We start from the raw sequence: 57671 nt of genomic DNA, 5'->3' as shown, positions 1-57671 counted from the left end.
GTCAGGAAAACCCGCTTCCTTCAATCGCTTCGGCTTCAGTTCAGAGCGTACAAAAGTACATTTCCCTCTGGAACGCTTATTACGACTGTCTCTTCTTCTGTATGAACGGTGACGTTTACAATTCTTTGAGCGACGAGCAGAAACGCATCGTTGACGAAAACGCTCAGAAGGCCGTTGATTATGAACGCGCAATCAACCGTTACGAGTGCGACGAGCTGATTAAAGACTGGAAGGCAAACAATATAATTTCTGTAGTAGAAACCGAAGAAATTGATACTGAAAGCTTCCGAAATGCAGCTTCTGGAGTTGCAGACTGGTACAAGAAACAGCTTCTTGCAAACGGTCACGACGCAGAATCTGTTGAAAAGCTGATTAAGGCTTTCACGGAGTAAAATCCCGCTAAAATGAAAATGGCTGCCTGATTTTGAAGTGCACTTCATTTCAGGCAGCCATTTTTTTTATTTACGGAAGAGTTTTTCCCGAAGAAAGATAGAGCTTGTACCATTCATTGTGGGTCAGCTCAACTTTCGTTGCATCGCAGATTTCCTTTAAGTGCTCCGGATTCATCGTGCCTGCGATTGCCTGCATTTTTGCCGGGTGCCGCAAAATCCATGCGATTGCGATTGCGGTCTTTGAGACTCCGTATTTTTCGCCAAGCTCGCCGAGGACTTTATTCATCTCCGGGAAGTCCGGGCTGTCAACAAAGCAGCCCTTGAAAAATCCGTGCTGCAAAGGCGACCAGGCCTGAATCGTAATGTCATGCAGGCGGCAATAATCCAGAGTGCCGTTGTCCCGGTCGATCGAGCGCTCAGTCGTCAGATTGTTCACATACAAAGTCTGATCGATAAGCTGTGACTGCTCCAAAGAAAACTGAAGCTGATTGAAAACAAGCGGCTGCTTCACGAATTTCTTCAATAATTCAAGGGTCATGGGCGGAACATTGCTCACGCCAAAATGCCTGACCTTTCCGTTTTTTTGCAGGATGTCAAAGGCTTCGGCGACCTGCTCAGGCTCAAAAATCAAGTCCGGTCTGTGCAAAAGAAGGGCATCCAGATAGTCCATCTGAAGGCGAGAAAGAATCTGGTCAACGCTGGCAAGAATGTTTTCCTTGGTCCAGTCGAATTCACTCCGCTCAGGACAGATGCCGCACTTGCTCTGAATAATCACATCTTCCCGCTTGATTCCAGACTGCTTGAAAGCATCCCCGAAGCGTTTTTCTGCCTCACCCTTTACGCCGTAACATGTTGCATGATCAAAAAAGTTAATTCCCAAATCGACAGCGGTGTGAATCATCTTTTCTGCCTGATCGACAGAAAGAGCCGGCATCCTCATGCAGCCCATGATAATGGCCGAAACATTTGAAGGTCCGTTAACAACATTAATTTTTTTCATTCTACCTCCAGCAGAATTGGCGTATGGTCCTGGCGCGGACCTGAGTCAATCATTTCAGATTTTTTGATTTTATCCTTAATTCTTTCGCTGACCAAAAAATAGTCAATACGCCAGCCTGAATTGTTGATTTTGCTGGTTTTGATTCTCTGGCCCCACCATGAATAAACTGACTTGACATCTCCGTGAATGAAGCGGAAAGTGTCGACAAAGCCGCGGGCTAAAAGTTTTGTGAATCCTTCCCTTTCTTCATCAGTAAAGCCTGCTGAAAAATGATTGCTGGCAGGATTTGCAAGGTCAATTTCCTTATGGGCTACGTTAAAATCTCCGCAGGCGATGACAGGCTTTTTTGAATCCAAAGAAGCAAGATAATCCGCATAAAGCTGATCCCATTTCTGGCGCTCAGCAAGACGCTTCAATCCGTCACCGGAATTTGGGGTATAAACGTTTACAAAATAAAAGTCGTCAAATTCAAGAGCGATAAGGCGGCCTTCGTCATCCATTGTGTCAGGAGCGCCAAGCTTTGGAACTATTTTCTGGGCGGTCAGACCTTCCTTGTACAAAATCATGGTTCCAGCGTAGCCTTTTTTTGCCGGAGGAACTGAAGAAACCCACTCAACCTTGTAGCCGGGGAAGTATGATTTTAAAAGCTCAAGATGCTTGTCAGAAGGGCCCTCTGCAGGAAGTTTTGTCTCCTGAATCGCAATTATGTCCGCATCATAAGTCCCCAGTTTTTTGAGCACATCCTGAGACAAGACCGCCCTGGCGGAAGTTGATGTGAGGGCTGCATTAATGGAATCAATATTCCAGGAAATCAGTTTTGCCATTTTTCCTCCGGTTTAACGATGATTACTCACCGACCTTCAATTTTGCTGTAATCGGCACAGTCCATGTCCAGCGGTATTCTGAATCTGCAATCTTTTTATAGAAGGCATCCCATCCGGCAGTGATTGTCCATTTTTCGAATTCAAGCATGACGCGCGGGTAAAATTCCCAGGTGTCGAAAGATTTTGCTGAATCGTTTGTATCGTATGCCGCATAGTAGCCTGCCATCGGTTTGATTGCAAAAATTCCGTGAATCGGGGCGTAGACTTGCAAAGCCGTGTAAAGCGGAATCATGTCTCCCTCGACTGAATGGCCGATTTCGCTTTCACTTGTAATTCTAATTCTACCAATTGTCGGGCGGATTGCAAGTGAAAAGAGATTAGTCTGCTTCAAGTCAGCAACTTTTTTGTTCTGAACAGGGCTGAGCATGGAATTTGCGACGTATGGCTCGGCATTGTGTGAGAATGCCAGAAAGACTGAGAAAGTCTTGAAAATGCTGAAATTTCTTTTTGAAAAATTAGCGGCAAAGCACTCAGAAAAATCTTTTTCAGAAACTGAATTTACATCGGCTTCTCCATCGGCTGTGGCTCCGTACTGAAGATCAAAGCCCAAAGTCAAAGGAAGTTCCTTATTAATAGAAGAAAAATTATAACTTGCGGCAAAATTCAGTCCCCAGTCTTTTTTGAAGGCGACATAACTTTCCGTGAGGGGCATTGCGGCTCCCACTGTAAAACCATTGTACTCGCTTTTTACGCCGATTCCTGTCTTGCCCCAGCGGCTGGCTCCAGTGTAAGTCTCGGTGAGGGCAAAATATCCGCCAGTCAGGTAATATGAATACAATTTTCCGAGGGCGAATTCAAAAATCTCGTTTCCGAAAGGGCGGACTTTTGCAAAAGCCCTCTTTACTTCGAGTTTCTGAGATTCTTCTTCTTTTGAATCTGTTTTGTTGAGCCGGTAATAAAGCTTTCCGCCCAAAGTCACATAGTCGTCATTCAATTTTGAGTCAACGAGCAGGTAAGAACCGCCGAACTGAACCTTGTCTTCTTCGTCCTTGTCGATTGGAGTGACGGAAAATGTTACGTCCGTGTCATTTTTCATTCCGGCAGAAAATGCGGAAGAAAGCCCTGCCAGTGTTAAAGCCAAAAGCAATATGTTTTTTTTCATAGAAACCTCTTTTTAATTAAGAGACTATACACGACATTTTATTTGTTGACAATCGCTTGCCCGGGCCCGCAAAAACTTTCCACGTAAAAATTTTAACCTTGGCCGTAAATTTTCAAACTTTTTTCTTCTATAATATTCAATTTTAATTCAAGACTCCTAAAAATTTCAAAAAAAATTCCTAAATATTTCTATTCAAAAACCGACAAAGCGGGCTTAACATTAACATCGTAATGCAAAACATCTAAAAAAGGAGGATTCTTAGATGAAAAAAGTAATTGCATGTTTGATGGCACTTATGTGTCTCACTTCTGTGTTCGCAGCTAAAAAATCAAAGAAAGCTGCTGACGGTAAAATCAAGATTGGTATTATCAACAACCCGCCTTCAGAGTCTGGCTATCGTGCTGCTAACGTAAAAGACTTCGAAAATGTTTTCACAGCATCAAAATATGATGTAAAGACATTCTACAGCCTTAAAAACGACGAACAGCTCAATGCTGCTTCTCAGTTCATCACAGACGGCGTTGACTACATTCTTCTTTCTGCAGCTGCTACTGACGGTTGGGAAAAAGTTCTCAAAAATGCTCAGAAAAACGGCATCAAAGTATTCTTGTTTGACCGCATGATCAACGTAAAGGACAAGTACTATGAAGCTGCTGTAGTTTCTGACATGGCAAAAGAAGGTGAAACAGCTGTTGCTTGGCTCAAAGCTCAGAATCTTCCAGAATACAAAGTAGTTCACATCCAGGGTGCTATGGGTTCAGACGCTCAGATTGGTCGTACAGGTGCTTTGGACGCAGAATTCGCTTCTGGCAAAATGAAGAAAGTTGTTCAGCAGACAGCTACATGGGACGAAGCTGAGGCTAAAAAGATTGTTGAATCTGTAATCAACTCAAAAGAAGACTTCAACGTAATCTACGCTGAGAACGACGGTATGGCTAAGGGTGCTGTTGCAGCTTTGGACGAAGCTGGTATCACACACGGTGTTAACGGCAAAGTAGTTGTAATGGGCTTCGACTGCAACAAATGGGCTCTCCGTGAGCTTCTCGCTGGAAACTGGAACTATGACGGACAGTGTTCTCCATTCCAGGCTGCTGTAATCGAAAAAATGATTTCAAGCGGAAAAGTTCCTTCAAAGAAAATCATTTCTGACGAAAAGGGATTTGATGCAAAGAAAATCTCACAGGCTGATATCGATACTTACGGTCTTGGTGACTAATCAGAGACCTTTTAAGACGGTCTGATTATACGGCGTAAAGTGTGTAATTGCATATTTTACGCCGTTTTTTTTAAGTCAAAAAATTACAGGTTGTAATAATGGAAAAAAATGATGTTGTTTTGTCAATGCGCGGAATTTACAAGGAATTCCCTGGCGTAAAGGCACTTCAAAACGTAGACTTTACTCTTCGGGAAGCCGAAATTCATGCGCTCATGGGTGAAAACGGTGCCGGAAAATCAACTCTGGTCAAGGTTCTCACTGGCGTTCACATCAAGGATGCCGGTGAAATCAGAATCGCAGGAAATGACGGTCCTGTAAATATCCGTTCCCCTCAGGATGCTCAGAATCTGGGCATTTCTACAGTTTATCAGGAAATTACCCTCTGCCCTAACCTCACGGTAGCAGAGAATATGTATATTGGTCGCGGAAATTACAAATTTGTAAACCGCAAGGCACAGGAAAAGAACGCAACCGAGCTTTTGAAAAGGCTCAACATCCCGGCACACGCAAGCCAGCAGCTGGGAACCTGTTCTCTCGCCGTTCAGCAGATGGTCGCAATCGCCCGCGCAGTCGACATGGACTGTAAGGTTTTGATTTTGGACGAACCGACCTCTTCTCTGGACGACAACGAAGTCGAGCTTTTGTTCACTTTGATGCGGGTTTTGAAGAGCCACGGAGTTGGAATCATCTTCATCACTCACTTCCTGGAACAGGTTTACGAAGTCTGTGATAAAATCACGGTCCTCAGAAACGGCGAACTTGTCGGAGAATATACCGTAAGCGAAATGCCGCGAGTAAAACTGATTTCAGCAATGCTGGGAAAGGAAGCCGAGGACATGACAAACCTCAAGAACATGAAGCGGCCTCTTCCACAGACAAGCGAAAATGTTTACGAGGCGACAGACCTTGCAACAACCGAGGGAGTCCGACCATTCGATTTCAACATCAAGAAGGGCGAAGTCAACGGCTTTACAGGTCTTCTTGGCTCAGGCCGAAGCGAAAGCGTCCGTGCCATTTTTGCCGCTGACCGGGTTACCAGCGGAAAAGTCAAAATCAAGGGAAAGGATGTAAAGATTAGCAGCCCGAAAGACGCAATGAAAAACGGAATCGGATATCTGCCGGAAGACCGAAAAGGTGACGGCATCATTCAGGATTTGTCTGTCCGCGAAAACATGCTTCTTGCCCTTCAGGTTCTCAAAGGCTTCTTCCACCCGATTTCAAAAGCAGAATCAGAAAAGATTGCCGACGAGTACATCAAGCTGCTTGAAATCAAGACGGCTTCAAAAGAAACCCCGATTAAGTCACTTTCGGGCGGAAACCAGCAGAAAGTCATTCTTGCCCGCTGGCTTTTGACCCACCCACAGTACCTGATTCTTGACGAGCCGACACGCGGTATCGACGTCGGAACCAAGCTTGAGATTCAGAAACAGGTTCTTAAGCTTGCAGAACAGGGCGTCAGCGTCACCTTCATTTCTTCGGAAATTCCAGAGATGCTTTCAGTCTGCCAGAGGCTCATCGTCATGCGCGACCGCAAAATCGTGGGCGAGCTTAAGGGCGAGGAACTTAGTCAGGATGTAATCATGCAGACTATTGCGGGAGGAAAAGCAAAAAATGCCTAATAAAATCATGAATCAGACGAAAAAACTTTTTCAGTCTCAGCTTGCAATCCCAATCGTAGCCTTGCTGATTCTGGTCGTGTTCAACCTTATCCGCGACCCAAGTTTCTTCTCTATCGTCATCAAAAGCAACAACTTCGGAAACACTGTCCTTTCCGGCAACCTTGTCAGTATCCTGAACGGTGCTTCGGAGCTTGTAATTCTTTCGATCGGTATGACCCTGGTAACATCTGCCACAAAAGGTCAGGATATTTCTATCGGTGCCGCTGCCGCAATCGCAGGTTCGGTTTTCGTAAAAATCCTGCGCGCCGGCACAATCAATCCGGGAACAATCCTCGTGGCTTTGATTTTTGCCTGTGCCGTAGCAGTTATCTTCTGTCTCTTCAACGGTATCCTCATCGCTAAATTCAACATTCAGCCGATGATTGCTTCGTTGATTTTGTACACAGCAGGACGACCAATCGCTTACTGGATTAACGGCGGAGCTACCCCGAACGTAGAAAGTCCTCTTTTGACATACATCGGCGGCTTCATTCCCCACATTGCCGTTCCAACTCCTATTCTTGTGGTCATTGCCTTCATCATTTTGATTAACCTTCTTCTCAAAAAGACGACCCTCAGCCTCTACATTCAGTCTGTCGGTATCAACGAGAGGGCTGCAAAACTCAACGGTATCAACCCGGTAATCTGGAAGCTCGTAGTTTTCGTAATTCTTGGCGTATGTGTCACAATGGCCGGCTCAATCAACGTCTGCCGAATCGGACTCATCAACCATGAGACAATCCTTCTCGACATCGAAATGGACGCAATCCTTGCAGTCGCAATCGGCGGAAACTCACTTGGCGGCGGAAAGTTCAAGCTTTCAGGCTCGATTTTGGGCGCATACATCATTCAGGCACTCACAATCACCCTGTACGCGATGAAAGTTTCTTCAACGGCGGTCAAGGCTTACAAGGCAATCGTCATCATCATCATCGTTGTCGCTGGCTCCCCGGTCGTCAAAGCATGGCTCGGAAAGCTCAAAAACAAGATTATGGAAAAACGCGCTCTCGCAGCAAAAGTGGAGGCTAAATAATTATGGCAAACATCATCGAAACTTTGCAGAATTTTAATCCTTTTGCAAAAGGAAAGGACAAGCAGCCTCTTTCAAACACTACCCTCCTCCTCACGATTACAGTCTGTACCTTCGTGGGAATGTATTTGCTGGCTATGCTGATTTGGGGCGGCGGATTTTTGAACCCCCAGCAGTTTTTGGACTTGTTCAACAACAACGCTTACCTTATCGTAACGGCCTGCGGTCTTACAATCGTAATGATTACAGGCGGAATCGATATTTCGGTCGGCGGCTCAGTTGCCCTCATCACGATGGCTTCCGTCGTCTTCATGGAAGACCACAACGGCGGCATTTTAAGCTCGGTTTTGATTGCACTTGGAATCGGACTTGCAATGGGCTTGATTCAGGGCTATTTCGTAGCCTACCTCAAGATTCAGCCCTTCATCGTTACCCTCGCCGGCATGTTCTTTACACGCGGCATGACTACAATCGTCAGCAAAGTTCCGAGAACAGCGACAAACGAACTCTTTGAGGATCTTAAGGATTTCGAAATCGATATTCCTTTCATCGGAACTTACGCCAAAAACGGCAACTGGATTCCTTCTTCAATTGAAGTCGGCGTCGTAATTGCTCTTCTTGTGGTTCTCATCCTCTGGGCAATGCTCAAATGGACCCGCTTCGGCCGAAACCTTTACGCAGTCGGCGGCAACAGTGAAAGTGCCCTCATGCTCGGTATCAACGTCCGACGAACTCAGTTCTTCGCTTACGTTTTGTGTGGCCTTCTTGCTGGAATCGCGGGCTTCATCTACCTTCTGCACACAGGCGCGGGCAACGCATCAAACGCAACCGGAGCCGAAATGCAGGCAATCGCATCTTCCATCATCGGCGGAACATTGCTTTCAGGCGGTGTCGGCAGCGTAATCGGAACCCTCTTCGGCGTTATGTCGCTCAAGACAATCAACAACATCGTCGTAGCATCGGGCTTGCGTGAGCCATACTGGCAGAGCATCACGACCGGCCTCATGCTGTGTTTCTTTATCCTGCTTCAGAGTGTAATTCTCGCACAGAGAAAGAAAAAGCTCGGCGCAATGGCAGGCTAAGTCTTCTGGCTGTCCCAAAATAAGGGGCAGCCTTTTTTTTTACCCTTCAAATATTTCATTATACCCTTCCTTTGTTGCATCTTACCGAAAAGCTTATTGTTTTATCGGGCCTTCTATTTTATTCTGCTCATATCTGAAAAATTGGAGGCTGATATGATTCTGGAAGCGATTTTACTTGGGCTTTCTACCGGAACTTACTGCACTATGTATTGTGCTCCCGTACTGATTCCCTTTTTGTTCGGCTGCGAAAAATGCGGACACAAGAGGAACGCGGGACTGGTGGCGACTTTTCTTGGCAGCAGACTGACCATGTACTTTATTCTGGGTGCGGCTTTTGCAGGACTAGGACTGCTCGTAAACGAATACATGAACCCGGTGCTTGCAAGGCACCTTTCTGTTTACGCCTATATTTTCTGCGGACTTTCGCTTTTGTTTAATTCGCTCGGACTTAAATTTCCCTGGGGCTGTAAGGACGGCTGCCACTCACCAAAATTACGCCGGATAGGAAACGACTGGATTACAGCTCTTGTGACTGGTCTTGCGGTGGGGCTTCACGTCTGCCCTCCCCTTTGGACTGCAATCCTTCGCTCGGTTTTCGGCGGAAATGGAATCTCAGGCTTTTTCTACTTCGTCTTCTTCTATCTTGGAACCCTGCCATTTTTCATTCCTCTTTTGGGAATTCCTTTCGTGGCAAAAAAACTGCCTGTAATCAAGCGGGTTTCACGGGTGACTCAGTTTTGTGTCAGCCTTTATTTTCTGATTTTCCTTGGTCTTCTTCCATTTTTCTTTTCTTAACAGGAGTTTTTTATGATTTCAAGTTTTGTTTTATGCGGACTGATGAGCTGCCTTGTATTTTTCTTTGGCGTAGTGATGAGAAATTTCGAGCCGACCAGCATAATTTACGCGCTTTTCCTCATTTTCCTTTATACCCGGATGACTTTTGCCGAGCGGAAAAGAGTTGGAAGCGGCGTCATTTACCGAAGGATTTTTCAGACTGTCTTTGCCGTGGGATTCTGCATTGCCTTTATCGCTGATTTGTACGCCGAGCGCGGAAGCATGGCAATCACCAGCGAGGCGATGAACAACTCCGAGCTCCCCTTCTGCCACATCGCGATTCCACAGGTCTTAGTTCCTTTTTTAATAACGAAATCAATCATCTTCCCTGCAAGAGTTTCCGGAATGTACGCAGCGGCGGCAAGCATGATCTGTATCTGGCTGGCCCTTGTCCTCACGGTCGGCCGAGGCTGGTGCAGCTGGATTTGCTTTTACGGCGGCTGGGAAGAAGGATTCAGTCATGTGGCAAAAAAACGCCGCCTCATTCTTCTTCCAAAAAACAAGGAAATGCGGGAAATTCACTTCGGCTTTTTCTTTTTCATAATTCTTGCTTCAATCTGCCAGCTTTCCTGCATTTATTGCGAATGGTTCTGCCCCTTCAAGCTGACCACGGAATATTTCCCCATGAATTCAATTCCGACCCTGATTGCGGGAGTCATGTTCATCGGTCTTTTTCTGGGGCTTGTCGTAATCCTTCCGATTCTCACAAAAAGACGGACTCAGTGCAGCACACTCTGTCCTTTCGGAGCCTTTGCCTCGCTGACAGACAGAATCAGCCTCTTCACCATGAAAATCGACACAGACAAGTGCAAGGGCTGTTTAAAATGCGCAAATGCCTGCCCATTCGGAGCGATTGACATCACTACAATTCAGGAAAAAAAGGGGCACCCGGAACTCAACTGCGCCAAGTGCGGTGAGTGCGTAAATGCCTGCCCGGAAAAAGCGATTTCCTACGAATTCCGCTTCAACATGAAAAAAGGAAAGTGTTCCTGCGGCAAAAAAGAGGCAAAAACTGCTTTCGGCCGCGTCCTTCAGGAAATTTCAGAGCCGGCCCAGCTTTTCCGCTTTGCGGCTTTCACTTTCGGCATGATTATGTCTTCGGGCTTTGTAGACAGAAGCATAAAAATTGTTTTCGATGCGATTAAAGGAGCCTTGTAAAATGATAAAGAAAATTTTGACCATAAATGCGGCATTTATCTGCCTTTTCGGAGTAAGTCTCTTCTTCTTTTTTGACACTCAGCTCGATTCCTTACTGGGTAAGCACCTTCGAGTTCACCCGAGCTTTACCGGTGGCGAAGTCGCGGAAGAATTTATTGAGACTCTTGATGAGGGAGATTCACTCGATTTCGTAAAGTACACTGTTTTCCAGCCGGTGATAAACGCAAAGTGGGTGGATAATTCTGAATACTGGCAGCTGGTTCTTGACTATAAAAAAAGAACGGAGACCCTAAAAAATGCCGTGATTTACATTGATTTTGACAATATTTCGGAAAATCAGACCTGGGATTATGAGGTCGAAGTTTCAGAAAATGGGGCAAAAATCTATGATTACGCTAAAAATTTTGTCTGTGACGCTCAGTTTCTCTATCTGGAAGAAGGAAGCCAGCTGAAAATCAGGATTCCGCTCAAAGACCAGGGGCTGCAGAGAGTTCTCGGCGCAAAAAAGACCCGGCACTACATTCTTGCAGACGGAAAGCCCCTCTTTAACGAAGAAAATTCCAGTCCGCTTGAAGTTGAGATGAAAGTCCAGAAAAAGGATAAGGCCAGCGAAAAGGAAGACGAGGCTTTTATAAATCAGATGAAGGAAATCTTTGAGGAAGCCACCAAGTCCTATTCAGGCTCAGACAGCATTGAGGAAAATCTTGCCTGTTATAAGCAGAAAATTGATGAAAATCCCGAAGATTTTTCGAGTCTTGCAAATTACGGCGCAAATCTGGCAAAAAAAGGCGGAAATTCTTCGGTAATTCAGGCCGTCATGCTTGTAAACGAATCCTACACATATCTGGATAAGGCGGCAGAACTTGCTTTCGGTCAGGATGGCGAAATTGAAGTGCTTTTAAACCGGGCCAGCGTGAGTGCATCCGTTCCAGAAGGAGTCTTCGGAAAATCAGAATCCGGGGCAAAAGATTTTATCAGGCTGGCTTCCCTCTCCGATGATTCAGGCTTCAAGGCTTACTGCTGGGCGATGGCTGGTGACTGCTACAAAAAATGCGGCAAATCCACTCTTTCAACAATTTCCTTACAAAAAGCAAAAAAGAGTGCTAAAATAAAGCTAGAGAAAATGTCAAATGAAAATAACGATTCTTGAAAAAGCTGCTGACGAAGAAGACGAGATAATCATAAAGTGTGCTTACCTCGACGAAAATCTTACCCGGCTCATAAATCAGTTTAAGGGCGGCAAGGGCAAAATGAATTTCTTCAAGGACTCAAAAATTGTCCTCGTTGATCAAAGCGAGATTCTATATTTTGAGTCCGTTGACGACACTGTTTTTGCCTACACCAAGGACTGCGTATACGAAACAAAGTCAAAACTCTACCAGCTCGAAGAAGAACTTCCTTCAAGCACATTTTTCCGGGCAAACAAAGCCGTCATCGTAAATCTGGACAAAATCGACAGTCTTCTTCCGATTTTCGGCGGCCGTTTTGAGGCAGTTTTGCAGAACGGCTACAAAGTTGTAATTTCAAGAAATTATCTAAGCACATTAAAGGAGCTTTTGGGCTTATGAAAAACGAAAACCGATGCGAAATGTTTACTGTAATGCTGAATATTTCAACCCGCGTCATCACGCTCATCATATTAATCTCTTCAATAATTGACAGATCGGACTGGAGGAAGGAAAGCATCTGGGGAATCATGTTTATGGGTGCATTTTCCGGCCTGGCTTACGGCTTGTTTTACATCAAAAAGAATATGACGAGAATCCAGACCTTCATTTTTTACCTTCTCTACATTGCCCTTTTGAACGTGGTTCTGTTCATTGTCGGCCTGAACCTGGGCTGGATTCAAAAAGACTTGTATTCCTGCGCCAAACTGGAAATCATGTTCCTGCTCGTATTCTTCGGAGTTTATTTCCTCACCTATCTCTTTGATTTCCACGAAGCCCGGAAAATCAACCAGAAACTGAAGGACAGAAAGAATCAAAATCAGCAGTAAAATGCAAAATTCGGGCTACTGACCCACGCTCAGCTTGTATTCCCTCGGTGAAAGGCCGGTATTCTTTTTAAAGATGTAGCTGAAATAGTGGGGGTCAGAAAATCCGCACTCGTAGGCTATGTCGTAGCCCTTCATTTCAGTCTCACGCATGAGCCTTTTGGCGTTTTCCAGGCGCACGTTTGTAAGATATTCGATGAAGGTCGTCTTGCACTCCTGGGAAAAAATCGTGCTGAAATGATTGGGACTGAGTGCGACCGCTTCGGCCACCGTGGTCAGCGTGGTGTTCTGGTCAGCATAATGCTCTTCGATGTAGCGCTTGGCCTTTAAAATCACGTCACCGTACCTTCCGGTCATTTTTGAATCGCGGAATTCCAAAGCAAAGGAAAGAACCTGCTCAACGTTCTTCCTGAAATCCCTCTCGTTTCCAACGGCATCATCGATAAATTTCCTCTGCAAAATTTCCGGCTTCAGTTCCTTAATGTCGCCGCCCAGCTTTTCAACCAGTTTGGACACGGCAAAAATCAAATCAACCAAAAGATAAGAAGCAAAAACACTGAACTGACCGGGATTGTTGCGTATCAGCTCCATTGATTCATCGATAATCGCGGAAATGTCATTCTTGCCAGCGTATTTAAGCCTGTCCACAAGCGGGTCATTTTCCTTCAAATCAAGAAGTCCCGCCGAAGAATCAGCATTCGCCTCAGAACCAAGCCCTCCTTCCAGGTCTTCCGAGCTGATAATCCTGTTTTTCTCGCCCTTTCCGCCAATCGCAAGGATTTTTTTGGCATCATCATAGGAAAGATTGAGCTGGGAAAGATGCTCAACCGTCTTTCCGATAGCCGTTAAAACCTCGCAGTCGTCGTTTTTTGTGGCGATGTGGGCAATTGCCTCTGCCGCGTGGAAAATGCTCTCGTCCAGTTCTTCCCGGCTGCTTCCCTTAAAAATGCAGACAAGCAGGTTCGAGTGATGAAAAAAACAGTCCGCCTGCTCCCAAAGTCCGGAATACGAATTGAGCAAGGAACAGGCTTCTTCCTGATTCTGAATATTGTCGGTGCGGCTTTTAATCCGGCTGATTAAGACTTTGTAAAAGCGGGAAATGAGATTCAGGTGCAGCTCCTGGGATTTTTGCATCACATCGCTCATGTTTTCAGCCGCGTGAACGAGATTGTTCAGGAATTCCTTCTTTTTGAGAGCCTCACTCGATTTCAGTTCTTCTTTGAGCCGGGAAATGTCAGAAAGCTGCTTGCGTTCCTTATCAATCTGAAGGGCCGTCTTGTTGAGGCTTTTTAAAAGCTCGTCCGGCGTGAAGGGCTTTAAAAGATAGTCCTCGATTCCGATTGAAATTGCTTTTTTGGCGTAGTCAAATTCATCGTGACCCGAAAGAATTATGATTTTAATCCAGGGCTGAATCCGCTTTACCGCCTGGGCAAGCTGCAATCCGTCCATGAAAGGCATTTTAATGTCAGTAATCAGAATATCCGGCTTGAGTTCGTGAAGCATGGAAAGGGCAATCTCACCATCAGTGGCCTCACCGGCAAAGGTAAAGCCGCTCGATTCCCAGTCAATTTTGGAACGGATTCCTTCGAGAACAATAGGCTCATCATCAACAACAAACACGCTATACATTTTCTACCCCTGCCGCCTCTCCATTTTCGCATGGAATCTCAAAAGAAATCGAACTGCCCTTGCCCGGCTCAGACTCAATCACAAGACCTTCCGTCTGCTCGCCATAATAAAGTTTTAGCTTTTTATTCACATTGTAAAGGCCGTAGACAGAATTCAGTTTTTCCGAAACCATCAGGGAAAGTTCCAGCCTCACTTCCGCAAGTCTGGCCTCAGTAAAGCCCGCTCCGTTGTCCTTTACCTCAAAGCGGATTTTCTTTTTATCCTCACCGGCGTACTTCACCGAAACAGAAAGCTCTCCCCTGCCCCTCTTGTTTTTTATTCCGTGATAAATGGCGTTCTCGACCAGCGGCTGAAGGACAAGTTTAATCATCTTCAAGCCCAGTAAGCTTTCATCCGCCTCGATTTTATAATTCAAAATGTCTGCGTAACGGATTTTTTGAATCGTCAGGTAATTTTTGATGTGGTCGAGTTCCTGCCCGATTGTAATCCATTCGTGGCCCCGGCTCAGTGAAATGCGCAGAAAGTCCGAAAAAGCCTTGGTAATGCGCACGACTTCATCAGTCTTTTCTTCCTCGGCCAGCCAGACAATCGTGTCAAAAGTGTTGTAAAGGAAGTGGGGCGTAATCTGAGCCTGCAAAGCCTTCATTTCCGCCTTCTGAAAATTCTTCTGCTCTTCCAGAATTACTCCCGAAACCGTAAGGAAGCTGTTGGCGGAAACAAAAAGGGCAACGACCGTAATGAAAAACTGAATCACGGTCAGAATAATGGAGGCATTTTTAATCGAAAGGTTGGTCTCCGAAGCAGATTCACTTTCCGCCACGATAAAATCCTGCATGATGTCCGAAAAAAGCACGGCAATCGTGCGAATTTCATCAAGACTTTCCTCGTTCTGCCTGACCGTACTGCCAAATCCCATCTGCTCGATAAGAATGTGGATGTTGCGCAAAAGAGTGGCACTGGCACGTGTGGCGACCTCAAGCTTGTCCCGGCTTTCATTCGATTTTGTACTTCTCAGCATTTCCTCAAGCCCGAAAGTGATTTCGTTCATCATTTCGTACTGGCGGCCTTCCTTGATTTCCTTTTTGCCGCAGATTATGTTCCAGAGTTCTTCCGGGATGTCGTTTTTGGCGATGCTGTTGATTTTGTTGGCCTTGCTGACGTTGGAAATGATTTTGTTGTAGCGCTGAGTGTGGATTTGCGATACGACGATTGAGAAAATCGAAGGAATCAGCGTGATTGAAAGCAGAATGATGTAGGTGAATTTTACGGTCTTCCTGAGGCTCTGGTTTTTCATTTAGTAACCCCTGGGCTCGTATTTTGAAAAGTCATCGTATTCGGTGAAGATTTTTTCTTCGTTGTAAGTGATTCGAGGAATGGTCTTTCCGGCCACAACCTGTTTTACAAGCTGCATGAGCATTTCGCCGAGGTTGGGATTACATTCCACGACGCAATTCAGTTTTCCTTCGACAAGGGCATCGATTGATTTTTGCTCGGCATCAAAAGTGATTATGATTGTGTCCGCAGAGTTTATGCCGTAATTTGCAAAAGAATCCAGAAGTCCCAGAGTCATTGAATCATTGTGGGAAAAGATGACATCGATTTTTTTACCGTCGAAATAAAGCTGGTCGTTTTTAAATTTGCCAGAATCACGCGATTTCTGAATCAGATTTTCGGCGATTTCCTTGCCCCGCGAGCGTAAAAAATCCCCATTCTCCGAATGAATTATGTTGAATTTGGAATCAGAGTCAATCCCTTCCCTAAAGCCCCTGGCCCTACCCTTCACAATCGAAGAATTTTCAGTTCCGGAGATTTCAAGAATGTTGACCGGCGAAGAATTTCCAGAAGTTTTTTTCAAAAGATATTCAGCAGCCCTGTGACCTTCTTCAAGAGAATTCTCGCCCAAAAATCCCGAATAAAGATATTCGGGCGCATTAATCTGCCTGTCCACGATTATCACAGGAATTCCCGCATTTTTTGCCTCACGAAGAACATTATCCCAGCCGTCCTCAACGATGGGCACGAACGCAATCACATCAACCTGGTAAACGATAAAAGAACGGATTGCCTTAAGCTGATTTTCCTGTTTTTGCTGTGCGTCATCAAAAAGAATTTGGATTCCATTTGCCTCTGCCGCCTCAAAAATTGACTGGGTATTGCGGGTACGCCAGGCACTCTCCGACCCAATCTGAGAAAATCCAAGAATAAGCCTCTTGCTGCTCTTTTCCGGCTCCTTATTATTTAAACTGAGAAAAATAAACGAGAAAAAAAGAAAGAGAAAGACAAGAACAAGCGAAGAAATGATAACGATGAAAGAGAATTTTTTTTTGAATTTCATTTTTAACTTTTTGTAAGAATTTAATTTTAAGTGTGAAATTTTAGAAAGTCAAGTTTATATTTTTCCGCCCTGTTTTTTGCAAAAATCAAATTGACATGCATGACAAAAATCTCTAATATGTCAAACTGACATTTTTCCCAAAAGTGTCAATCTTATTAAGGAGTAAAAGACAAATGAAAAGATTTGCCACAGCTGTGATTCTTATTTCAGGTGCAGCAGCAGTTTTCGCAAGCGGAGTAGAGAACAAAACCAATATGAGCACGGGTTATCTTCGTAATCCAAGCCGCAACACTGAGGCAAAAAGACCGGAAGCTTCTTATTACAATGTCGCAGGAACAGCTTTTTTGACAGAGGGTCTTCACATCGAAGCAGGAAACCAGTTCGTTTTTAAAGAGTACGGCAACGAAATGAAAACAGGCAACGTTTTTGCCTCTGCCCCACTCGAAATTAATGACTATTACTCAAATGACGAGACAACGGTCTGGTTCTATCCTGATGCAGATTTCGTCTACAAGCACAGCAATTTTTCTGTTTTTGGAAATTTCGGCGTATACGCAGGCGGTGGTGCCCTTGAATACAGCGAGGGAACAAGCGCAACGACAATGCTTTTCGGCGGAGCAGCAGCAACTTACATGAAGCAGGCACAGGCTGCTATGGCTGCCCAGAATCAACAGGCAGCGCAGACAGCTCAAAAAATGGGACAGGCACTTACAGAAGCCGCAAAAAATCATAAACTCAACGTAACGTCAATAACTTACGGTGGACAGCTCGGCATGGGCTACCTTTTCATGGACAATCTTTCTTTCGCGGCAGGCTTGCGTTATGTTCATGGAACACAGAAAATGGAAATCAAATCTGACGCATTCACCCTTCTTGGAAACGGCGGAAACACGATTTCTTACAAGGCAAACGGCTACACGGTCAGCGGCGTTTTCGGAATCCACTGGCGTCCGATTGAAATCGTCGACCTTGCAGTACAGTATCAGTCAAAATCATCAGTAAAATACAAGGTAAAGGATGTTGATGGAAATCTTGCTTCTCAATTCGGAATCACAGACGGCAAGACCTTCCACACAGACCTTCCGGCGGCCCTCAATTTGGGAGCAGGCTGCCAGCTTTTGGACAATCTTTACCTGAGCACAAGCTTTAACTATTATTTCAATTATTTTGCCGATCAGGATTCAATTCTTGGCGAGACAGACTATGCAAATTCTTGGGAAGTGGCACTCGGAGCAGACTGGAAATTCTGCAAATGGGCTTCGTACAGCCTGGGCTTACAGTACGGAAATCAGGGCACAAAAGATGACTCGAACAGCACCTTCAACCCGGTTTTGGACAGCTTCTGCGTAGGAACCGGCATTGAATTCTATCCTGTAGAAGAGCTGACTGTTACAGTCTCTGGACTCTTCGCAAAATACTTCAACACCGATTACTACCTTTCTTCGGGCTCGGCTTCATACAAAACCGAGCTGAGCAAGAAAGTCACAAACCTTTCAGTAGGCGTAACCTACCACTTCCCGAATCTGTAAGGGAAATTTCTAAAATTATTTAGCAGAAAGGGTTCCTGTTCCAGCATTTGCCTTAACAAAGTCAGGCACCTGCTCAGCAGGAATCTTTTCATATTTATAAGGGATTTCAAACAAAGGACCGTCCGACACTTTGAATTCACTGGATTTTTTACCGCTTTTTGAATTGTCGGCTTCCCCAGAAGAATAAACCGTGCCGTATTTGCTTGAATGTCCGGCGTAAGAATTTTTGATTCCTGAACCGTAATAGTTGTTTTCAGAATTAATCAGAGAATTGTAGCGGACGCCAAGAGCGTAAGAGTTTCCGTAAGGTGCAGAAGATTCAGCATCAAAATAATTGTTGTAAGAATGAATCCAAGAAAGGCGAACCATCGGCAAGCGTGAAGCACAATTGTAGAAATAATTGTGATGGAGAGTGACTTTTCGGTTTTTAGCCGAGATTTGCTCAGAGTCGCTTGAACCAATCAGCATTGTCTTTGAATGATTCATAAATTTGCAGTATGAAACCGTAACATTGTCGCTGCTTTTCGTGATGTCGCAGAGACCGTCATAAGTCTGCCACTTTTCATCAGTTTTTCCGCCAGTCAATACATGATCAAGGCTTTTTGTATCAGCAAAAGTACAGTGGTCAACCCAGATATTCTTTGAATTTTCGATTGAAACTGCATCGTGCTGGGCATTGTAGCCGTCGTTTTTTTCGTGATGAGGGAAAGGATCGTAAGCATCCACAATCTTCAAATTGCGGAGAATTACATTTGAAACACCGCTGACTGAAAGGCATCCGCCGGAAAAGCCGGAATTGTCGTTCAAACCGATCAGAATCGTGTTGCTTTTTACAGAAAGTCTGATTACATCACGATACTTTGTGTTCAGCGTGTGCATGGTTTCATAGTAGCGGCTCTGGGGCCCCTTGCTTGAGTCTTCGGTTTCCACTTTACAATTAGCAGCATAAGCTTCGCGATACTCTGAATAAGTAGAAAAAGAGCTGTTCTTTTTGACAAACGCGTCCAAAGCCGGATTTGAACCGCCGCCCACTTCCGGAAGCATTCCGTCAGAAAGGTCAATCATGCCGTCAACATAAATCACCCCGCCCTTTTTGATGGCAGCAAGCAAATCTATTTTGTTGTTTACGGTTACGGAAGAATCAGTTTTAATTTTTTTGAATTCAGTACCCGCAAATCCATCCGGTAAATCCGAAGCCGAAAGTGAAAGAGAAACTGGAGTTGAGTCAGAAGAAGCAGAGCCAGAAGTTGAGTCAGAAGCAAAAGCACATGTCGAAAAAAATACTGATAATCCAAGAATTGCTAAAAAAATCCTGATGCATTTCTTCATAAAAAAAAATCTCCTATAATATAGAAATGAACTGTAAGAAGTTTACATCAAGAAGAAGGAAAATTTAAGATGAGTATTAGGAAAAAAGAGTTATCCGCGATTAACTTAGTTTCCATACAATTTATTCATCACCTCATTGAGCTTTGCCTCGTTATAAAAATCTTCGCAGGGCATTTCAATATCTACAGGAGCACCATATTCCGTACTCGTACCGTCTGCAAAAACAGTTCGACTTGCATTTGAGTAACTGCATGGGAAACCGTCCGCAGTTGCTGCCACCCTTACATCACAACTTCCACCACCAGATCTTTCCCCAATAATAGGGATTCCTGCCTCTGCACAAGAACATGGAAAATAATTGGCACAAGAAAATGACTGGAAACTCGTAAGTACGGCAAACTTAAATTTCTCACGAATTTTTTTACCATATTCCAAATCTTTTTCATCCAGTTTACCGTCAAGATTTAAATCAGCATTACTATGATACCTAGTTTCTTTAAGTCCTGTGTTATCCGAGATTGCATATTGGTAATACGGGCCTTGTATAGCCAGGAGAAAATACGACAAAGATGCTGTAAAACCACCTCCATTGCAGCTTATATCTATAATGACATTTTTTACATTTTTATAATTATTATCATTTAAAAGAGCGTAGAAAGATTTGTATACAAGACCACAAGTATCATCAGCAATAACTGCTTCCGCTGGATTTGGTTCAGGCTCAGGTGAAGATGAATAATATTTTTCCCATTCATCAATTGAATAAGTAAAATTGTCAAAGCGAATAACTGCCGTTTTTCCCCCAGTCAAAAGTTCCAGACCTTCTTCTTTACCAGAAACCTTTCGAATGCTCTCTAGAGAAGGAGTTCCATCTAAACCATACATTTTTTTTGCTTTATTACTTGATTTTATCTTCGCTCTGCTTTCTTTCAATACGTCAGAGCTGTCTAATGTAAAGTAGTTTGAAATCATCAGGTTTGAATGAAGATCTCCATATGTATAATAAAAAAGCGAATATAATCCAATTATGTATTCCACATAAGAAGATGAATGAAGCATTTTTTTTACGTCTGGATCATACTTATTTAGAAGCTCGTCAAAACTGAGGGCATCTGCTTCTTTTACAATTTCCGGGTTTGCATATCCATTTCCTTCTGTATCAGCAAAACCATAGTATCCCGAATGGCCATAAAGATAATCGTGAGTAAAACACAACAGATTATAAGAGGCATCTATAAGTTCCTGTGGTCTTTCCTTTATTTTCCCATTTTCGTCTCTATACCAGGAACTAGATTGAAAACTTTTATAATTATAATCACTATTAAAGGCAGCATAATAAACAGCCTCTCCATTGAAAACATAATCAGCATATTCTTTGCAAGAAAAAAGTTGATTCATTATGAACAAGGGAACATAGGCATCATCTGTAGCTTCATAAATCTTAAAACCATATTTTTTTAAATCGAAAGTTATTGATTTCTCGCCCATATAAAAAACACTGCTTGTCTGCATGAGCTCATAAACTTTGCTTACCATACCATCTGAGTTTTGATTTTCTTCAGCTGTCGGAAGTCCAAAACAATACCAGTTAGGGCAGAAAATCGTATCATTTTTCGCATCAACAATAAGATTAAAAAATTTACCTGCAATTTTTGTACTGTAATACTTATATTTATGCTCACTGTATGACTCATTTATTACAACTACATCAGCAAAAGTTTCCAGATAGTACTTAACAGCAACATAAGGAATATATTTGTTTTTGTCAAAAAAACGTACAAACATTGAACCAGAAGGTAAATCTACACTTTTTTTGCCGTTATAAACCGGAATAGCCTCGGAAATAAAGTCATTTGACTCCTCTTCGGCGTCTTTATAGACAGTGTAATAGTTGTTAATAGTATCCGGCTGTTTGCAGGAAGAAAAAAGGATTAAAAAAGCCATGACAGAAATGAATGTAGCAGCAAATAATGAAAAGATTTTTCTCAAAAGTGTTTTTTTCATAATGACTACTCTCCTTAATGATATTTACAAAATTTATTAATATTAAATTAAGTATGAGGCCTTTTTCCGATTTTTGCAAGGCTTAATCTTCTCTGTAAAAAAAACGGAGCCTGCTTATGCGCAGGCCCCGTCCAGCTAGTTTTTAGCTGTTATCTTATTTCTTGCACTGTTTTGAGAATGTCTTAACACCCTCAATAACGAGTACGATTGCAAGAATTGCCATTGCAGCTGCGAACAAGAGCTGGAACCAGTTGCCCCATGCAGGATTTGCAGCTGTGAACTGACCGGCAGCAATGAATTTTACTTTGCCGATTACAGTAAGGATAAGCTGTGTCAAAGTTGCAGCGAGCATGAAAATTGTTGGGATGAAGAACATTTTGTTGTTCTTTCCAACTTCACCGAGCCAAGCGGCAACAGCCATCAAAGCAATACCTGCCAGAAGCTGGTTTGCAGCACCAAAGAGACCCCAAATCTGAGAAAGTGAGAGACCGCCCAAAATACAGCCGACGATTACCATCAATGCTGTACCGAAGAATGGGTTTGCAAGAACTTTTCGAACCGGGCTTTTTGCGTCTTTCCATGTTGGCTCATCATCTTTAAGGAAAAGTTCTGAGAACATGAATCGGCTCAAACGAGTTGCAGAGTCCAGAGATGTGAGTGCGAATACAGAAACTGCGAGAGTCAAAAGTGCAGAAATTGTATTGTAGATTGGAGTGCCTTTTTCACCGAACAAAGTAGCGATACCGGCACCAAATGCAGCAGATGGAGAGCCGAATTCTTTTTTGCCCCAAGCTTCCCAGACAACACCGACAGCAATCAAAGAAATGATGCCGAGTGCTGATTCAATGAGCATTGAACCGTAACCGATAGCCTTTGCGTGTTTTTCGTTATCAAGCTGTTTTGAAGAAGTTCCTGAAGCGATGAGTGAGTGGAATCCAGAGCAGGCACCGCAGGCAACAGTGATGAACAAAGTCGGGAACATATAGTTGCCGTTAACTTTCCAGCCGTTGAATGCAGGAATTGCGAAACTTGCGTTTCCGCGTACAGCAGAAGTAACGATTCCGACAAGAGCAACGAGCATCATTGAATACAAAAGATATGATGAAAGGTAATCGCGAGGCTGGAGCATAATCCATACAGGAATAAGCGAAGCGATTGCGATGTAAAGACCGATGATTACAATCCAAGTGTTTCGGCTGAGGGCAAGACCAACGTTTAAACCGAGAACGATGATTGCTGCGATTGCGATGATTCCGATGATTGTAGCCGGCAAAGTCTTAACGCCGCAGCGGTTTGTAAGAACGCCATAACCGATTGCAAGGAAGATGAAGAGAACAGAAATGATTGCTGTTGTCTGGTTGTTTGTAAGTCCCTGTGCTTTTGTTACGAAGCCAGTTACAAGATTTCCAGCTGCATCCGGTTTTGTGAGGAATGTACCTGCAACAACGTTTACGAATGAAGCGATAACCAAAATCAAAACAAGAAGGGCGAAAATGATAAAGAGCTTTTTAGAAGTCTTACCCATTGAAGCCTTGATGATTTCACCGACTGATTTTCCGTCGTTGCGTGCAGAAGCAAAGAGTGAACCGAAGTCCTGCAAGCCGCCGAAGAAAATACCACCGATTACACACCAAAGGAAAACCGGAACCCATCCGAAAACAGCAGCCAGAATCGGACCGTTAATCGGGCCGGCACCAGCGATTGAAGAAAAGTGATGTCCCATCAAAACAGCTGGTTTTGCGGTAACATAATCAACACCGTCTGCCTTTTCTACAGCAGGCGTTTTTCGTGCAGGGTCGATACCCCACTGTTTTGCCAACCATGAGCCATAGAAAACATAGCCACAGAAAAGCAAGGCGATTGCAGCAAGAATGATTAACAATGCTGTCATTTTTACATTTTCCCCCTTTTGGAAACTTTTTTTATAGCGAAGCCACGAGCTTTTTCAAGTCAGAGCCACGTCGATTTGTTGCGGCACGACCTGTCGAAGTCTCATAAGCTAATGCCCGAAAAGAACTCCAGCCATAAAGGCCGAATTTATATGATTTGTAGAGATTTAATTTTTTGATTTTTTTGAAAGATTCGTCATCGATTTTGTCAGAAAGAATAATCAGTGTGACGTCAGAATTGCGATGACCGTAGTAAGGAGTGACCCGGGAAAGCCCCCTCTCCCAGGCGATATTTGAAAGTTCTTCAATTTTGCCTGCTGTCATTGCCGAGTTTGCCCCTGCAATTTCACCATTATAATAGAAGAAAACGAATTCGTTTGAATCAATATCCGCGGTTTTTGCGGCTTTTACTAAAAAATATTGTTCACTGTGGGAATTAAAAATAGCTTCGGCTGAAAATGGAGCGGCAACGCCTTCTGTCGAGACATTGTAGTAGCGCTCAAATGAATGTAGAATTTTCTCTAAAGCTCCGTTGCTATTCATAGTAACAAAATTGTAAGAGTATTACTAAATTCAGTCAAGACAGTAGGGGAGCCGGAGAAAACAAATTCTTCTATTTATCTCCATAATTTAACAAAAATTTGCTAAAAAAACTTAGAATTTTTTCTTCAACTGGAGTATAATTAATGCCATAAATATAATTTTTCATAAAGTAGGAAACATTATGAACGCAAACGTAAAATCTTTCTTCGAAAAACACGGATTTTATCAGGACTTTGATTTAAACGCACTGGTAAAAAGTTTTATTTCAGACATGCATGAAGGTCTTTTGGGCCACAAAGCTGATCAGGACATGATTCGCACATACATCGACCCTTCAACAATCACCATGCAGGACAAATCTGTCATCGTAATCGATGCCGGCGGCACAAATTTCCGCTCTTCACTCGTAACCTTCTCAAAAACAGCAGCCCCAACTTTCTCAAATTTCGAAAAAACAAAGATGCCGGGCACAGAACGCGAGCTTAGCAAAAAAGAATTCTTCGATCAAATCGCAGGCAACATCGAACGCTTCAAGAACACTTGCCGTGAAATCTGCTTCTGCTTCTCATATGCCATGACAATCACTGAAGAAGCCGACGGAATCCTCAAATCATTCTCAAAAGAAGTAAAAGCTCCAGAGGTTGTAGGATGCCACATCGGTGCAGAGCTCAAAAAAGCCCTTGTCGAGCACGGCTGGACAAACGACCCGAAAATCGTTCTTCTCAACGACACTGCTTCTGCCCTTCTTGCAGGCAGCGGAAGCCCAAAATATTCTTCTTACATCGGATTTATCCTCGGAACAGGCCTCAACGCAGCTTACGTTCAGAGCGAGCGCGCTGATTACCCGGATCTCAAAAAGCAGATTATCGTCTGTGAGAGCGCAAAATTCGGTGGCTACAAAAATTCTGACTTCGACATTCTCGTTGATGAAAAGAGCGTAAAACCAGGCTACGCACCATACGAAAAGCTCTGCTCAGGCGCATATCTCGGTCCTGTAGCACTTGAAGTTCTTCACATTGCGGCAAAAGAAGGCCTCTTCTCTGCACAGTTCGCCGATTCAGTCACTTCAATCAAGGCAATTTCTACTATCGAAGTAAACGAATTCCTCCACAAATACTCAGAAAGCAAAACTGTTGCTCCAGAAACATTCGCAAAGGCAACAGCCGAAGATGCGGCAGTTCTCTTTGAGCTTTTTGATGCACTCGTTGACCGCATGTCAAAACTTGCAGCAATCATCCTCGCTTCTTGTATCATGCAGTGTGGCGAAGGCAAAGATGCGGCAAAACCAATTTGCATCGCCTGCAACGGAACGACATTCTTCAAGACTTACAAGGTTATCGACCGCACAAAAGATTACCTTGCAAAGATTATCGACGGAAAGTTCTTCTACGAGTTCCTTCCAGACGAAGTTGACATCACGACAGGTACTGCAATGGCAGGCTTGAGATAAAAATCACCAATACCAGAGGGGCGGCACTAATCATGCCGCCATTTTTTTTATGGAAACAAAAGTTACAATTGTAAAAGATTTCACAAAGGGCAAAGTTGACGACAAACTTTTCAGTTCATTCATAGAGCAGCTTGGTCGGGCTGTTTATACAGGAATTTATGAGCCGGGTCACCCAAGTGCCGACGAGCAGGGCTTCCGAAAAGACGTAATCGAGCTTGTAAAAGACTTGCGGGTTGGTTTAGTCCGCTATCCGGGCGGCAATTTTCTTTCTGGCTACAACTGGAAGGACGGAATCGGGCCACGTGAAAGCCGTCCAGTCCGCCTGGACCGGGCCTGGCACACAATCGAAACGAACAGCATCGGAATCGATGATTTTGTTGACTGGGCAAAAAAGGCCGGAACGGAAGTCATGGCGGCGGTAAACATGGGAACAGGCACCCCCCAGGATGCAGCCGACCTGGTCGAATACTGCAATTTCCCCGGCGGAACTGCCTGGAGCGACCTTAGAATCAAAAACGGACACAAGGAGCCTCACAACATCAAATACTGGTGCGTCGGCAACGAAATGGACGGTCCCTGGCAGATTTGTCACCTCGACGCCAGCGATTACGGCAAAAAAGCCCGCGAAACAATCAAACTCATGAAATGGACCGACGAAAACATTCAGACTGTAGTATGCGGAAGCGCTTCAAGTGCCCTGCCCACCTACCCGGAATGGGACAGAATCGTTCTCGAGCACACTTACGACGTCGCAGATTTCATTTCAATCCACAGATATTTTGAAAATCAGGGAGATGATGACGACTTCCTTGCATCTTTCTACGACATGGATCAGTTCATCAAGACAAGCTGCGCCACCTGTGACTATGTAAAAGCCCTCACCCGCAGCAAAAAAACGATGATGCTTTCTTTCGATGAATGGAACATCTGGTATCAGAGCCAGCAGGAGCCTCATCCCTGGGTCCAGGCCCCGCGAATCCTCGAAGACCACTATTCCCTTCTGGACGCCCTTGCATTCGGCGGTATGGCAATCACACTTTTGAATCATGCTGACCGCGTAAAGGTGGCCTGCCTTGCCCAGCTGGTCAACGTAATCGCCCCGATTTTCACTGAACCGGGAAAAGGTTCCTACAAGCAGGCAATTTACTTTCCCTTCCGTGACGTTTCCCTTTTTGGCCGGGGAACAGTCCTTGCTCCAATCGTAAAGACAGAAAATAAAGTCACAAAAGCATATGGCGAAGTTCCGGCAGTCATTTTCAGCAGCGTATATATTGAAGAAAAGGACGAAATCACAGTCTTTGCCCTCAACACAAGCAAAAATCAATCATCAGAAACTCAAATCGACCTTTCTTCATTCGGAAAAACTGAGATGATTTACCGGAGCGAGTTGTGCGGAAGCGATTTGAGCGCAAAAAATTCCCTCGAAAATCCTGACGCTGTAAAAACAGTTGAAATTCCGGCAATTCAGAGTGACAATAGTATTTATGCTGCAACTTTAAAAGCCGCATCCTGGAACGTGCTGCGATTTAAAGTTAAAAAATAAAAAAAGGAGAATAAAAAAATTGGCAACGGAAGAAATCAAAAAACTCATCGAATCCGGTAACGCTATTGTCGGCATCGAATTCGGTTCAACCCGAATCAAAGCCGTTCTTATTGATTCAAACAATGCACCGGCCGCTCAGGGAAGCCACACTTGGGAAAACTCCCTCATCGATGGCATCTGGACTTACTCTCAGGAAGAAATCATCACGGGATTGCAGTCGGCTTATGCAGATTTAAAGCGTGACGTAAAGGAAAAATACGGCATTGCCCTCAAAAAGATTCGTGCCCTCGGCTTTTCAGCAATGATGCACGGCTATCTTGCCTTTGACAAAGGCGGAAATCTTTTGGTTCCTTTCCGAACATGGCGAAACACAATCACAGGCGCTGCTTCAGAAAAACTTTCTGCCCTTTTCGGCTACCCTATTCCAGAGCGATGGAGCATTTCCCATCTTTATCAGGCGATTTTGAACAAGGAGCCGCATGTAAAGGACGTCGCATTCTTCACAACACTCGCAGGCTTTATCCACTGGAAGCTTACAGGCCAGAAAGTGCTTGGAATCGGTGATGCCAGCGGAATGTTCCCGATTGACACAGCCACAAAAGACTACAACAAAGATTTCATCGCAAAATTCGACAGCCTCATAGCAGACAAAAAATTCTCTTGGAAGCTCGAAGAAATCTTGCCGAAAGTTCTTCTTGCAGGAGAAGATGCGGGCACTTTGACAGCCGAAGGAGCAAAAATCCTCGATCCGACAGGCGAGCTTGAGGCAGGAACAAGGCTTGCTCCACCAGAAGGCGATGCCGGAACAGGAATGATTGCCACAAATGCAGTCGCAAAACGCACCGGCAATGTCTCGGCTGGAACTTCGGTCTTTGCAATGGTCGTTCTCGAAAAAGACTTGAGCAAGGCTTACAACGGACTCATTGACCTGGTAACGACCCCGGACGGAGCCCTCGTTGCAATGGCTCACGCAAACAACTGCATGGGCGAGTTCGACCACTGGGTAAACCTCTTCGACGAAGTAATCAAGGCAACAGGCTGCAGCGTTGACAAGGGCAAGCTCTACGGAACCCTTCTCAAATCAGCTCTCACAGGCGACAAAGACTGCGGCGGCTTGCTCCCCTTCAACTATCTTTCAGGCGAAAGCATCACAGGCCTCACGGAAGGACGACCTCTTTTCGTCCGCACACAGCACGCCAACTTCACAATGGCAAACTTTATCCGTGCACAACTTTTCACGGCACTCGGCGCGCTCAGGACAGGCATGGACATCCTTTTTGACAAGGAAAACGTCAAAATCGACAGCCTCACAGGTCACGGCGGCTTCTTTAAGACTGCCGAAACAGGCCTCACGATTATGTCAGCAGCACTGCACACACCGGTTTCAGCCCTTGAAACAGCAGGCGAAGGCGGTCCATGGGGAATGGCCGTTCTTGCAAGCTACCTCGTAAATGCAAATGGCAAGCCTCTCGATGTCTGGCTCAATGAAAGCGTATTTGCCACAAGCAAGAAGACAACAGTCGAAGCAAAGAAGGAAGATGTTGACGGATTCAACGAATTCTTCGCTCGCTACACAAAAGGCCTTGCAATCGAAAAAGCCGCAATCGAAAATATTGAGTAAGATTACCGGGACAAGCCCGGTAATGACAAAAGGAGAAAAAAATGAGTATGTTTCAGACAATAAAAGAGCAGGCCTACGAAGCCAACATGCAGATTCCGGCTCAAAAGCTTGCAATTTACACCTGGGGCAATGTCTCGGCATTCGACCCGGATGCAGGAGTTTTTGCAATCAAGCCGTCTGGAGTTGCATACCCGAAACTTACGGTTGACAGCATGGTCGTAGTCGATTTGGACGGAAAAGTCGTTGAGGGAGAATTGAATCCTTCGAGCGACACGAACACCCACCTCGTCCTTTACAAAGAATGGGCTGTAAAAGGCGGGGCAAAAATCGGCGGAATCGTCCACACCCACTCAACTTATGCGGTTGCATGGGCACAGGCTCAGCGTCCTATTCCGCTTTTCGGAACAACCCACGCAGACCACATTCAGTCTCTGGTTCCATGCACGCCTTACATCACAAAAGACGCGCTCACAAGAAACTACGAGCTTGAAACCGGCAACCTGATTGTAAAGCACTTTGCCGACGAAGGCCTTCATCCGGCTGAGACAACAATGGTTTTAGTCGCAGGCCACGGTCCTTTCACCTGGGGAGCAAGCGCCGACAAGGCCGTTTACAATGCCGCAGTCCTTGAAGAAGTTGCAAAAATGGCGACAATCACCCTTCAGGTAAATCCGGCTGCCACCCAGCTTCCGGCCTACATCATCGACAAGCACTACCAGCGAAAGCACGGTCCGAACGCATATTACGGTCAGAAAAAATAACTCCACAGAGAAGTCCAATCGGGCTTCTCTTTTTTTAAATCTTTTTATTATAGAAAAAAATAGAGCGTCATGTTATAATATTCGATTGAAAAAATAGGAGCAGCAATGAGCAACAAAATCATTCTAAAAGCAGAAGATTTAGACGGTTATCTCACAAACGAAGATAACGAGGATCTTGCCCGCCTTGATTCAATGTTTAAGGACACGATGAAATCATTCGATCCTGTCGACAAAGAAAAAATCATCGAGGGCTACGACAAAATGGGTCACGAAATGCACGCAATCTGCAAAAAGCATCCGCAGATTAAAGTGTATTCCTTCGAGACGGAGCAGCAGGCACAGGCCGAAGCAAGCCGTGTTATTTCAAAACTCCGCGACGAAAAGACTGACCATCAGGAATTCATGTATTACAGCCAGCGGGCTTACGAAATGCTTTTCCGCATGGCTTACATCAACCAAAAGACCGACAAAAAAGGTCACATCATTGTAAAAACTCCGGTAACTTACCCGGTTCAGAACTACGCAGTTCACAAAATCCCAGACATCGACCACAAAATCAACAACACAGTAATGTGTGTTATGCTCCGCGGCGCACTTTTGCCAAGCATGATTGTCTCAAAGGAAATCGAAGAATATTCTTCTGATTCATACCTTACACCTTTCGCACTCTTCAAAATCAGCCGAAACGACACCAAAAACGAGAGCAACATGGAATACATCCTCGATTTGGACAAGTCTTTCTTCAACATCGAGCAGCTTAACGGCAAGGATTTGATTTTCGCCGATCCGATGAACGCAACTGGCGGCTCTCTCGTTACTGTCGTAAAATACCTTCAGGAACAGGGAGTTAAGCCAAAGTCAATCGCTTTCTTCAACACAATTTCCACCCTCAAAGGTGCAATCCGCGTAACACGAGCCTTGCCAAACCTTACATGCTACACCCTCTGGATGGATCCTGTAATGAACGAAAAGGCTTACATCATGCCAGGTCTTGGAGATGCAGGCGACCGCTTGAACGGCTGTGACACAAAGGAACATGCCCGCAACATCATTCAGCTGCTCGCAGACTACGGCCACAACATTTCAAGCCTCTACCGCAGCCAGATGTTCGAAATCGAACGAACTGTATTGGGATAAAAGATTATCGGGTCAGCCCGATAATGACAAAACTGTCATTGCCGGGCCAAACCCGGCAATCTAATTTATAAACAGGAGTTAAAAAATGGAATTAGTTTATGGTATCAAAGACCGCCCTTCATTGGGAAAAGTCTTCTTGTTTGCAGTACAGCAGCTTCTTGCAATCATGGCAGCAACAATCGCAGTACCAGCAATCGTCGGTAACGGACTTACAGCATCTGCAGCCCTCTTTGGCGCAGGCGTTGGTACTTTCATCTATTTGATTTTCACAAAAAGCGCAAGCCCGGTCTTCCTCGGAAGCTCTTTCGCTTTTATCGGCTCAATGTTCTCAGCTTTCGGCGGTGCGGCTTCTGTCACAGTCGGCTACTGGGGCTTGATTATCGGCTCAATGATGGCAGGAATCGTCTACATCATCATCGCACTCGCAGTCAAATTCTTCGGCGTAAAATGGATTGACAAGCTCATGCCACCAGTCATCATCGGTCCAACCGTCGCAATCATTGGTCTTTCCCTCTCTGGAAACGCAATCGGCGACCTCATGAAGTCAAATATCGAAGGCGGAAGCACTTATGTTGCCCTCATCTGCGGTCTTTTCACTCTTTTCGTAACAATGATGTGCTCAACTTACGGCTCAAAAATCGGAAAGCTCATTCCTTTCATCCAGGGAATCCTTGCAGGCTACATTCTTGCGTCAATTTTCGCAATTATCGGGCACGTCACAAACAATCCGAGCCTCATCGTAATCAACTACTCTGCCCTCACCTCGCTTGATTTCTCAAAATTCTCAAGCTTCCTTTCACTTCCAAAGTTCACATTCGCTTTGGGCGGTGTCGAAGGGCTCAAAGGCGTTACAGGCACTTACCTTCTCACAATTTTTGCAGCTTACGTTCCTGTAGCATTCGTAGTTTTCGCAGAGCACCTTGCTGACCACAAAAACCTTTCTGCAATCGTTGGTGTCAACCTTCTCGAAAATCCAGGCCTCACACGCACTTTGCTTGGTGACGGCGTTGGCACATTCATCTCAACACTCTTCGGCGGCTGTCCAAACACAACTTACGGCGAGTCAATCGGCTGTGTCGCAATCACCCGCAACGCTTCCACAATCTCAATCTGGGGATGTGCAATTCTTTGTATTATCTTCAGTTTGATTACTCCTCTCGTAGCTTTCCTTGAGACAATTCCAAGCTGCGTAATGGGCGGCGTTTGTGTTGCACTCTACGGCTTCATCGCAGTCTCAGGTCTCAAAATGTTCCAGCAGGTTGATTTGAACAAAAACCGCAACCTCTTCGTAGCCAGCGTAATTCTTATCACAGGTGTCGGCGGCATGGTCGTAAAATTCGGCAAAGTCGAAATCCGAACAGTTGCCTGCGCTTTGATTCTCGGAATCATAACAAATCTTCTTCTTTCTCCAAGCGGTAAAAAAGAAGCATAAATTTAAACTTATTTTCATAAACCCTTGAAAATAAGTTTAAAAGCATTAAAATAAACAGTGGAGGGGAGGAAACCTTATGAAAAAAGTTAAAATCATAGCATCTATCATGATTTTCCTGAGTTTCGTTTTCTCCGGCTCCATTGTCTTTTTTTTGACAATCAAACACATCGAAAGTGATTCAAAAAAGAATTTAGTAATCGCAGAGCACGTCTACGATTCGGTCTACAATCAGTTAATCAAACCAATCATGGTCGCAAAGACCATGGCCTACGACACTTTCCTTCAGGAAAAACTCCATCTTGAGACAAGCCAGAGCGAAAACAAAATGGCGGACATCATGTCTGCTTACCTGAGGGAATTAAAAACCAAGCTCGATTATTCTTCAGCCTTTGTAATTTCCGAGCAGACAAAGAGATATTACACACCAAACGGAATTGCAAAAGTCGTAAATCCTCAAAAAGTTCCCTACGACATCTGGTACCAGATTTTCATCGACACCAAAAAAGAATACGACCTCGATACAGACCGCGACCAGGCCAACGAATACCGCTGGACAGTCTTTGTAAACACTCAGGTCAAGGATGAAAACAAAAAATTGCTGGGAGTCTGTGGTGTCGGCGTCATAATGGACGAAATTCAGGAACTCTTTAAGAATCTTGAGCAGGAATTTGACATTAAAATCAATCTGATTGACACGGAAGGTCTTGTTCAGGTTGATACAAACGCCGCCAATATCGAAAACGCCTACATTTCAGCGGCGATTCAGGACAAGGCCGGCAGCGACACATTCACATACAAGCGCCGGGGCTTCAACGGCGTGCGAATGGTCCGCTTTATGGAAGATTTGGACTGGTATCTGGTAGTTCAGGGCACTCTGGAACACGCAGAATTCGGCCAAAAACTGATTTTGATTCTCATCCCCGTATTTTTACTCACTCTGGCAATTTTCTTCATCAGCTTAAAGATTTGGACAAGAAAAGACTCCATCATTCACAGCGATGACTCACTCGAAGACCCGGTAACAGGCCTTCCAAACCGCAACTACTTCAAGGAAGCCTATGGAGAAATGGGAATTTTCACAACCACCCGCTACAAGACAATGGCTTTCTTTGACATCGATAATTTTGAAAACAGCAAGAGCAGCCAAAACGGCAACGAAATCCTCAAAAACACGACTTTAATCGTAAAAAGGCTAATCCAGGATAAAGGACAGATTCTCCGCTGGGAAAAGGACAGTTTCATGGCTCTGCTTGAAATCAATCCTGATGAAACCCAGCAGTACTTCAATGAAATTTGCGCTGAATTAAAAAGCAAACTCGATATAAAAATCTCAGTTGGTGTTATCGATATCAATCTTTCTGATACCATCAAGGTTAATTATTACCGTGCGGTTCAGGCTTGTTACTCAGCCAAAGAAAGCGGTGGCAACGGAGTAAAGTACAATGAGCCAAAGTAAAAAATTAAACAAATTACTCTCCATCCGCACCAAACTCATTTTCTTCATTTTCAGTCCCACCGTCTTGTCTCTCATTCTTCTTCTGCCCCTGCATTCTCATTTTCAGAACAAACATTACACGGAAGAAATAAACAAAAACCTCAATATTGTCGCTGAGCAAAAAAAAGAAGAATTCAACAACTGTTTTTCTTCCGTCGAAAGGGCCGTCCACAGCATCAGTGATTATGTAATTGATACAATCGATCAGGATAAGCTTCTAAAAAATCCGGCTTCCCTACAAAAATACTGCCAGCAGCTTGAATCAGTCCTGCCAAACATAGCGGCCGTCGCAAAAGATTCAGTCGCCCTTTATTTCCGATTTGATCCCAATGCATATGGAGAAAAAGCCGGCGTCTTCCTTACCGGAACCACGAAAACGGGCTTCATAAGCATCAGCCCCACAGATTTAAGCCTTTACTCGCCCACTGACATTGAACACGTCTGCTGGTATTACACTCCAGTCTGGGCCGGTCACCCAACATGGATTGAGCCTTACGTCAACAAAAACATCAACATGCACATTCTGACCTATGCCATGCCGGTTTACAAAAACGGAATCTTTCTCGGTGTAGCCGGAATCGACATAAACCTGGCCACAGTCAAAAATATCTCAGATACCCTTCCCTACGAGGAATACAGTGCAATTCTCCTTACATCGACCAACACGATGGTTTACAACACCAGCTCAAAGAATTCATCTTTTTCCCCGCACTCAAGAGAAGAAAACAACGAGCAGAGGAATTTAAAGCCCCTTCTCAACAACCGGAAGACTTCGTCTGCCCTCGAATTCATACACAAGAACTCGCCCCACCTAGGCATCAAGAAAATCCTCAAAAACGGCATGATTCTGATTATCGCCACTGACATTTCAACAATAACCAGGCGGAACATCAGTCAGAATATCTGCCTCATCCTTGTTTTGATTGTCATTTTCCTCATTGCCCTCCTAAACACATACCTGAGCCACACCCAGATTATCAATCCGATTGCCGATTTGACAAAATCTTCTTACAGACTGTCCCGCGGTGAGCTCGGAATCCAGATTCTCTACAAATCAAACAATGAAATCGGCTCCCTCGCTGACTCCCTGCGCAAAATGGAAGTTCAGCTCAAGGAATACATCGAATTCATCCGCGAGCAGACAAAAAACGAGCGCGCCGCAAAGGAAATCGCAATCAACGCTTCAAAAGCAAAAAGCGACTTCCTTGCCAACATGAGTCACGAAATTCGAACTCCTATCAACGCGGTTCTGGGCATGGACGAAATGATTCTGCGCGAAAGCAGGGACGAAAATATCCGCCAGTACGCCGCCAACATCAAACAGGCGGGAAATTCTCTTCTCGCGATTATCAACGACGTACTCGACTTCTCAAAAATCGAATCGGGCAAGATGGAGCTCATTCCAGAGACTTACGACATCTCTTCTATTCTTATCGACCTGATTATTATGAGTTCCGAGCGGGCAAAAAACAAAAATCTGGACATCGTCCTCAAAATCAACCCGGAAATTCCAAAGCTTCTGGTTGGTGACAGCATCCGAATCAAACAGTGTATCCTCAACCTGCTCACAAATGCCGTAAAATACACCCCGGAAGGCAAAATTACCTTTACCGTTGATTTTGTTCCGGTCGAAACAAACAAAATCCGCCTGTCAGTCAGCGTTGAAGACACCGGAATCGGCATCAAAAAGGAAGATTTGCCCAAACTTTTCTCGCCTTTCGAGCGAATCGAAGAAAACCGCAACAAAACCATCGAGGGTTCTGGCCTTGGCCTTAACATCGTCCAGCAGATTCTCGCCCTCATGGACAGCCAGCTCGTAGTTGAAAGCGAATACGGCAAGGGCTCAAAATTCTCATTCGAAATAGAACAGACCGTTTCACATGATGAAAAAATCGGCGACATAATGGAAAATTACAAAAAAGCCGTCTCATTCATGGAAAAATACACGGAGACTTTGATTGCGCCAGCAGCTCACCTGCTCTTTGTCGATGACACGGAAATCAACCTCGAAGTTATAAAAGGTCTCCTCAAAAATACAAAAATTCAGATCGACACGGTAATGAGTGGAGAAGCAGCCCTCGAAAAAGTCTGCGGAAATGTTTACGACATTCTTTTCATCGACCACAGAATGCCGAAAATGGACGGAATTGAAACCCTCGCCGCCATGAAAAAGCTCCCGGGCAACCGCTGCAAGGATAAGCCATGCATCGCACTCACCGCAAACGCAATTTCAGGCGCAAGGGAAATGTACATCAATGCAGGCTTCACGGATTACATAACCAAGCCAATCAGTCCGCGCTCACTTGAAGACATAATCCGAAAATACCTTCCAAAATCAATGATTGAAAATGTGGAAGCCCCACAGGAAGCCTCTGAAAGCAAGAACGAGCCAGAGCCTCAGACTTCTCAGGAAGAACTGCCTCAAATCGAGGGAATAGATATTGCAACCTGCATGGAATACTGCGGCACACCTGCAATCATGACTGACATGCTCCTTCGTTTTTACAAGGCAATCCAGCCCGCATCCGACGAACTGGAATCCATGCTTGCCAATGGTGATTTGGAAAATTTCCGCATAAAGGTTCACGCCCTCAAAAGCTCGGCAAAACTTGTCGGAGCCCTGGAACTTTCTGCACTGGCAGCTGAACTTGAGCATGAAAGCGAGGCAAACAATCTCGAAGTCGTAAACGAAAAGACCCCTGCCCTGCTGGATTTATACCGAAGCTATCTAGAAAAATTATCGAATTTTGTAAATAATATTAAAATTACTGATTCTGAAAAGACACCAATCTCCCCAGAAGAATTTTCTGAAAAACTTAAGTCACTGGAGAAGGTTGTTGATGATTTTGACAGCATCCAAATGGATGAGTGGCTAAAAGAAATGTCAAAATTTGCAATACCGGAAGAAAGTTCTGATTTGTTTGAAAAAATCAAGACCAGTATTGAAAACATTGATTTTGACGCCCTTAAAAAATTGTTAATGGAGTAAAGAGAGTGAATACAAAAAAAGAAGTCTACTTGATTGGCGACATCAAACGTCTCGTTGTACAAACTTTGGTAAGAAATCTCGAAGATAACGGAATCGAAGTTTTGCCAGTTGATCCAAATCCAAATTACATTGCCTCAATTCCAAATCTTCCTGTCCATGTAATGCTGAGCTTGTCCGAGGACGTTACCCCGGAACTTCTTCAAGCTTTAAAAAGCAAGCAGCAAAAATGCGGTCTCCATATCTACATGGCGGGAACCCTCAAGGCACTGTCTTTGGTTCAGGAAGAATACGTCAAACAGGTTCCGGCCTTTAGATTTACCACCTGGCCGATTGACGTTTCCCTGCTTTTAAAGGCAATTGAATGGCACGACCGCAGCCGCAAGCGCATTCTCGTCGTAGATGACGATCCAAACATCCTCAGAACAATAAAAACCTGGCTCGAAAACGAATATGACGTTTACCTCGTAAATTCCGGTTTCAACGCCATTGATTTTATTGCAAAGCACAAGGTTGATTTGGTTCTTCTTGATTACGAAATGCCAAACCTCAACGGCCCGGAAGTCCTCAAAAAACTCCGCCTGCACAAGAATTCTTCAAAACTGCCGGTTATTTTCCTTACGGCTAAGGGTGACAGGGATTCTGTAATGACGGCAATCGAGCAAAAAGCTGACGGTTATATTTTAAAAACCCGAAAACCTGCCGAAATAATAAATACCATCAGAGAGTTTTTCAAAAAATACATTGTCAGCGCAGAGGTTTTAGCTTAAATCATGGGAGAACCATTCTATAAAAACGGACTTTATTTCGGATGCCAGCGGTGTTCATTTTGCTGCGGGCATTCTCCTGGTTTTGTCTACCTTTCTTTACGCGATTTAACACAATTGAGAACTCACCTCAAAATGAGCGTAACCCAGTTCGTGCAGAAATATTGCCGCTGGGCAGATTACTACGAGGGCGAACAGGTTCTTGCCCTTCTCGAAAAAAAGAATTATGACTGCATTCTCTGGGAAAGCGGCTGCTCCTGCTATGAGGCCCGCCCCGTTCAGTGCTCAACCTACCCTTTCTGGTCATGGATGGTCAAAGACAAGGCCATGTGGGAAGAATGTGCGCAAGACTGCCCGGGAATGAACAACAAAAATGGCCGTCTCTGGACTTTTGAGGAAATTGAAGCAAACAAAAATGCCTACGATGCCAACAAACCCCTAACCAGGGCACAGGTCGAAAAAATGATGGCCGAAGAGGCAATTTAAAGCAAATAAAGCTCTTTTGCCACGATGATGGCACGGCTTTTTGAATTAACTCCAAGTTTTTTATAATTCTGCTTGATGTGATAGCGGACGGTCTCAAGCTTGATGTCGAGATTTTTAGAAATTTCGTCGGCTGAAAGACCTTCGCTTTGCAGCCGCAGGATTTGCCTTGCCGTCTCAGAAAAATTGCTCGGAGCCATAACCGGCGGGGCACAATACTTTGGATACATTCGGCTTAGTTTCTGGCATTCGCGAATAACTTTTGAAAACCAGTTCCTGTTGAATTCTGGTATATTTTCAAGCTCATCCTTGATTTTAAAAAGAAGAGGCTGGATTGCGGCTCCTTCGTCACTGATAATCCGCACGAACTGGTATTTTTCGGCAGCAAAAATGGCATTTTTAAGCGTTTCCTTCCAGTCAGAATCCATACGATAATTGATGATTGCGCCAAGCACGTCACACTCAATCGAAATATAAGTGCGGTGATAGTTTTCGGCGTACCATTTCATCTTTTCTTTTAAAGAAAAAGCTTCGTTCAGCCTGCCTTTTGCAATGTAGCAGCGGATTTTGGTCATGTACTGAAAGCGCAGAAGGGCAAAAATTTCTTTATTTTCGTCTGGAGCAGAATTTTTGAGCCAGATGTCAACCGCAATCGAATCATCACGGTACAAATCAATCCGGCACTGAAGGGCAAGGAGATTGGGGAAGAATTTCGTCGATTTAAAATCCCGGCATTTTCGCTCAAAGGCATTGTATTGAAGCAAAGCCGTATCAAGCTGGCCCGTCATCAGGTAGAACCTTATAAAAAGACCGGCCGCAACAAATCCCATCTCCAGATTGTCATTCAGTTCGGCTTCAAGCTGGCCCCGGCTCAAAAGAGCAAGAACTTCCGCATTGTCTCCGGCCTTTTCCCAGAAACTTTCTGCAAGGGCAAGATTTACAATCGGCTTTCCGTTTTTGCCCAAAGCAAGTGCAATCAGGCTTCCGTATTTTTTGGCGATTGCCCTGTCCTTTAAAGTCCAGTCACAAAAGTCCTTTCCGCCGTTCATGGCAGAGGGAAGATTTGAAGTAACGGAAAATTCGGGCAGTTTAAGGCCTTTTGTAGTCAAAAGAAGACCAAAACTCTTAATTGACTCAAGAACCGTCGTGCTGCCCCTGTGCGGAAGGGCTATATCCAGATATGCGACCCGGCGTTTTGCCTCGGTTTTCTCTTCACCGCTAAGCTGACTGACTTTTTCCTTTAATTTGTCGTACCAGTATTCACTGAGAGTGGTTTTAAAAAGCATGGAACAAATCATGCTCATTCCGCTCATGAGGACAACATTTTCTTCGATTTCGGCCGTGCTCAATTCAAAATAATAACGGCTTAAACCAAGATACTGACCGTTGCTTGGGTTTTGCGAGGAATTCTTTATCAGGATTTCCTTAATTTTTGAATAACAGTGATTTTTTGAGTACAAAAGCATTGCTTTTTCAAATTCTTCGTGCTTTTCATACCATTCAGCGGCTTTTTGTGATGCTTCCCGGATTTTTTCCGGCTCCAGCTGAATTCTGGCCTGATAGCGGAAACCTTCAAGCGGAATCGGGCGAATCAAATATTCATCATTTTTTTTATAAATGAAATTTGCAATGCTTCTTGCTTTTTCGATGTAAGCCGATGCATAGGCATTTTCTGTAATATACTCGGCCAGCTCAACCGTAAAGGAATCAACAACCGACAGGTGAACGAAAAAATCTAAAAAATCGGCCGGCCATACCTTTGTGACGGAAGTCATCATGTATTTTGCAAAAACTTCCCTCAGATGAGGAATCAAAGTCTTTGCATCAGGATTATTTTGAAGCCTTGTCGCCGCAACTTTTAGCGCGTAAGGATTTCCGACTATAAATTCCTGAAGTTTTTCGACATTTTCATTTGAAATCAGGATATTTTTGCTGAAAAAGAACTCACGGATTTGGTCAATTGTTAGGGCCAGATCATTTTCATCGATTACAACGAAATTATTCTGGGTGTAGTAAGGAACAAGCCAGCCGAGCAAGGGCGGCCGGGCAATAAAAATCGGCCAGACATCAGCACGCTCTGCAATCTCAAGAACCCGATTGCGGCATTCCTCATCATTTACAAACTGCAGGTCGTCAAAAACAACAGGCAGGGGCATCTTCCGGTGGGGATTAATGTGAGACTCGAAATCAGAAAGATGCTCGGAATCATTGGAAATCGGGGAATAATAACAGTAAGTTTTGCCTGAAAAGAACTGGCGGACACATTCGGTTTTGCCGTAGGAGGCCATACCGTAAATGTAGACAGGCTGAAGGGAGCGTCTTGCATTAAAAAGACGGTTCAGAGCTGCTTGCGGAACAATATAATCTGATTTCTCCCTCTTCATGAAAATATTATAGCAAATTTTTGCAAAAATTTCAAAGCGGGTTTATAATAATCGTGGCAAGTGTTAATCGACACTCACCTAATTTTGTTCATTAAAAGGAGTTAGCATGAAGAATTATTTCGATTTAAAAAATCAGGTCGCTATTGTAACTGGATGCTCAACAGGTCTTGGAGTACAGATGGCAAAAGCCCTTGCAAATCAAGGTGCAAAAATCGTGGCCGTTGCCCGCCGAAAAGAATTGATTGACAGTGTTGCCAAAGAAATCGCAGACACATACAAGGTTGAAACACTCGCCGTTCAGTGTGACATCACAGATACAGAAAAAGTAAACGCCGCAGTCGACGAGGTTCTCGCAAAATTCGGCAGAATTGACATCCTCATCAACAATGCAGGAACAGGAGCCGTAGCACCAGCCGAAGACATCACAGACGATCAGTTCAACGGCGAAATGAACGTAGACCTTGCAGGCACTTTCAAATTTGCCCGGGCAGTCGCCAAAAAAGCAATGATTCCGGCAAAATACGGAAGAATCATCAACATCGCTTCAATGTACGGCCTTGTCGGCAACAAAATCGCAGGTTCCGCTCCATATCATGCGGCAAAAGGCGGCGTAGTCAATCTCACACGCGCACTGGCAGCCGAATGGGGCAAATACAAAATCACAGTCAACTCAATCTGTCCGGGATATTTCTATACCCCGCTCACCAAAGAAACCCTGGACTCAGATTTCTTCCAGCAGAACGCCCGCACAATGATTCCGCTGGAGCGTTACGGAAACGAAGGAGAGCTTGATTCAACAGCAATCTTCCTTGCAAGTCAGGCTTCAAGCTATGTCACAGGAGTCAACCTGCCTGTAGACGGCGGTTACACCTGCATGTAGCAAATTAAATTTTCCCAAAATTCAAGCCCGATAGTTCAAAATGAATTATCGGGCTTTTTCATTATATTTTAAAAGTATTTGACTTAAACTTAAAAAAAATTAAAATAAAATTAGTTAAAAATTTTTTTCCATAAAAAAAGGAGGAATTTTTCTTTATGAAAAAATTCATCAGTTCCCTTGTTGCTATCACACTTACTGCAGGAGTTTTTACAGCTTGTAATGACAAAAAAGTTGTCCCAAACAAAGACAAGCCAGTAATTTTTTTCAACCGTCAGCCATCAGATCCCAAAACAGGAGAAATTGACATGTCTTCCATGAACTGGAATGACCAGACTTTCTACGTTGGCTTTGATGCCGCCAGTGGAGGAATTGTTCAGGGCAAATTGATCACAACTTTCCTTGCTTCAGCAGATCCATCTATTGACCGCAACGGCGACGGAATCATCGGCTATGTTCTTTGCATCGGTGATGTCGGCCACAACGACTCAAAGGCCCGCACAGAAGGTATCCGCAAAGCCTTGGGCACATGGAAGGGCACAACAGACCCGCAGACAGTTAAAGAAGGAAGCGTAAAAGTCAGCGGCAAAGAATATAAAGTCCGTGAGCTTGAAGGCAAGCCAATGACAGGTGCAGACGGCTCAACATGGAATTCTACTGCCGCAACTGAATCAATGAACAAGTGGGTCGAACAGTTTGGAAATGAAATCGACATAGTTATTTCAAATAACGACGGCATGGCTATCGGCTGCTTGCAGGCAGAAAAATTCCCTCAGGGGCTTCCAATCTTCGGCTACGATGCAAATTCAGACGCAATCGAAGCTATCGGCGCAGGTAAACTCACAGGCACAGTTTCACAGAACGTTGATGCCCAGGCAACTGCTACCCTTCAGCTTATTCGCAATGCTCTGGACGGTGTCGCTGCTGACGAAATCGTTAAAAACGGAATCCAAAAAACAGACAAATATGGAAACAAAATCACTGCCCCAATCGATTATATTCCGGCAATGAAAGCCCTGCTCGCTCAGAACACAGGCGTAAACAAAGACAACTGGATTTACTACACGGCAGGAACAAGGGATGTCGCAATCAAGCACACAAATGCTCCAGAAAAGAAGGTTCTTCTCACCCTCTACAATGGCGCAGACGACTTCCTGGCTTCTTCATATCTTCCAGCCCTCAACTACTACGCTCCCCTTCTGGGGCTCAATCTCACAATCGTTCTGGGCGACGGTCAGAATGAATCAAGCTGTCTCAACGACTTTACAAACGTCGATGACTACGATGCATATGCCATCAACATGATTAAAACTAATTCCGGCCGGGATTATCTCCAGAAATTAAACTAAAGCATAAAAAAAGGCTGTCCGTTAATGAAGTACACTTCACAAAGGGCAGCCTTTTTTCGTCTCAAATCAATTATTGCCAGACTGAATTTAAATTCGGAAGGGCCAGAAGCACCGGCTTTCCCTTTTCATCGGTAACAAGAATTCCCTCGCTGTAAAAATTGAGTGGGCTTGCACCGTTAATCGCAACGTCACTCTTCTTTTTGAGGGTCAGATTCTTGTCAAAGGCGGCAAGATAATTCTTTCCGTTTTCGACGATAATTACATAATAAGCATCCCCGGCCTGCAAAAGCGAAGAATCATCTGATAAAGTTTCATCACTCTGCTTTTTGATTTCAAGTGTTTCTGAATCAACCAGACAAAGCTTTACCGCAGAATGACCGTCATCAACTCCGCACACAGCCACAAATCCTTCGGCAACAGGGTAAATTGTCTTTTCACGGATCTGCTTGATTGAAGATTTTTTGACAATCTCGCCGGTCTGAGGATTTACGGTCATCAAAGAATAAAGCTTGTGCTTTTCATCTACAATAAAGAGGCTTGTGAGGTATTTCTGACTTTCACCAGCCTTTTCCTTTTTGACTTCGGCCTTGTCCTTTTCAATCTGCTCCCGCTCGCTCTTTACCTCGTCGTTCTTTCTGTCAGCAATTTTCTGCTGCTTTTCTGACTCTTTTGCAGACTCAGCCGCCTCGGCCTTTTTGCCCTCTTTCTTTTCCTGGGCAGCTTCTTTTTGAGCCGTCTTTGCCTTTTCGCTGGCATCACCGGCTTCCTTTTCTTTTATGTCAGCCATTTTCTCGCGGACTTCGACATTTTTATCTTCTTCAGAACGCAAAGCCTCGATTACCTTGTCGTCACTGATTTCAGAAGTCTCGACAGAAGCAGTTCCCTCAGCCAGAGCACCAAGAGGAATTACAATCTGAGTCTTTCCAGCCCACTCTTCCCAGTTCGTGCTCAAACCGACAGAATCTTCCGTAAGGTAAGTGAGGACAGCAGCCTTGTATTTTGAAGAGAAGGCTGAAAGCTGACCCCGGTAAACTGCATTATAAACCGTGATGAAAACAGCAAGAGTCTCTGAGTCCTCGCGCGAATAGCCGTAAGCCGCCATGAGGAAGCCTGTTACAATTCGGCGCAGGTTGTTGATGTGGTCAACGCCGGCAGTCTGATTCAAAAAGAGGATGTCAGCATCAAGGCCCTTCTCCCCTTCCCCACCGACAACATGATATAAAGAATATTTTGAATACGGTTCGACAGAAAGAGGATTTTCCACGTCTGCGGCAACCTGACGGCCAAGATTACTTCCGATTCCCATGATTGCGTCAGCAGTCTCAATCACGGCATGAGGACCGCCGTAATTTTCGAACATAATGGAGTCAGTCTGGGCAGATTCCAGTTCACCTTTATTGACGTCGACAGCGAAAAGAGAAAAAGAAAGTAACAAAAATCCAACACTTGCCAATAATTTTTTCATATAAACTTCCTATTTGAGCAATTCCTTTGCGCTAGACAAGAATCCCGCCATATTCTGAATGTCTGACGGAATGATGATTTTTGTAGATTCGCCCTTTGAAACTTCCGCAAAAGTCTCCAGGCTCTTCAATTTGATTACGGCGTCATCTGCACCGGCTTCACGAATCATCTGGATTCCCTGAGCCGTAGCCTTCTGAACTTCAAGAATGGCCTCTGCCTCACCTTTTGCCTTCTGAACGGCTGCTTCCTTCTGGGCTTCGGCTTCAAGAATCAAGGCCTGCTTTTTGCCTTCTGCCTCAAGGATTGCACTCTGCTTGTGGCCTTCCGCAATAAGAATCTGCTCGCGGCGTTCCCGTTCGGCCCGCATCTGCTTTTCCATCGCTTCCTGAATTGCCTTTGGCGGATCGATGTTCTTTACTTCAACTCGGGTAACTTTGATTCCCCATGGGTCAGTCGCCTCATCAAGAATGCTGCGCATCTTTGTGTTGATTACGTCCCGGCTGGTCAAAGTTTCGTCAAGCTCCAGCTCACCGATGATGTTTCGCAAAGTTGTTGAGGTGAGGTTCTCCAGGGCGAAATTCGGGCTTTCAACGCCGTAAGTGTATAATTTTGGATCCGTGACCTGACAGTAAACCACAGTATCAATCTGCATGGTAACATTGTCCTTTGTAATCACAGGCTGCGGAGGAAAGTCCATAACCTTTTCCTTGAGGGACATGGTGTTCGCAATGCGGTCGACAAAAGGCAGCTTAACATGAAAACCGACCTGCCACGTTGTACAATAAGCGCCAAGCCTTTCAATAACGCAGGCCCTGGACTGAGGCACAATCCTGACGTTAGCAACAATCATCACAAGGACGACAAACAAAATCACAGCTAAAATTGGAATCATCATTTTTTTTTACTCCATTTATTTTTCATTTACGACAAGAGTATTGCCCTCAACACGAGAGACCACACAGACCTTGCCTTTGGGAATTTCTTCGCTTCCCTCCCCTATCGCCGTCCATACAACGCCGTTTGCAGCCTTGACCTCGCCCTTCTCGAACTTTGAGATTTTCTTGACGACCAGAACTTCCTGACCGTCAAGCGAATTGACGTTGGTTGTCACCCGGCCAAGACGAAGTTTTTTAACCGCAAAAGGCCTGGTGAAAATCATGAGAATAATTGTGATGAGGAAGAAAATCAAAAACTGCCAGCGGAGTGGCAAAGCAGTGCGTGAGAGGAAAATCATGAGCAGCGCAGAAACTGCCGCCCAGACTGTAGAGAGCGTAAAAGTGACGGCCTCAAAAATAAGGCAGACGACCATTATCCCCACCCAGAACCAAGGAAGATGAGAAAGAATCAGATCAAAGAATTCACTCATTCTTCTATTATAAAACTAAATTTAAATTTTAGAAAGAAAAATTTATACGCGCTCGAAATCTTTGGAAGCGTAAAGGTGGTCCACACCGTATTCGTTGATTACAAAAATTGAGCCTTTCTGCGGGCCGTCAATAATTTCACCCACACAAAGATAGATTTTATCGCGCTCGAAATAGTCACAAGCGTCACCGATATAACGAATTTTGTAAAGTGTCCTTTCTGTCTTGTTTTCCATAGTAATTCATTATCGGTAATTCCTTATAAAATCTTTAATTAGGGGCGAATCCCCTTCCTCCAGGCTTTGCGTGGTTCCGTGTTTCCACACTCCATTGCTTCGCAACGGCTGCGCCGCCACTCCAATCCAGCGCAAAAGCTTTTTATACTAAAAACGAGGCTTTCTCCTTCGGTGATGAAAGTACATGGATTAAATTCTTTGAATTCGTTAAATTCAATTTTTGTGCTATATTTATATAAATATATACTTTTACATATATCTATATCTTTTATCATAGTATTTATACTATCTTTTTTACTATTTTATTTTATATTTTCATAGTTGATTTTATATAAAAAATACTATATAACTATAAATATATAAAATTGCTGATTTTTACTAAATTCAAAAAGGTGGGAATATTTTATGAAATCATTTGTTTTTTTAAATCGAAAGGGCGGCACTGGTAAAACCAGTATTTCCGTTACATGTGCAATCGAACTTGCCCGCCGCGGCTTCAAGACAGTGCTGGTAGACTGTGACCCTCAGGGCAATTCATCATCATGGCTGTCAAAAAATTTTCAGTACGAGCTTTCTGACGTCCTCAACGGAAAAATCAAAGTAGGGGAGTGCCTGGTTCAGACCCACTTCGAAAATCTTTTCCTCCTGCCGACGTTCGCAATCAACGGCGGCCTTCAGAGCTTTGCCTCAAGCACACGAAATTACTACGTTTTTGAGGACGCAGTTTTCCCATCCCTCAAGGATTTCGACTACCTCATTTTTGACACCTCACCGGCTTTCGGCGACTTCGAAAAGGGAATCGCAAACTGCGCCGATGTAATCGTTCCTGTCCTCAAGCTGGACCAGTTCTCAGCCGACGGATTCCAGACACTGATTGAAAACCTCATCACCACGACAAAGGAAATACGCTGCAAGGATCTTCTTGAAAAAATCTCATTCGTAATCCTAAACCAGCAGGACAAGCGAATGAAGTTCCAGTCCCTCTTCGCAGAAAATTTCATGAAGAATTTCGACGACACCCAGTTCCTCACGATTCCGACTGACACATCTTTCGTAAAGGCACAGATCCTCAAAAATTCCATTCAGGACAAATCAATCACTGCCCGAAAGGAAACCACAGACGCAATCGACTCAATCATCAGGGAGATGACCAAATAATGAAAGTTCCACAGAATTACAACGCAGGCGCAACAAAAAAAGCAAATCTTCTTGAAGAAGCGATAAACAGCAATTTCACAAACCAGCAGACGGCAAAAAATACCCTTCCAGACGCACGAGAATCGATTTTGGCAGGCGAAAAGGCTGTTACAAGTCATAGTTCTCAAGCAGAGCAGAATTCTTCCATTACAGGCAATGTTGGGTCACAAACAGTCAACGCAGAGCCGGTCCGGGCAGTTGTAGCACAGGCAATTCCAGAAGCTGAGCCAAAAACTCCGACACGACGCGAAGTAAAGGAAAAATTCCTCGTATCAATGTCAAAAGGGGAGAGGAGCATCTTCAAGTCATTCTGCGCCCTCAAAGGCGTCTCAATGAACCACTTCGTAATGTGCGCTATGGACTACTTCAAGGAAGACCTGGAAAACGGTAAAGTTTCAATCAGCTCACACTCTTACAAAAGAAAGGAAGGCTAAAATGTCGGAAGAAGAAAACAAATACCTGCAGGAACTTTTTCCGATTGAGGCTTCAACAACTGAAATCATCAAAAAGTACCGGAGTTATATCGCAAGTCCTTTCATCGCGGCGGCATTGCCCCTCAAAGACGTAAAAAAGAACGTATTCGAGCGAAAGTACAACAACATCAACTTCAAGCTCACCAGCGACATCAAGGTTCCTTACGGAAAGAACGGACGTCTCCTTCTCACGATTATGACCACTCACGCAGTCCTTGACAAAGAGGCCAGCCCTGACAAGCCGGTAATCCTTCAGTATTCGTCATTGCAGCAGCTTCTGGACGAGCTTCAGCTTCCAAAGCAGCGGGGCAAGGAAGTCAAGGAACAGCTTGAGTGTTTTTCCGGCGCATCATTCGTATTCCGCGAGAAAAAGGTTCAGAAAACACAGAAATACCTTTTCAAAGAATTTTTCAGCGAGGACGAAAAGCTTGACGGCGAAGTCACGGCTACATGGCATTCAAGCGGCGTAGTTCCATTCTTTGAGTCAATGAGCTATGTTGACATCGACGAGAACGGCAAGGAAAAAAAGAGCATCGGCCTTACAATCGTTCTCTCGGACAAATTCACCAAGCTTTCCAAAGAACATTCAGTCCCGATTGACTACGGCGTTTACAAGGAAATTTCCAGCGTTGTCGGCAAGGATCTGTATGCATGGTTCGTTTACAGGAACAACAGCATCACTGAGCCGATTTTCATTTCACGCGAATCTCTTATAAATCAATTTTTGCCAATCAAGGAAAAAAGCTACGAATCCGAGGAAAGGGTAAACTGGAACACATTGAAGGAACAGATAAACCTTATCAAAAAGAAGTATTATCCCGACCTCAATGTATCGATTGCAAATGATAATTCAGGCATAACTCTTTCAAAAAGTAAGCCTGTAATTTTGCCAAATGATAAGCACTATGTTCTTGTCACGGCAAACTTGTAGTCACAAAAACACAACGTTAATAAACATATAAACAGATTTTACTATTTGTTTATATTTAAAAATCTATTTGAATTCTATTTGTTTATATAGAAGAAGTTGTGAATTTGTGACGATGTCGTTGAGAAAGTGTGACCGCGAAATTTGAGGAGTTTTGATAAGTCTTTGTAAAATAAGGATTTATTGAACTCCTTTTTTCGTTGAAAAAATGTGACTTTTCTGAGGCTTTTCCACAGTATTTTGTTTATAAGCGTTGAGATAGCGTTACTTTTGGCCGCTTTCTTCTATATAAATGTTGATTTTCGTTGTTCATTTGTTACTGATTTCTGGATTTTGTTTCTGTCCGAAGAATTTTTTAATTGTAAAAAACTTGGAAAACCGTTGAGAATTTGTTACTTGCCAGCCTGAGACCTCATTTAAGTCCATTTTATCCAAAATCCGTTGAAAAATTGTTACCAAATCCCCTTGAATCGTTGAAAGTCTGTTACTACCGTTCGGTAAATTCCCTGATTCTTGGTCTGCGTTGAAAATTTGTTACTCACTTAAATTTTTGTAATTTAATGAAATAGAAGAATGAAAGGGGCTAAATTCGAAACTTTTCCCTGTCACTGACTAACGAGTGTTATTTTGCCTTTCCGTTGATTTTTTGTTACTAAACTGTATGAATTTGTAGACGAATTCTGAAAAAACTCCTGCCAAATCCTGCGTTGAAAATTTGTTACCATAAAAATTTGCAAAAAATATCTTAATTTTTTCTGTAAAAAATATTAAGATGTGATATAATATAAATACTTTATGGAGGAAATATGGATATTAGTAAAACTTTGAACGGAACAGAGGCATCTATCAAAATCGGAGGTCGCCTTGATACTCTTACGGCACCAGACCTTGAAAAAGAAATTGCTTCGATTACAGAGGCGGCTTCCCTCGTAATTGACTGCGCAAAACTTGAATACATTTCATCAGCAGGTTTGAGGGTTCTTCTTTCGGCTCATAAAGCTTTTGCAAAAAAAGGCGGCATGATCGTAAAGAATGTAAACGAAACTGTTCTGGATATTTTTGATGTTACAGGTTTCAAGGATATTCTTGACATTCAGTAAAATCAGGAGAATTAAATGAAATCTGATATTTGTAAGTTTTCTCACGACAAGGATTCCCTTTCCGCTTTGCTTGATGAGACGGAAAAGGCTGCGTCATATTCAAATCTTGATAAAAAAGAGACTGGCCGCCTTCGTCTTCTTGCCGAGGAACTGGTCGGAATGCTGCCTGAGCTTCTTGAATTTTCTGACGGAGAATTCTGGGTTGAGAGCGAAGGCAAAAGTTTCGAGCTTCACACAGCCTTGTCTCCTGATGAATCAATGACTGAGGAAAGGCGGTCAAAACTTCTTGCTGTTTCAACTTCCGGAAAAAATGTATCTGCTGTCGGAATTATGGCAAAAATCAAGCTGGCCGTTGAATTCATGCTGATTGATTACGAAAGAAATGTTGCAGAGCTTCCTGCTGATTATTGTTTCTATAGTGAAGGAATCGTTCCTGCTCCATCTTTTTCGGGTCACGCCTGGTCCCTTGAAATTTACCGACAGAATGCCCAAAAAGAAAAAAACGAAAAATGGGATGAGCTTGAGCGTTCAATAATTGCCAACATTGCCGATGAGGTTCTTGTCGGAATTCAGGGCAAAAAAGTCGAGATCATCGTAAAGAAAGCCTTTTAATTTATGAATATTTACAACACAGTCGCTGATCTTTGTTCTCTGATAATCAATTCATGTACGGAAGAATTTTTCGTGCATTACAGTTGTATCTCAAATGCCGAAAAATTCCGGATAAACGAGCTGGTTCTGGAAAAAGTCCCGCTTCTTTTTGAGACAGAAACTGAAAGGCTCAGGATTTTTGAAGTCCACCAGCTTTCAGAAGAAGATTTGACCGAAGAGCTTTTTGAGAACATCAATGAGCTTTCGCAAAGATTCTACAAGAACAAATACTATTTTGCGATTGTGGGCTTAATTCAGATTCTTGATGAGGCGCTTGAAACCTTGTTAAAGAAGAAGATTGCCGAATTCCAGGCGGATGATTTTTCTGTCGTCTTAAACACTAACCGCGAGACGACGGGAATCGGCCTTCTGCCTCGTACTTCCTGCGTATGGGAACGAAAGCACAGGCTGAGCCACAGTTACAACCGCATGGATAATTTCTTGTTCAATATGCTTTTAATGGAAAATACGATTCTTGGAGAGCTTATTGACAAGCATTTCTTCCTCAAAAAAGACTTGTTCCCAAAATTCGGAGAAAAGCGGGCCTTAAAAATTGCCGCCACGCCTCTCCGGCTTGAAAGGCGTTTTGAAGTCGTTCCTTATTCAGAAGATAAGGTTCAGTTTTTCAAGATTGCTTATGACGAATCCGACCACGAAAGCGAAAACAAGCTTGTCTGGGAAAAGATTTTGGCGGCCTCAGAGCAGGAAAGCGACATCGTCGTCTTCCCGGAAATGCTGGGAAATCCTGAGATGACGGATTTTATCACTCAAAAGCTCAAGGCCCTTTCAGACGAAGAGCGGGAAAACATTCCATCCCTCATAATTTTGCCCTCATTCTGGGAAAAGAAGGGCAACACGGTCACGATTCTTGATAAATTCGGTGACATCATCTGCCGTCAGAGCAAGCAGAATCCTTTCCGTGCTGACTTGAACGGAACCGGTTACCTTGAGGGAATTCTTTCAAGTCTTGTGGTCAATATCTTCCATTATGAAGGAATTGGCCGGATTGCCATCCTTATCTGCAAGGACTTCCTCACTACAAAATACATGGAACAGCTCATGCGCTGCTTTAAGCTCACGCTGATTATTGTTCCTTCCTTCTCAACAGGTTCATATGATTTTCGCCAGTCTTCTGATTTGTGCGCCCACGATGACTGCAATGTCGTCTGGATCAACACATGCGCGGCTCTCGAAAAGGGCAAGGAACAGAATTTTGAGAATATCGGCTATGTTCGAAAGAGAATCAGCCGCACCGATGACGAAGCCCAGAGGCTTTGTAAAATGCCGATTTGTAACGGAGCCTTTAAAGGTCAGTGCAGCCATAAGTGCATTTATTACGAGACAATCAGTGGTGTGTAGTCTATGAAATACAAATCAATAGAGAAAGTTCATCAGGGAAAATTTATTTCCCGATACAATATAGAATATGAGACCGTGAGCGGCAGGGGCAAGACCTACGAAATGATCAGCCGCAACCCCAACATCACGAATTATGATGAATTGCGTGGCGGGCGGGTTGATGCCGTCGTTATGATTCTGCACGATGAGAGCAATGAGCAGATTCTTCTTTCGCGCGAATTCCGCATGGCGACAGGCGAGTGGGTTTACAATTTTCCAGCAGGCCTTATCGACAGCGGAGAGGATGCGGCTTCGGCGGCAGAACGTGAGCTCCGTGAGGAAACTGGCCTCAAGCTCACCCGCATCGATGAAATCTGGTTTGAAAGCTATTCTGCAGTCGGTTTTTCCAACGAAAAGAATATCGTGATTGAAGGAAAAGCGGCCGGCGAAATCAAACCAAGTGATTCAGAAATGGAAGAAATCGAAGCCTACTGGTACACAAAGGCTGAAATCCGCGCACTCTTAAAGGTGGCCCGCTTTGCGGCCCGAACTCAGGCCTATTGCGTACTTTGGAGCAGGGAGTAAAAGTAATGAAACGTGCAATTTTCAGAAAATCTGCCTTGGATAGAATCGCTTCTCTTGATCAGCTTGATCAGACTATGACCGTCGTAAAGCCGTCAAGCCTTCTTGCTTTGATTTCAGTTACGATTATCATCGTTGTTGCCCTTATGTGGGGCATTTTTGGTACGGTTCCTGACACAGTGAACGGAACCGGCGTTCTTGTAAACAGCGACCACATCACCAGCGTAAAATATGCGAATCAGGGTGCGGTCAAAAATATTTTTGTTAATCACGGAGACACAGTCCACAACGGTCAGATTATTGCGCGAATCGAGCGTCAGGACATTCTAGACCAAATCAAAGTGCAGGAAAAGAAGCTTGAAGGCTATCTCAAAATGCAGGAAATGGTCCGCTCTACACGCAGGGGCGGAAGTGAAAATCAGTGGATGATGAAAAGTCTTTTTGAGCAGGGACTTATCACCGAGCAGGAATATTTCAATTCCCGCCAGACTGAAATGAACCTCGACCAGCAGGTTACGGAGCTAAAGCAGCAGATTCTTCTTTTAAATGATAAGTATCAGACGGCAACTCAGGTTGTGGCTACGGCAAGCGGCCGTGTAATGGAAATTCCTGTGCGGCGCGGCGATTATGTCCAGCCGGGCAGCACGATTGCGGTTATTGAGTCCGGTGCTGGTGATGCTACAATCGGTGCCCTGGTTTATTTTCCGGCGGTTGAAGGCAAAAAAATCCGTCCTGGCATGAAAATCGGGCTTGCTCCGACTACCGTCAAGCAGGAAGAGTACGGCTTCATTCAGGGCTTGATTACCGACGTTTCTGAATTCCCGGTAAGCGACAACTATCTTATTTCCAGCCTGCAGAATATAAGTCTTGCCAATACTTTCCATCAGATCCAGAACCCAATTGAAGTGAAAGTGAGCATTATCCCGGATCCAACGACTTATTCCGGCTACAAGTGGTCTTCATCAAAGGGGCCAGCGCAAAAAATCGGTTCGGGCTACATCTGCTCGGCAAAAGTCACCACGGATTCCAAGCGGCCGATTTCGCTCATAGTTCCAACCTTAAAGAAAAAACTGCTTGGCGTGGGCGAGGACTAAAAAAGGGAGGTAAAATTCATTCCGTGAAGAAGAGTCTTTCTATAAGTGCATTAGTTGTCATTTTTGTTGCTCAGCTTGTCGGTATCTTGGGAATTGTTTATCTCAAATATTGTATGGACGTACAGGCGTCTTTGTACAATTCCATGGCCAACCAGATTTTTGAGGAAGAGCGTGATGTCGAAGAAATCCGGAGCCTCTTGTATAAATATGAGTACAACGTGGCTTTGATTATGATTTCCTCTGAATCGAACCAGGCAGGGGAAAACGAAGAACTCGCCAAAACAGAACTCGAAATCCGCAATCAGCTGATAAAACATGCCCAGATAATGAAAAGAATGGAGCTCAATTCCGAAAAGGAGCGGCTTTTCAGAAGCGTAAACGACGATGTCCTCAATTACCTGAATTACAATGTCGTTCTTCTTTCGATGAAGTCCGTTGAAAGCACGGAGTCAATTTCCCAGTTTATGAAAAGCTTCGTTTTTCCACTCGTGGTGCGGGTAAATTCCAGCATAAGCAGGCTTTCTGAAATGTCCAAGGTCTATATCGAGCAGTCAAAGGCCGAAATGGACCGTCATCTTGATTCCACCAAGTATTTTTCAATCATCGGCTTCGTCGTGCTTATTTTTTCACTGGTAATCAGCACGATTTACACTCACAGGGTTTTAAAGGAACTCGAGGAAAAGAACAAATTCTTCCAGTCCAAGTCCGAAGCCAACGAAATGCGGATTCTTGAAATTCAGAATAAGACGATTATGGGAATCGCCGACCTTGTTGAGAGCCGTAGCGGCGAGACAGGCCTTCATGTAAAGAGGACCAGTCATCTTGTAAATATGATTTTGCTGCAGGCCAGAAAGAAGGGTAAGTGGAGCGAAATCCTTACTGATGAATACATTGATTATGTGACCAGGGCTGCCCCGATGCATGATTTGGGAAAAATCGTTATTCCTGATGCGATTTTGAATAAGCCTGGAAAATTCACGCCTGAAGAATTTGAAATAATGAAGACCCATGCAAGCGCCGGTGGAAAGATTGTCTATGACATCATCGGTGGCGTTGCTGATAAAAAATATGTGGACATTGCTTCGGATATTGCGAGCTATCACCACGAAAAATGGAACGGCAAGGGCTATCCGAACGGAAAAGCCGGTCAGGAAATTCCTCTTTGTGCGAGAATCATGGCTGTAGCTGATGTTTTTGACGCCCTGATTGCGGAACGCTGCTATAAAAAGCCTATGAGCTACGAGGATGCCTTTGCTTTGATTGAGCGGGAGTCGGGCGAGCATTTTGACCCGGAAGTCGTGGAATTGTTTATGGAGCTGAAGGATGAAATCTATGCGGAACGATAAGTCATTTCTTTCTATTATATTGATTTTTCTCTCTTTGCTTCTTTCCGGCTGCGGGAAGAAGGCCGAAGAAAATCAGCTTCGTACAATTAAGTTTTCCTGGTGGGGAAGTGAATCCCGTGCCGACTACACGCTTAAGGGAATCGAAGCCTTTGAGGCGGAAAATCCTTCTGTCAAAATCGAGGCGGAATATGATACCTGGAGCCGTTACGAAAAAACTTTTGAAGAAGACGTTGCGGCTGGTCAGTCTGCCGATGTGATGCAGATAAATTTTGACTGGCTCGATAAATATTCGCCTGATGGAAAAGGGTTTTATGACATCAATACTCTTGCGGAGTATGTTGACCTTTACAATTACACTCTCAATGATTTGGATTATGGCACAATCAAGGGCAAGCTGAACGCGATTCCGATAGCATTCAATACGGCAATTCCTGTTTTTGATAAGACTTTCTTTGAAAAGAATTCGCTGAAAATTCCTTCGACCTGGGACGAACTTTTTGCTCTGGCAAAAATTTTAAAGCAAAAGGACATGTATGTCTTCACGCTGAGCAACAGGCACCTTCTTTTTCTGGCAATTGCATGGTTTGAGCAGACTTTCTCCAAAAGGGTCTTTAATCAAAGCGGCGGGCTGAATATTTCCGAGGAAGAAGTCGGGCAGATTTTTGATTTCGTCAGGCGGCTTGTGCAGGAAAATGTGATTTATTCGCCGACGAGGGGATTTAAAATCAGCGCGCTGAGGGAAGGCAAAATTGTCGGTGCCCTCTTGTGGTGCAATGAAATTTCTTTGTTCGTTAAGGAAGTTGAGTCTCTTGGCGGAAGTGCGGCTCTTGGCAATTTCATCACCACTCCTGGTGCCAGTGAATCCGGCTGGTATTTAAAGCCCGCGTCCATGTATGCGATAAAAAAGGACTGCAAGAATCCAGAGGCAGCCGCAAAATTTTTGAATTATCTCCTTAATAATCAGGATTTTGCCCTCCTGCAGAAAAATGACAAGGGCGTTCCTGTCAGCAACAAAAGCCTTACCGCCCTTATGGAAAATAATCAGCTGGAATCCCTTCAATATTTTGCCCTCATGAAAATCCGCTTCAACCGGGGCTCAATAAACGCCATGATTCCTGTCATGGACGACAATACCGTAATCAAGTCCTTTGCGGAAAATGCTTTTGATTATGCCGATGGAAAGGCGTCAAAGGCTGATTCCGTAAAATCCTTCCTGGAAAACTGGTAAAAAAGTTCAAATTTTTTTCAAAAAATTTTAGCCCTTTTTAAAGCTCCTTCGTATAAATTAATGAGTGGATTTCAAATCTCTTATGACTTTTGAAGCTTCTCGAATTTCAACTCAAATTTGTACTTAAAATGGAGAAAAAAATGAAAGGTCTTATTTTTTACAGTGTCGTTGTAAGTTCAATCGTATTTTTCGGTGGCTCTTATTTGTTTACCATGTTTATATAGGCTGAAATGCCGCTTTTTTCTGTTTACTTTTTTGCATTATCTATTTTCACACTAAAAAATTTCAAATATTATTTGTTTAATAAAAAAAGTCAGGAGAAAAATATGAAATCTGCTAGCAAGCTGTCTATCCTTGCCGCAGCGCTTTTTGTCGCCGTCGGTTTGGTTGCAGTGTCTTTTGGGTCGGTTCTTTTGTTCAGAAAAAATGCCAGAACGCATCTTGAACAAATGAAGTACACTAAGGTTCTTGAAATGGAAAAGGGCCTTCTTCCGGAGCGGAAACTTGCCGTTCAGCTGGCCCAGTCGCCGGCCGTTGTCGATTACATGGCAAATCCTTCCGATGAAGAAGTTCGTGCGCTGGCCTTCAGGGATTTTAAAACCTTCCAGGATTCTTTCAGTTCCCACCGCACATTCTGGATTTCTGATTCCGATTTGAAATATTATTCGAATATGGAATTTATTTACGACCTTGATAAGTCTGATCCCGCAAATGCCTGGTATAAGGCGACAATCGATGCAAATCTTCCCTTCCAATTCTATGTTGATTATGACCTTGGCCTTAAAAAGACTTTCATGTGGATAAATGTTCTTGTTTATAATGAAAGCAGAAGGGTAACTGGTATTACGGGCACCGGTGTCGAGCTTACGGATTTCGTTCAGTCAATGTATGCGACCCTTGAAAAAGGAATAACGATGTACATGTACAACTCCAAGGCTGAAATTTCTGCTTCTACGGACATTTCTGATCTTGAGAAAAAGATTCCGATAACGACGACCATGCCTGAGCTTAAGGAAGTGAAAAATCTTTTTTCCAACCACAATGTCTTCCATTCAACTTTGCATGGCGTTTATATGATTTCACCGATTGAATCTTTGCGCTGGCAGCTGGTTTTATTCATTCCTTTTACTGTAAAAGCTTTCTTTGCAAATGCCCTTGTTCCTTTCGCCTTTTTTATCATTCTTGCCGTCATAATCTTGATAGCCTATTCAATGCACAATCTTTTTAAGCCGCTTTCGGAAGTTCATACAACCGTCAAAAATATTGTTTCCGGGGAAGCGGATCTTACACGACGACTGAACACGGAACTTCATACACCTTTCAAATCAATTCACAATATCATAAATCATTTTAATACCTTCATGGGAAAACTTCAGGAAATGATCGGAACCATCAAAACGTCCAGCTCTAATCTTGATGTGGTTTCGAAAAACATGAAGGAAAGCGTTTCATCCGTATCTGACTCAATGACCCGCATCCGTCTGAGTATTGGAAACGTTCAGGAGCAGATTCATAATCAGTCACAGGGATTTAATGAGGCTACTGATGTCGTGCGGGAAGTTGCTTCCAGTATCTCGACCGTAAACGAAATGATTGATTCTCAGACAAAAAGCATTCGTGATTCCTCGGCCTCTGTCGGTCAGCTTGTAAAAAGCATTGAGGAAATCAGCGGCTCGATGGAAAGCATGGCTTCTTCATTCAATATTTTGGACAGGGAAGCCCAGAGCGGAATGGCAAAACAGCAGAAGGTAAACGAGCGGATTTCTCAGATTGAGGAGCAGTCACAGATGCTTCAGGAAGCGAACATGGCTATCGCTTCAATCGCCGAACAGACAAACCTTCTTGCAATGAATGCTGCAATCGAGGCGGCTCATGCCGGTGAAGCGGGAAAAGGCTTTGCTGTCGTCGCAGATGAAATTCGTAAGCTTTCAGAAACTTCGTCGGGTCAGTCAAAGACAATCGGCGACCAGTTGAAAAATATTCAGGACAGCATCGGGGAAATCGTTGCAGCTTCTCAGGAATCAAGTACGGCTTTTTCAGGAGTTTCTTCGCGAATCCAGGAGACGGACGTTCTCGTTCAGACAGTAAGGGCTGCTCTTGAAAATCAGAATCGTGGATCAAGAAGCGTAATTGAGTCTCTCGCCGGTATGGATAAGACTGCGGAAAATGTCCGGGATGCTTCCCGCAAAATGGCTGGCGGCAGTTCTCATGTTCTTGAAGAAATGGATAAGCTCAGATTCTCTCTTGAGGCTGTTCAGGAAAGCATGGCTACAATGTCAGAGAATGCGCAGAGTGTTGTTAAAAGCGGAATGAAGCTGGATGGCTGTGTTGAGGAACTTGATTTGAATGTAACTCAGCTTGGCTCTGATGTAGGCCGCTTTAAGACGGAGTAGAAATCGGGCCCTTCGGGGCTGGATTTTAGCCCCGCGAAAAAAAATGAAAAATTTTTGAAAAAAATAAAATTTTTTGTTGACAAAAAAAAGATATGGTGATATATTCTTTTCTCGTCGCCGACAACGAGCGGCGCACAAAAAGTTCTTTGAACGGCATATCAGTGAAGGAAAGAAAAGACAAGAACGTGGAGCAGGCTTTCAAAGCCTGGTTCATCGTGTGGCATTAACGCATACATACAAAACAAGCCAGCGGGGAGAGATCCCCTGTTGGAGTTCCTAATCAATTCAAACTTAAATGAAATGATAAGGTCAGGCAAAGATTTATGGTGAAATCTTCAGTCCCTCGGGACTGTTAGAATAATCATGGAGAGTTTGATCCTGGCTC

General features: G+C 44.1%; 50 protein-coding genes (1 of these 50 running past the window's edge). 35 read left to right on the top strand and 15 right to left on the bottom strand.

The genetic code is table 11. The features are described 5' to 3' along the window. Positions 1–392, top strand: the final stretch of a protein-coding gene (locus HNP76_RS12430; RefSeq protein ID WP_184661019.1) for a TRAP transporter large permease subunit. It extends 1936 nt beyond the left edge of the window; 392 of the gene's 2328 nt are visible here — the last part of the coding sequence; its start codon lies off the left edge, out of view; it ends in the stop codon at positions 390–392. 70 nt (positions 393–462) lie between these two features. Here the strand turns inward: HNP76_RS12430 and HNP76_RS12425 are convergent, their stop codons facing one another. Genes HNP76_RS12425 through HNP76_RS12415 form a run of 3 tightly spaced genes read right to left on the bottom strand, consistent with a single transcriptional unit; the run spans position 463 to position 3378 of the window. Next, the gene (locus tag HNP76_RS12425) at positions 463–1392 is read right to left on the bottom strand and encodes an aldo/keto reductase (RefSeq protein WP_184661017.1); all 930 of its coding nucleotides are present in this window, start codon (positions 1390–1392) and stop codon (positions 463–465) included. Beyond that, complete coding sequence (locus HNP76_RS12420) at positions 1389–2216, bottom strand: exodeoxyribonuclease III (RefSeq protein WP_184661015.1); 828 nt, start codon at positions 2214–2216, stop codon at positions 1389–1391. The genes HNP76_RS12425 and HNP76_RS12420 overlap by 4 nt, the downstream gene beginning before the upstream one ends. Positions 2217–2238: 22 nt before the next feature. Then, positions 2239–3378 carry a hypothetical protein gene (locus tag HNP76_RS12415; RefSeq protein WP_184661013.1) on the bottom strand — a complete coding sequence of 380 codons (1140 nt, stop codon included), beginning with the start codon at positions 3376–3378 and terminating at the stop codon, positions 2239–2241. A gap of 262 nt (positions 3379–3640) precedes the next feature. Between HNP76_RS12415 and HNP76_RS12410 the strand changes: the two genes are divergently transcribed. From HNP76_RS12410 to HNP76_RS12370, 9 genes are all read left to right on the top strand, one after another. Beyond that, complete coding sequence (locus HNP76_RS12410) at positions 3641–4594, top strand: substrate-binding domain-containing protein (protein ID WP_184661011.1); 954 nt, start codon at positions 3641–3643, stop codon at positions 4592–4594. 98 nt (positions 4595–4692) lie between these two features. Continuing rightward, on the top strand, positions 4693–6213 hold the full coding sequence (locus tag HNP76_RS12405) for a sugar ABC transporter ATP-binding protein (protein ID WP_260309235.1): 1521 nt from the start codon (positions 4693–4695) through the stop codon (positions 6211–6213). Beyond that, positions 6206–7285, top strand: coding sequence for an ABC transporter permease (locus HNP76_RS12400; RefSeq protein WP_184661009.1), 1080 nt, complete (start codon positions 6206–6208; stop codon positions 7283–7285). The genes HNP76_RS12405 and HNP76_RS12400 overlap by 8 nt, the downstream gene beginning before the upstream one ends. Before the next feature lie 2 nt (positions 7286–7287). Continuing rightward, on the top strand, positions 7288–8364 hold the full coding sequence (locus HNP76_RS12395) for an ABC transporter permease (RefSeq protein WP_184661007.1): 1077 nt from the start codon (positions 7288–7290) through the stop codon (positions 8362–8364). A gap of 153 nt (positions 8365–8517) precedes the next feature. Next, positions 8518–9159: a sulfite exporter TauE/SafE family protein gene (locus HNP76_RS12390; RefSeq protein WP_184661005.1), complete on the top strand. Its 642-nt coding sequence runs from the start codon at positions 8518–8520 to the stop codon at positions 9157–9159. 12 nt (positions 9160–9171) lie between these two features. After that, positions 9172–10356 carry a 4Fe-4S binding protein gene (locus tag HNP76_RS12385; protein WP_184661003.1) on the top strand — a complete coding sequence of 395 codons (1185 nt, stop codon included), beginning with the start codon at positions 9172–9174 and terminating at the stop codon, positions 10354–10356. A 1-nt stretch (position 10357) separates the two neighbouring features. Further along, positions 10358–11506, top strand: a complete 1149-nt coding sequence (locus HNP76_RS12380; protein ID WP_184661001.1) for a hypothetical protein — start codon at positions 10358–10360, stop codon at positions 11504–11506. Beyond that, positions 11487–11924, top strand: coding sequence for a LytTR family DNA-binding domain-containing protein (locus HNP76_RS12375; protein ID WP_184661000.1), 438 nt, complete (start codon positions 11487–11489; stop codon positions 11922–11924). Before HNP76_RS12380 ends, HNP76_RS12375 begins: the two co-directional genes overlap by 20 nt. Continuing rightward, a complete protein-coding gene (locus HNP76_RS12370) occupies positions 11921–12352 on the top strand; it encodes a DUF3021 family protein (RefSeq protein WP_184660998.1) in 432 nt (143 codons plus the stop codon). The genes HNP76_RS12375 and HNP76_RS12370 overlap by 4 nt, the downstream gene beginning before the upstream one ends. A gap of 15 nt (positions 12353–12367) precedes the next feature. On the opposite strand, the gene HNP76_RS12365 is transcribed toward HNP76_RS12370, so the two are convergent. Genes HNP76_RS12365 through HNP76_RS12355 form a run of 3 tightly spaced genes read right to left on the bottom strand, consistent with a single transcriptional unit; the run spans position 12368 to position 16313 of the window. Continuing rightward, on the bottom strand, positions 12368–13978 hold the full coding sequence (locus tag HNP76_RS12365) for a response regulator transcription factor (protein ID WP_184660996.1): 1611 nt from the start codon (positions 13976–13978) through the stop codon (positions 12368–12370). Further along, positions 13971–15272 (bottom strand): sensor histidine kinase, encoded by a 1302-nt coding sequence (locus HNP76_RS12360; protein WP_184660994.1) that lies wholly within the window; start codon positions 15270–15272, stop codon positions 13971–13973. Before HNP76_RS12360 ends, HNP76_RS12365 begins: the two co-directional genes overlap by 8 nt. Further along, positions 15273–16313: an ABC transporter substrate-binding protein gene (locus tag HNP76_RS12355; protein ID WP_184660992.1), complete on the bottom strand. Its 1041-nt coding sequence runs from the start codon at positions 16311–16313 to the stop codon at positions 15273–15275. Between the two features lie 173 nt (positions 16314–16486). On the opposite strand from HNP76_RS12355, the gene HNP76_RS12350 reads away from it, so the two are divergent. Then, a complete protein-coding gene (locus tag HNP76_RS12350; RefSeq protein WP_184660990.1) occupies positions 16487–17842 on the top strand; it encodes an OmpP1/FadL family transporter in 1356 nt (451 codons plus the stop codon). Positions 17843–17857: 15 nt separating this feature from the next. Here the strand turns inward: HNP76_RS12350 and HNP76_RS12345 are convergent, their stop codons facing one another. The 4 genes from HNP76_RS12345 to HNP76_RS12330 form a co-directional block, all read right to left on the bottom strand. Further along, positions 17858–19171, bottom strand: coding sequence for a pectate lyase family protein (locus HNP76_RS12345; RefSeq protein WP_184660989.1), 1314 nt, complete (start codon positions 19169–19171; stop codon positions 17858–17860). A gap of 105 nt (positions 19172–19276) precedes the next feature. After that, positions 19277–21175 (bottom strand): S41 family peptidase, encoded by a 1899-nt coding sequence (locus HNP76_RS12340; protein ID WP_184660987.1) that lies wholly within the window; start codon positions 21173–21175, stop codon positions 19277–19279. A gap of 154 nt (positions 21176–21329) precedes the next feature. Continuing rightward, on the bottom strand, positions 21330–23066 hold the full coding sequence (locus tag HNP76_RS12335) for a carbon starvation CstA family protein (protein ID WP_184660985.1): 1737 nt from the start codon (positions 23064–23066) through the stop codon (positions 21330–21332). 31 nt (positions 23067–23097) lie between these two features. Further along, a complete protein-coding gene (locus HNP76_RS12330) occupies positions 23098–23607 on the bottom strand; it encodes a DUF8052 family protein (RefSeq protein WP_184660983.1) in 510 nt (169 codons plus the stop codon). A 181-nt stretch (positions 23608–23788) separates the two neighbouring features. Between HNP76_RS12330 and HNP76_RS12325 the strand changes: the two genes are divergently transcribed. From HNP76_RS12325 to HNP76_RS12280, 10 genes are all read left to right on the top strand, one after another. Further along, positions 23789–25057 (top strand): hexokinase family protein, encoded by a 1269-nt coding sequence (locus tag HNP76_RS12325; RefSeq protein ID WP_184660981.1) that lies wholly within the window; start codon positions 23789–23791, stop codon positions 25055–25057. A 49-nt stretch (positions 25058–25106) separates the two neighbouring features. Continuing rightward, positions 25107–26600, top strand: coding sequence for an arabinosylfuranosidase ArfA (arfA, locus tag HNP76_RS12320; RefSeq protein WP_184660979.1), 1494 nt, complete (start codon positions 25107–25109; stop codon positions 26598–26600). Between the two features lie 19 nt (positions 26601–26619). Further along, complete coding sequence (locus HNP76_RS12315; protein WP_184660977.1) at positions 26620–28221, top strand: xylulokinase; 1602 nt, start codon at positions 26620–26622, stop codon at positions 28219–28221. A 41-nt stretch (positions 28222–28262) separates the two neighbouring features. Further along, positions 28263–28982: an L-ribulose-5-phosphate 4-epimerase AraD gene (araD, locus tag HNP76_RS12310; protein WP_184660975.1), complete on the top strand. Its 720-nt coding sequence runs from the start codon at positions 28263–28265 to the stop codon at positions 28980–28982. 105 nt (positions 28983–29087) lie between these two features. Next, on the top strand, positions 29088–30119 hold the full coding sequence (locus HNP76_RS12305; protein WP_184660973.1) for a uracil phosphoribosyltransferase: 1032 nt from the start codon (positions 29088–29090) through the stop codon (positions 30117–30119). 85 nt (positions 30120–30204) lie between these two features. Further along, positions 30205–31551, top strand: coding sequence for a uracil-xanthine permease family protein (locus HNP76_RS12300; protein WP_184660970.1), 1347 nt, complete (start codon positions 30205–30207; stop codon positions 31549–31551). Between the two features lie 76 nt (positions 31552–31627). Further along, on the top strand, positions 31628–33007 hold the full coding sequence (locus HNP76_RS12295) for a diguanylate cyclase domain-containing protein (protein ID WP_184660968.1): 1380 nt from the start codon (positions 31628–31630) through the stop codon (positions 33005–33007). Next, positions 32994–36035 carry a hybrid sensor histidine kinase/response regulator gene (locus HNP76_RS12290; protein ID WP_184660966.1) on the top strand — a complete coding sequence of 1014 codons (3042 nt, stop codon included), beginning with the start codon at positions 32994–32996 and terminating at the stop codon, positions 36033–36035. Before HNP76_RS12295 ends, HNP76_RS12290 begins: the two co-directional genes overlap by 14 nt. A 5-nt stretch (positions 36036–36040) precedes the next feature. Then, a complete protein-coding gene (locus HNP76_RS12285) occupies positions 36041–36802 on the top strand; it encodes a response regulator (RefSeq protein ID WP_184660964.1) in 762 nt (253 codons plus the stop codon). A gap of 3 nt (positions 36803–36805) precedes the next feature. After that, positions 36806–37285: a YkgJ family cysteine cluster protein gene (locus HNP76_RS12280; protein ID WP_184660962.1), complete on the top strand. Its 480-nt coding sequence runs from the start codon at positions 36806–36808 to the stop codon at positions 37283–37285. Here HNP76_RS12280 and HNP76_RS12275 read toward each other — a convergent pair. Further along, positions 37282–39666 (bottom strand): LuxR C-terminal-related transcriptional regulator, encoded by a 2385-nt coding sequence (locus HNP76_RS12275; RefSeq protein WP_184660960.1) that lies wholly within the window; start codon positions 39664–39666, stop codon positions 37282–37284. The genes HNP76_RS12280 and HNP76_RS12275 overlap by 4 nt on opposite strands. A gap of 106 nt (positions 39667–39772) precedes the next feature. On the opposite strand from HNP76_RS12275, the gene HNP76_RS12270 reads away from it, so the two are divergent. Together HNP76_RS12270 and HNP76_RS12265 are read left to right on the top strand one after the other, a co-directional pair. Next, on the top strand, positions 39773–40546 hold the full coding sequence (locus HNP76_RS12270; RefSeq protein WP_184660958.1) for an SDR family oxidoreductase: 774 nt from the start codon (positions 39773–39775) through the stop codon (positions 40544–40546). A gap of 155 nt (positions 40547–40701) precedes the next feature. Continuing rightward, positions 40702–41892, top strand: coding sequence for a substrate-binding domain-containing protein (locus HNP76_RS12265; protein WP_184660956.1), 1191 nt, complete (start codon positions 40702–40704; stop codon positions 41890–41892). 70 nt (positions 41893–41962) lie between these two features. On the opposite strand, the gene HNP76_RS12260 is transcribed toward HNP76_RS12265, so the two are convergent. From HNP76_RS12260 to HNP76_RS12245, 4 genes are read right to left on the bottom strand one after another with little or no spacing between them, the layout of a single operon-like run. Beyond that, positions 41963–43357: a P83/100 family protein gene (locus HNP76_RS12260; protein ID WP_184660954.1), complete on the bottom strand. Its 1395-nt coding sequence runs from the start codon at positions 43355–43357 to the stop codon at positions 41963–41965. 9 nt (positions 43358–43366) lie between these two features. Continuing rightward, positions 43367–44251, bottom strand: coding sequence for an SPFH domain-containing protein (locus HNP76_RS12255; RefSeq protein ID WP_375781887.1), 885 nt, complete (start codon positions 44249–44251; stop codon positions 43367–43369). Between the two features lie 15 nt (positions 44252–44266). Next, on the bottom strand, positions 44267–44722 hold the full coding sequence (locus HNP76_RS12250; protein WP_184660952.1) for an NfeD family protein: 456 nt from the start codon (positions 44720–44722) through the stop codon (positions 44267–44269). A gap of 42 nt (positions 44723–44764) precedes the next feature. Beyond that, complete coding sequence (locus HNP76_RS12245) at positions 44765–44956, bottom strand: hypothetical protein (protein WP_184660950.1); 192 nt, start codon at positions 44954–44956, stop codon at positions 44765–44767. A gap of 405 nt (positions 44957–45361) precedes the next feature. On the opposite strand from HNP76_RS12245, the gene HNP76_RS12240 reads away from it, so the two are divergent. From HNP76_RS12240 to HNP76_RS14400, 12 genes are all read left to right on the top strand, one after another. Further along, positions 45362–46114 (top strand): ParA family protein, encoded by a 753-nt coding sequence (locus tag HNP76_RS12240; protein ID WP_184660948.1) that lies wholly within the window; start codon positions 45362–45364, stop codon positions 46112–46114. Further along, a complete protein-coding gene (locus tag HNP76_RS12235; protein ID WP_184660946.1) occupies positions 46114–46587 on the top strand; it encodes a hypothetical protein in 474 nt (157 codons plus the stop codon). Before HNP76_RS12240 ends, HNP76_RS12235 begins: the two co-directional genes overlap by 1 nt. A 1-nt stretch (position 46588) precedes the next feature. After that, positions 46589–47557 carry a plasmid encoded RepA protein gene (locus HNP76_RS12230; protein WP_184660944.1) on the top strand — a complete coding sequence of 323 codons (969 nt, stop codon included), beginning with the start codon at positions 46589–46591 and terminating at the stop codon, positions 47555–47557. 803 nt (positions 47558–48360) lie between these two features. Then, the gene (locus tag HNP76_RS12225) at positions 48361–48654 is read left to right on the top strand and encodes an STAS domain-containing protein (protein WP_184660942.1); all 294 of its coding nucleotides are present in this window, start codon (positions 48361–48363) and stop codon (positions 48652–48654) included. Positions 48655–48669: 15 nt separating this feature from the next. After that, positions 48670–49266 carry a hypothetical protein gene (locus HNP76_RS12220; RefSeq protein ID WP_184660940.1) on the top strand — a complete coding sequence of 199 codons (597 nt, stop codon included), beginning with the start codon at positions 48670–48672 and terminating at the stop codon, positions 49264–49266. Positions 49267–49269: 3 nt separating this feature from the next. After that, complete coding sequence (locus HNP76_RS12215; RefSeq protein WP_184660938.1) at positions 49270–50664, top strand: carbon-nitrogen hydrolase family protein; 1395 nt, start codon at positions 49270–49272, stop codon at positions 50662–50664. 3 nt (positions 50665–50667) lie between these two features. Further along, complete coding sequence (locus HNP76_RS12210) at positions 50668–51228, top strand: NUDIX hydrolase (RefSeq protein ID WP_184660936.1); 561 nt, start codon at positions 50668–50670, stop codon at positions 51226–51228. A gap of 5 nt (positions 51229–51233) precedes the next feature. Further along, positions 51234–52319: an NHLP bacteriocin system secretion protein gene (locus HNP76_RS12205; protein ID WP_184660934.1), complete on the top strand. Its 1086-nt coding sequence runs from the start codon at positions 51234–51236 to the stop codon at positions 52317–52319. 23 nt (positions 52320–52342) lie between these two features. Further along, on the top strand, positions 52343–53665 hold the full coding sequence (locus tag HNP76_RS12200; protein WP_184660933.1) for an HD domain-containing phosphohydrolase: 1323 nt from the start codon (positions 52343–52345) through the stop codon (positions 53663–53665). Beyond that, positions 53652–54893, top strand: coding sequence for an ABC transporter substrate-binding protein (locus tag HNP76_RS12195; protein WP_184660931.1), 1242 nt, complete (start codon positions 53652–53654; stop codon positions 54891–54893). Before HNP76_RS12200 ends, HNP76_RS12195 begins: the two co-directional genes overlap by 14 nt. Positions 54894–55219: 326 nt before the next feature. Next, a complete protein-coding gene (locus HNP76_RS12190) occupies positions 55220–57286 on the top strand; it encodes a methyl-accepting chemotaxis protein (RefSeq protein WP_184660929.1) in 2067 nt (688 codons plus the stop codon). A 92-nt stretch (positions 57287–57378) separates the two neighbouring features. After that, positions 57379–57513, top strand: coding sequence for a hypothetical protein (locus tag HNP76_RS14400; protein WP_260309234.1), 135 nt, complete (start codon positions 57379–57381; stop codon positions 57511–57513). The last annotated feature ends 158 nt before the right edge of the window (positions 57514–57671 follow it).

The sequence above is a fragment of the Treponema ruminis genome (assembly GCF_014201975.1).
Classification (GTDB): Bacteria; Spirochaetota; Spirochaetia; order Treponematales; family Treponemataceae; genus Treponema_D; species Treponema_D ruminis.
Note: the sequence above shows the minus strand (reverse complement) of the source record. Positions and strands in the feature narration are given on the sequence as shown.

What these genes read in the sequence shown, in the direction of transcription:
- HNP76_RS12230 (WP_184660944.1), top strand. Translation starts at nt 46,589, where the DNA reads ATGTCGGAAGAAGAAAACAAATACCTGCAGGAACTTTTTCCGATTGAG.
- HNP76_RS12375 (WP_184661000.1), top strand. Translation starts at nt 11,487, where the DNA reads ATGAAAATAACGATTCTTGAAAAAGCTGCTGACGAAGAAGACGAGATA.
- araD (WP_184660975.1), top strand. Translation starts at nt 28,263, where the DNA reads ATGAGTATGTTTCAGACAATAAAAGAGCAGGCCTACGAAGCCAACATG.
- HNP76_RS12400 (WP_184661009.1), top strand. Translation starts at nt 6,206, where the DNA reads ATGCCTAATAAAATCATGAATCAGACGAAAAAACTTTTTCAGTCTCAG.
- HNP76_RS12195 (WP_184660931.1), top strand. Translation starts at nt 53,652, where the DNA reads ATGCGGAACGATAAGTCATTTCTTTCTATTATATTGATTTTTCTCTCT.
- HNP76_RS12365 (WP_184660996.1), bottom strand. Translation starts at nt 13,978, where the DNA reads ATGTATAGCGTGTTTGTTGTTGATGATGAGCCTATTGTTCTCGAAGGA.
- HNP76_RS12255 (WP_375781887.1), bottom strand. Translation starts at nt 44,251, where the DNA reads ATGATGATTCCAATTTTAGCTGTGATTTTGTTTGTCGTCCTTGTGATG.
- HNP76_RS12220 (WP_184660940.1), top strand. Translation starts at nt 48,670, where the DNA reads ATGAAATCTGATATTTGTAAGTTTTCTCACGACAAGGATTCCCTTTCC.
- HNP76_RS12300 (WP_184660970.1), top strand. Translation starts at nt 30,205, where the DNA reads ATGGAATTAGTTTATGGTATCAAAGACCGCCCTTCATTGGGAAAAGTC.
- HNP76_RS12335 (WP_184660985.1), bottom strand. Translation starts at nt 23,066, where the DNA reads ATGACAGCATTGTTAATCATTCTTGCTGCAATCGCCTTGCTTTTCTGT.
- HNP76_RS12390 (WP_184661005.1), top strand. Translation starts at nt 8,518, where the DNA reads ATGATTCTGGAAGCGATTTTACTTGGGCTTTCTACCGGAACTTACTGC.
- HNP76_RS12225 (WP_184660942.1), top strand. Translation starts at nt 48,361, where the DNA reads ATGGATATTAGTAAAACTTTGAACGGAACAGAGGCATCTATCAAAATC.
- HNP76_RS12380 (WP_184661001.1), top strand. Translation starts at nt 10,358, where the DNA reads ATGATAAAGAAAATTTTGACCATAAATGCGGCATTTATCTGCCTTTTC.
- HNP76_RS12205 (WP_184660934.1), top strand. Translation starts at nt 51,234, where the DNA reads ATGAAACGTGCAATTTTCAGAAAATCTGCCTTGGATAGAATCGCTTCT.
- HNP76_RS12420 (WP_184661015.1), bottom strand. Translation starts at nt 2,216, where the DNA reads ATGGCAAAACTGATTTCCTGGAATATTGATTCCATTAATGCAGCCCTC.
- HNP76_RS12395 (WP_184661007.1), top strand. Translation starts at nt 7,288, where the DNA reads ATGGCAAACATCATCGAAACTTTGCAGAATTTTAATCCTTTTGCAAAA.
- HNP76_RS12350 (WP_184660990.1), top strand. Translation starts at nt 16,487, where the DNA reads ATGAAAAGATTTGCCACAGCTGTGATTCTTATTTCAGGTGCAGCAGCA.
- HNP76_RS12370 (WP_184660998.1), top strand. Translation starts at nt 11,921, where the DNA reads ATGAAAAACGAAAACCGATGCGAAATGTTTACTGTAATGCTGAATATT.
- HNP76_RS14400 (WP_260309234.1), top strand. Translation starts at nt 57,379, where the DNA reads ATGGTGATATATTCTTTTCTCGTCGCCGACAACGAGCGGCGCACAAAA.
- arfA (WP_184660979.1), top strand. Translation starts at nt 25,107, where the DNA reads ATGGAAACAAAAGTTACAATTGTAAAAGATTTCACAAAGGGCAAAGTT.
- HNP76_RS12265 (WP_184660956.1), top strand. Translation starts at nt 40,702, where the DNA reads ATGAAAAAATTCATCAGTTCCCTTGTTGCTATCACACTTACTGCAGGA.
- HNP76_RS12330 (WP_184660983.1), bottom strand. Translation starts at nt 23,607, where the DNA reads ATGAATAGCAACGGAGCTTTAGAGAAAATTCTACATTCATTTGAGCGC.
- HNP76_RS12410 (WP_184661011.1), top strand. Translation starts at nt 3,641, where the DNA reads ATGAAAAAAGTAATTGCATGTTTGATGGCACTTATGTGTCTCACTTCT.
- HNP76_RS12250 (WP_184660952.1), bottom strand. Translation starts at nt 44,722, where the DNA reads ATGAGTGAATTCTTTGATCTGATTCTTTCTCATCTTCCTTGGTTCTGG.
- HNP76_RS12360 (WP_184660994.1), bottom strand. Translation starts at nt 15,272, where the DNA reads ATGAAAAACCAGAGCCTCAGGAAGACCGTAAAATTCACCTACATCATT.
- HNP76_RS12270 (WP_184660958.1), top strand. Translation starts at nt 39,773, where the DNA reads ATGAAGAATTATTTCGATTTAAAAAATCAGGTCGCTATTGTAACTGGA.
- HNP76_RS12425 (WP_184661017.1), bottom strand. Translation starts at nt 1,392, where the DNA reads ATGAAAAAAATTAATGTTGTTAACGGACCTTCAAATGTTTCGGCCATT.
- HNP76_RS12290 (WP_184660966.1), top strand. Translation starts at nt 32,994, where the DNA reads ATGAGCCAAAGTAAAAAATTAAACAAATTACTCTCCATCCGCACCAAA.
- HNP76_RS12355 (WP_184660992.1), bottom strand. Translation starts at nt 16,313, where the DNA reads ATGAAATTCAAAAAAAAATTCTCTTTCATCGTTATCATTTCTTCGCTT.
- HNP76_RS12235 (WP_184660946.1), top strand. Translation starts at nt 46,114, where the DNA reads ATGAAAGTTCCACAGAATTACAACGCAGGCGCAACAAAAAAAGCAAAT.
- HNP76_RS12280 (WP_184660962.1), top strand. Translation starts at nt 36,806, where the DNA reads ATGGGAGAACCATTCTATAAAAACGGACTTTATTTCGGATGCCAGCGG.
- HNP76_RS12385 (WP_184661003.1), top strand. Translation starts at nt 9,172, where the DNA reads ATGATTTCAAGTTTTGTTTTATGCGGACTGATGAGCTGCCTTGTATTT.
- HNP76_RS12295 (WP_184660968.1), top strand. Translation starts at nt 31,628, where the DNA reads ATGAAAAAAGTTAAAATCATAGCATCTATCATGATTTTCCTGAGTTTC.
- HNP76_RS12305 (WP_184660973.1), top strand. Translation starts at nt 29,088, where the DNA reads ATGAGCAACAAAATCATTCTAAAAGCAGAAGATTTAGACGGTTATCTC.
- HNP76_RS12275 (WP_184660960.1), bottom strand. Translation starts at nt 39,666, where the DNA reads ATGAAGAGGGAGAAATCAGATTATATTGTTCCGCAAGCAGCTCTGAAC.
- HNP76_RS12340 (WP_184660987.1), bottom strand. Translation starts at nt 21,175, where the DNA reads ATGAAAAAAACACTTTTGAGAAAAATCTTTTCATTATTTGCTGCTACA.
- HNP76_RS12215 (WP_184660938.1), top strand. Translation starts at nt 49,270, where the DNA reads ATGAATATTTACAACACAGTCGCTGATCTTTGTTCTCTGATAATCAAT.
- HNP76_RS12415 (WP_184661013.1), bottom strand. Translation starts at nt 3,378, where the DNA reads ATGAAAAAAAACATATTGCTTTTGGCTTTAACACTGGCAGGGCTTTCT.
- HNP76_RS12325 (WP_184660981.1), top strand. Translation starts at nt 23,789, where the DNA reads ATGAACGCAAACGTAAAATCTTTCTTCGAAAAACACGGATTTTATCAG.
- HNP76_RS12345 (WP_184660989.1), bottom strand. Translation starts at nt 19,171, where the DNA reads ATGAAGAAATGCATCAGGATTTTTTTAGCAATTCTTGGATTATCAGTA.
- HNP76_RS12190 (WP_184660929.1), top strand. Translation starts at nt 55,220, where the DNA reads ATGAAATCTGCTAGCAAGCTGTCTATCCTTGCCGCAGCGCTTTTTGTC.
- HNP76_RS12240 (WP_184660948.1), top strand. Translation starts at nt 45,362, where the DNA reads ATGAAATCATTTGTTTTTTTAAATCGAAAGGGCGGCACTGGTAAAACC.
- HNP76_RS12210 (WP_184660936.1), top strand. Translation starts at nt 50,668, where the DNA reads ATGAAATACAAATCAATAGAGAAAGTTCATCAGGGAAAATTTATTTCC.
- HNP76_RS12245 (WP_184660950.1), bottom strand. Translation starts at nt 44,956, where the DNA reads ATGGAAAACAAGACAGAAAGGACACTTTACAAAATTCGTTATATCGGT.
- HNP76_RS12260 (WP_184660954.1), bottom strand. Translation starts at nt 43,357, where the DNA reads ATGAAAAAATTATTGGCAAGTGTTGGATTTTTGTTACTTTCTTTTTCT.
- HNP76_RS12405 (WP_260309235.1), top strand. Translation starts at nt 4,693, where the DNA reads ATGGAAAAAAATGATGTTGTTTTGTCAATGCGCGGAATTTACAAGGAA.